The organism is Segatella copri, from assembly GCF_009494835.1.
Lineage (GTDB): Bacteria > Bacteroidota > Bacteroidia > Bacteroidales > Bacteroidaceae > Prevotella > Prevotella copri_F.
Genome location: NZ_VZBE01000001.1, coordinates 57672 through 115342, shown reverse-complemented (window position 1 = coordinate 115342; position 57671 = coordinate 57672). Strand labels below are relative to the sequence as shown.

At 46.9% G+C, this 57671-nt stretch carries 38 protein-coding genes, 1 tRNA gene, 1 other RNA gene and 1 pseudogene (1 of these 41 only partly in view); 17 read left to right on the top strand and 24 right to left on the bottom strand.

Going from position 1 to position 57671, the window contains the following annotated elements:
• Positions 1-58: 58 nt before the first annotated feature.
• From F7D47_RS00440 to F7D47_RS00430, 3 genes are read right to left on the bottom strand one after another with little or no spacing between them, the layout of a single operon-like run.
• Positions 59-745 carry a DUF5683 domain-containing protein gene (locus F7D47_RS00440; protein WP_119235775.1) on the bottom strand — a complete coding sequence of 229 codons (687 nt, stop codon included), beginning with the start codon at positions 743-745 and terminating at the stop codon, positions 59-61.
• Positions 746-801: 56 nt separating this feature from the next.
• Positions 802-1713: a ParB/RepB/Spo0J family partition protein gene (locus F7D47_RS00435; protein ID WP_153086418.1), complete on the bottom strand. Its 912-nt coding sequence runs from the start codon at positions 1711-1713 to the stop codon at positions 802-804.
• Positions 1714-1769: 56 nt separating this feature from the next.
• On the bottom strand, positions 1770-2534 hold the full coding sequence (locus F7D47_RS00430) for a ParA family protein (RefSeq protein WP_117586026.1): 765 nt from the start codon (positions 2532-2534) through the stop codon (positions 1770-1772).
• A gap of 100 nt (positions 2535-2634) precedes the next feature.
• Here F7D47_RS00430 and surE point away from each other — a divergent pair, with 100 nt between their 5' ends.
• The 3 genes and pseudogenes from surE to F7D47_RS00415 all read left to right on the top strand — a co-directional run bounded on the left by surE (position 2635) and on the right by F7D47_RS00415 (position 5968).
• Entirely contained in the window at positions 2635-3399 is a 765-nt protein-coding gene (gene surE, locus F7D47_RS00425) for a 5'/3'-nucleotidase SurE (protein ID WP_153086417.1), read from the top strand.
• Positions 3396-4535, top strand: a pseudogene (gene lpxB, locus F7D47_RS00420) (lipid-A-disaccharide synthase); the annotation flags it as partial. The gene surE and the pseudogene lpxB, both read left to right, overlap by 4 nt.
• Positions 4536-5014: 479 nt before the next feature.
• Entirely contained in the window at positions 5015-5968 is a 954-nt protein-coding gene (locus F7D47_RS00415; protein ID WP_153083484.1) for a glycoside hydrolase family 5 protein, read from the top strand.
• A gap of 159 nt (positions 5969-6127) precedes the next feature.
• Here the strand turns inward: F7D47_RS00415 and F7D47_RS00410 are convergent, their stop codons facing one another.
• From F7D47_RS00410 to rsfS, 3 genes are all read right to left on the bottom strand, one after another.
• Positions 6128-6994, bottom strand: coding sequence for a phosphatidate cytidylyltransferase (locus F7D47_RS00410; RefSeq protein WP_022121429.1), 867 nt, complete (start codon positions 6992-6994; stop codon positions 6128-6130).
• 11 nt (positions 6995-7005) lie between these two features.
• Entirely contained in the window at positions 7006-9096 is a 2091-nt protein-coding gene (gene ftsH, locus F7D47_RS00405) for an ATP-dependent zinc metalloprotease FtsH (protein ID WP_118078742.1), read from the bottom strand.
• 70 nt (positions 9097-9166) lie between these two features.
• Positions 9167-9526, bottom strand: a complete 360-nt coding sequence (rsfS, locus tag F7D47_RS00400; protein ID WP_006847152.1) for a ribosome silencing factor — start codon at positions 9524-9526, stop codon at positions 9167-9169.
• A gap of 212 nt (positions 9527-9738) precedes the next feature.
• On the opposite strand from rsfS, the gene F7D47_RS00395 reads away from it, so the two are divergent.
• Positions 9739-9809, top strand: a tRNA-Gln gene (locus F7D47_RS00395).
• Between the two features lie 117 nt (positions 9810-9926).
• On the opposite strand, the gene F7D47_RS00390 is transcribed toward F7D47_RS00395, so the two are convergent.
• The 4 genes from F7D47_RS00390 to F7D47_RS00375 all read right to left on the bottom strand — a co-directional run bounded on the left by F7D47_RS00390 (position 9927) and on the right by F7D47_RS00375 (position 15707).
• The gene (locus F7D47_RS00390; RefSeq protein WP_118078741.1) at positions 9927-11696 is read right to left on the bottom strand and encodes a DUF349 domain-containing protein; all 1770 of its coding nucleotides are present in this window, start codon (positions 11694-11696) and stop codon (positions 9927-9929) included.
• Positions 11697-11931: 235 nt separating this feature from the next.
• A complete protein-coding gene (locus F7D47_RS00385) occupies positions 11932-12858 on the bottom strand; it encodes a magnesium transporter CorA family protein (protein WP_022121433.1) in 927 nt (308 codons plus the stop codon).
• Between the two features lie 318 nt (positions 12859-13176).
• On the bottom strand, positions 13177-14640 hold the full coding sequence (locus F7D47_RS00380; protein ID WP_022121434.1) for an aminoacyl-histidine dipeptidase: 1464 nt from the start codon (positions 14638-14640) through the stop codon (positions 13177-13179).
• Between the two features lie 68 nt (positions 14641-14708).
• Positions 14709-15707, bottom strand: a complete 999-nt coding sequence (locus tag F7D47_RS00375) for a lysylphosphatidylglycerol synthase transmembrane domain-containing protein (RefSeq protein ID WP_153086416.1) — start codon at positions 15705-15707, stop codon at positions 14709-14711.
• 228 nt (positions 15708-15935) lie between these two features.
• Here F7D47_RS00375 and rsmA point away from each other — a divergent pair, with 228 nt between their 5' ends.
• Genes rsmA through F7D47_RS00355 form a run of 4 tightly spaced genes read left to right on the top strand, consistent with a single transcriptional unit; the run spans position 15936 to position 19248 of the window.
• On the top strand, positions 15936-16745 hold the full coding sequence (gene rsmA, locus F7D47_RS00370) for a 16S rRNA (adenine(1518)-N(6)/adenine(1519)-N(6))-dimethyltransferase RsmA (RefSeq protein WP_153086415.1): 810 nt from the start codon (positions 15936-15938) through the stop codon (positions 16743-16745).
• Positions 16746-16757: 12 nt separating this feature from the next.
• Positions 16758-17318 carry a ribosome recycling factor gene (gene frr, locus F7D47_RS00365; protein WP_006847159.1) on the top strand — a complete coding sequence of 187 codons (561 nt, stop codon included), beginning with the start codon at positions 16758-16760 and terminating at the stop codon, positions 17316-17318.
• A gap of 34 nt (positions 17319-17352) precedes the next feature.
• Positions 17353-18285 carry a ribosome small subunit-dependent GTPase A gene (gene rsgA / locus F7D47_RS00360; RefSeq protein WP_118150981.1) on the top strand — a complete coding sequence of 311 codons (933 nt, stop codon included), beginning with the start codon at positions 17353-17355 and terminating at the stop codon, positions 18283-18285.
• A gap of 48 nt (positions 18286-18333) precedes the next feature.
• The gene (locus tag F7D47_RS00355; RefSeq protein ID WP_022121437.1) at positions 18334-19248 is read left to right on the top strand and encodes a helix-turn-helix domain-containing protein; all 915 of its coding nucleotides are present in this window, start codon (positions 18334-18336) and stop codon (positions 19246-19248) included.
• A 64-nt stretch (positions 19249-19312) separates the two neighbouring features.
• Here F7D47_RS00355 and ssrA read toward each other — a convergent pair.
• Positions 19313-19710: a transfer-messenger RNA gene (gene ssrA / locus F7D47_RS00350) on the bottom strand.
• A 245-nt stretch (positions 19711-19955) separates the two neighbouring features.
• Between ssrA and F7D47_RS00345 the strand changes: the two genes are divergently transcribed.
• A complete protein-coding gene (locus F7D47_RS00345) occupies positions 19956-21401 on the top strand; it encodes a PepSY domain-containing protein (RefSeq protein WP_153086414.1) in 1446 nt (481 codons plus the stop codon).
• A gap of 405 nt (positions 21402-21806) precedes the next feature.
• Here F7D47_RS00345 and F7D47_RS00340 read toward each other — a convergent pair whose 3' ends face one another.
• From F7D47_RS00340 to F7D47_RS00330, 3 genes are read right to left on the bottom strand one after another with little or no spacing between them, the layout of a single operon-like run.
• Positions 21807-24281, bottom strand: coding sequence for a glycoside hydrolase family 127 protein (locus F7D47_RS00340; RefSeq protein WP_153086413.1), 2475 nt, complete (start codon positions 24279-24281; stop codon positions 21807-21809).
• Between the two features lie 11 nt (positions 24282-24292).
• Positions 24293-26746 carry a family 43 glycosylhydrolase gene (locus tag F7D47_RS00335; RefSeq protein WP_153086412.1) on the bottom strand — a complete coding sequence of 818 codons (2454 nt, stop codon included), beginning with the start codon at positions 26744-26746 and terminating at the stop codon, positions 24293-24295.
• A gap of 21 nt (positions 26747-26767) precedes the next feature.
• Positions 26768-28753, bottom strand: a complete 1986-nt coding sequence (locus F7D47_RS00330) for a glycoside hydrolase family 97 protein (RefSeq protein WP_153086411.1) — start codon at positions 28751-28753, stop codon at positions 26768-26770.
• Between the two features lie 329 nt (positions 28754-29082).
• Here F7D47_RS00330 and F7D47_RS00325 point away from each other — a divergent pair, with 329 nt between their 5' ends.
• The 3 genes from F7D47_RS00325 (at position 29083) to F7D47_RS00315 (ending at position 37513) form a co-directional block, all read left to right on the top strand.
• Positions 29083-31932: a beta-L-arabinofuranosidase domain-containing protein gene (locus F7D47_RS00325; protein WP_437181635.1), complete on the top strand. Its 2850-nt coding sequence runs from the start codon at positions 29083-29085 to the stop codon at positions 31930-31932.
• A gap of 231 nt (positions 31933-32163) precedes the next feature.
• Positions 32164-35448: a SusC/RagA family TonB-linked outer membrane protein gene (locus tag F7D47_RS00320; protein WP_153086409.1), complete on the top strand. Its 3285-nt coding sequence runs from the start codon at positions 32164-32166 to the stop codon at positions 35446-35448.
• A gap of 13 nt (positions 35449-35461) precedes the next feature.
• Positions 35462-37513, top strand: a complete 2052-nt coding sequence (locus tag F7D47_RS00315; protein ID WP_153086408.1) for a RagB/SusD family nutrient uptake outer membrane protein — start codon at positions 35462-35464, stop codon at positions 37511-37513.
• Positions 37514-37620: 107 nt separating this feature from the next.
• Here the strand turns inward: F7D47_RS00315 and F7D47_RS00310 are convergent, their stop codons facing one another.
• Complete coding sequence (locus F7D47_RS00310) at positions 37621-37827, bottom strand: hypothetical protein (protein ID WP_119228959.1); 207 nt, start codon at positions 37825-37827, stop codon at positions 37621-37623.
• Positions 37828-38490: 663 nt separating this feature from the next.
• Here F7D47_RS00310 and F7D47_RS00305 point away from each other — a divergent pair.
• From F7D47_RS00305 to F7D47_RS00295, 3 genes are all read left to right on the top strand, one after another.
• Positions 38491-39843: a DUF6055 domain-containing protein gene (locus tag F7D47_RS00305; RefSeq protein WP_153086407.1), complete on the top strand. Its 1353-nt coding sequence runs from the start codon at positions 38491-38493 to the stop codon at positions 39841-39843.
• Positions 39844-39917: 74 nt separating this feature from the next.
• Positions 39918-42065, top strand: coding sequence for a DPP IV N-terminal domain-containing protein (locus F7D47_RS00300; RefSeq protein WP_153086406.1), 2148 nt, complete (start codon positions 39918-39920; stop codon positions 42063-42065).
• A 206-nt stretch (positions 42066-42271) separates the two neighbouring features.
• A complete protein-coding gene (locus tag F7D47_RS00295; protein ID WP_228113436.1) occupies positions 42272-46360 on the top strand; it encodes a hybrid sensor histidine kinase/response regulator transcription factor in 4089 nt (1362 codons plus the stop codon).
• 88 nt (positions 46361-46448) lie between these two features.
• Here the strand turns inward: F7D47_RS00295 and F7D47_RS00290 are convergent, their stop codons facing one another.
• Positions 46449-48428, bottom strand: a complete 1980-nt coding sequence (locus F7D47_RS00290; protein WP_006847168.1) for an OPT family oligopeptide transporter — start codon at positions 48426-48428, stop codon at positions 46449-46451.
• Positions 48428-49300: an aldose 1-epimerase family protein gene (locus tag F7D47_RS00285; protein WP_153086405.1), complete on the bottom strand. Its 873-nt coding sequence runs from the start codon at positions 49298-49300 to the stop codon at positions 48428-48430. The genes F7D47_RS00290 and F7D47_RS00285 overlap by 1 nt, the downstream gene beginning before the upstream one ends.
• 229 nt (positions 49301-49529) lie before the next feature.
• Between F7D47_RS00285 and F7D47_RS00280 the strand changes: the two genes are divergently transcribed.
• Positions 49530-50411, top strand: a complete 882-nt coding sequence (locus F7D47_RS00280; RefSeq protein WP_153086404.1) for a DMT family transporter — start codon at positions 49530-49532, stop codon at positions 50409-50411.
• 110 nt (positions 50412-50521) lie between these two features.
• Here F7D47_RS00280 and F7D47_RS00275 read toward each other — a convergent pair whose 3' ends face one another.
• From F7D47_RS00275 to F7D47_RS00265, 3 genes are all read right to left on the bottom strand, one after another.
• A complete protein-coding gene (locus F7D47_RS00275; RefSeq protein ID WP_117586008.1) occupies positions 50522-51433 on the bottom strand; it encodes a LysR family transcriptional regulator in 912 nt (303 codons plus the stop codon).
• Between the two features lie 178 nt (positions 51434-51611).
• Positions 51612-53063 carry a threonine/serine ThrE exporter family protein gene (locus F7D47_RS00270; RefSeq protein WP_194252638.1) on the bottom strand — a complete coding sequence of 484 codons (1452 nt, stop codon included), beginning with the start codon at positions 53061-53063 and terminating at the stop codon, positions 51612-51614.
• A gap of 6 nt (positions 53064-53069) precedes the next feature.
• Entirely contained in the window at positions 53070-54758 is a 1689-nt protein-coding gene (locus F7D47_RS00265) for a putative transporter (protein ID WP_118189829.1), read from the bottom strand.
• Positions 54759-55033: 275 nt separating this feature from the next.
• Here F7D47_RS00265 and mnmA point away from each other — a divergent pair, with 275 nt between their 5' ends.
• On the top strand, positions 55034-56113 hold the full coding sequence (gene mnmA / locus F7D47_RS00260) for a tRNA 2-thiouridine(34) synthase MnmA (RefSeq protein ID WP_153086484.1): 1080 nt from the start codon (positions 55034-55036) through the stop codon (positions 56111-56113).
• Between the two features lie 67 nt (positions 56114-56180).
• Here mnmA and F7D47_RS00255 read toward each other — a convergent pair whose 3' ends face one another.
• From F7D47_RS00255 to F7D47_RS00240, 4 genes are all read right to left on the bottom strand, one after another.
• Complete coding sequence (locus F7D47_RS00255; RefSeq protein WP_117691669.1) at positions 56181-56453, bottom strand: DUF2442 domain-containing protein; 273 nt, start codon at positions 56451-56453, stop codon at positions 56181-56183.
• A 4-nt stretch (positions 56454-56457) separates the two neighbouring features.
• Positions 56458-56748 carry a DUF4160 domain-containing protein gene (locus F7D47_RS00250; RefSeq protein WP_117691667.1) on the bottom strand — a complete coding sequence of 97 codons (291 nt, stop codon included), beginning with the start codon at positions 56746-56748 and terminating at the stop codon, positions 56458-56460.
• Between the two features lie 123 nt (positions 56749-56871).
• On the bottom strand, positions 56872-57360 hold the full coding sequence (locus tag F7D47_RS00245) for a low molecular weight protein-tyrosine-phosphatase (protein WP_022121675.1): 489 nt from the start codon (positions 57358-57360) through the stop codon (positions 56872-56874).
• Positions 57361-57405: 45 nt separating this feature from the next.
• Positions 57406-57671: the final stretch of a hypothetical protein gene (locus F7D47_RS00240; protein WP_228113435.1), read on the bottom strand. It continues 772 nt past the right edge of the window; 266 of the gene's 1038 nt are visible here — the last part of the coding sequence; the start codon falls outside the window, past its right edge; the stop codon is at positions 57406-57408.

Genomic DNA, 57671 nt, shown 5'->3' with positions numbered 1-57671 from the left:
GTTTCTAATTTCTATTTTGCGTTATAATATATATAGGTGTATTCTAACTCCTCACGCATTAAAATGTGAGTGAGCAACTTACGCCGAGGCTTCCAGACCGCAACGGATTGGCAGTCTTGTTGCCGTTATTCAGCATGGTAGGCTCTATTCTGAGCGAGAGATCATCGGAGATGTCAAATTCCGAGAGCGATGCATCTACGTAGGCATCAATCACTGAGAAGGCATAGATGCCTATCATGACGAAGGTTCCCAAGTCTCTCCAACGGCGATATTTATCTTTTCGCTTGCGGAAGATTTCCTTATAGCGTTCTATGTTCGATTCGTTGATTTGGGCACCCAAGTGCAGAAATTGATTGTAGCTCTGGGTGTTGGGGTCATCGTCCATAATATCCATGTAGGCTTGCGAATAGTCGTGATACATCTGGTTGTTCCAGGTGATGGCGTATGTACAGCCTACGAAACCGCCATAGATGAAAGGCAGTTTCCAATATTTGCGATTGTATATCTGTCCGGCACCAGGTAATACAAGTGCCAACCACATGGCACGCTTGGTATCAGGTCGCCAGGTTGCCCAGTTGCGCTTTTTGCGTACAGGCTTTGCTGGTTGGGTGAGGCTTGCCAGTTTGCTGCTGTCTTGTGCGGTAAGCATCGAGTCGATGGCTATTTTTGCCGAGTCGGCTGATGCAATGGCTGGCACATCGGTCACTTGTTTTTTTTGTTTCGACTTCTGTGCCTGTGCGCCCATCGGTGCCAGAAGCAGCAGGGTTGCCAAACAGATTTGTGATATACTGAGTTTCACTTTTATTCTTGCTTTAACTGATCGAAAACATTCATGATGTGCTCCAGCTCCTCTTCGTTGGCGAATGGAATGCTGATTTTTCCCTTGCCCTTAGCAGAGCAGGTGAACTGCACTTTGGTATTGAGAAACTGTGACAGGCGGTTCTTGAGTTGTGTAAATTCCTCAGGCATCTGAGCCTTAGCCGTGATGGTTTTCTTACCGCTCTCGATGTCTTCTCCGCTCTTGAGTCGCTGTACCATCTCTTCAACCTTTCTTACTGAGTAGCCGTTCTTCTGTATCTCCTTGAACAACTTGATTTGCAGCGAAGGTGAGTCGAGGGCCAGTAGGGCACGGCAATGACCCATGTCGATTTCTTTCTTCTGTAGTGCCATCTGCACCTGGGCAGGAAGTTTGAGCAGTCGCAGATAGTTGGCGATAGCTGCACGGCTCTTGCCCACACGTTCTGAAATTTTCTCCTGTGTCATACCCTCGTTTTCCTGAAGGTGTTCGTAGGCGAGTGCTATTTCTATGGCGTTGAGGTCTTGGCGCTGGATATTCTCTACGAGCGCCATTTCCATTACGTTCTCATCGCTGATGGTGCGGATGTATGCAGGGATAGCTGTCAGCCCCGCAAGTTGTGAAGCGCGCCAGCGGCGTTCACCGGCGATAATCTGGAATCTGTTTTCTGAAACCTGTCTTAAGGTGATAGGCTGGATGATGCCTATGGCCTTGATGCTTTCGGCGAGCTCATGTAGGGCTTCGTCGTCAAACTCCCGGCGTGGCTGATTGGGATTCGCCTCAATCTGGTCGAGAGGAATTTCATTGATGGTACTGCTGCCCTGGGTGCGCACTCCCTCGGTAGAGATGAGGGCGTCGAGTCCGCGTCCTAAAGCGTTGCTCTTTGTACCGTTGTTGTATTTCTTGTGTACTGCCATTTTTTTACTTTTAATTTTGAACATTGAACTTTCTAAAAGAGTTCAATTTCCAAATCTTAACTATTCTTGTTGATAATCTCCTTTGCCAAGGCCAGATGGTTCTTGGCTCCATTGCTTTCTGCATCGTAAAGGATAACTGGGAGACCATGGCTCGGACTCTCGCTCAGCTTCACGTTGCGCTGGATAACGGTCTTGAACACCAATTCCTGGAAGTGGCGTTTCACTTCGTCGTATATCTGGTTGGCAAGGCGTAGACGACTATCATACATGGTGAGCAGGAAACCTTCTATCTCGAGTTTCGGATTCAGCTTGCTCTTGATGATCTTGATGGTATTTAGCAATTTGCTGATACCTTCAAGTGCGAAATATTCACATTGAACTGGGATGATGACACTGTCGGCTGCCGTCAACGAATTGACGGTGATGAGACCGAGCGAAGGCGAACAGTCTATCAGGATATAGTCGTATTCGTCGCGGATAGGCTGAAGCAATGTCTTAATCACCTTTTCGCGATTTTTGAGATTCAGCATCTCTATCTCGGCACCTACCAGGTCGATATGACTAGGAATGATATCGAGTCCATCAATGTCGGTGGTGTAGATGGCATCGCGTACGTCTGCATGGTCAATGATGCATTCGTAGAGCGAGCAGTCTACCTCGCTGATGTCCACGCCCAATCCACTGGAAGCGTTTGCCTGTGGGTCGGCGTCCACTACGAGTACAGTTTTCTCTAGCGTGGCAAGCGATGCTGCCAAGTTGATGGTGGTAGTAGTCTTTCCTACACCGCCTTTTTGGTTAGCTAATGCGATGATTTTTCCCATTTTCTTAGTAAATTTTCGGCAAAGATACAAAAATATTGTGAGAAAGTCGCTATCTTTAAAGGTTTTTTCGTACTTTTGCACCAAAAAGAAAGATATTTTTATGGAAAATAAGAAACCGTTAGTATTAATTTCGAATGATGATGGCTATCATGCCAATGGAATCAAGACCCTGGTGAACTTTCTGAAAGACTGGTGCGACCTGCTGGTTGTTGCTCCGGAAAGTGCCCGTTCGGGATTCGCCTGTGCCTTCTCGGCTACTACTCCCTTGCGCCTAAAGCGTCGCCACAATATGGGAGATGATGTGGAGGTTTGGTCATGTAGCGGCACACCGGTAGACTGTGTGAAACTGGCATTGGATCAGTTTCTTGCTAATCGCAAGCCCGATCTGATTATCGGCGGTATCAATCATGGTGACAATTCGAGCGTGAACAATCATTATTCGGGAACTATGGGTGTAGCTAAAGAGGGCTGTATGCAGCATATTCCAAGCATAGCCTTCAGCAGTTGCAATTATGATGAGAATGCAGATCTCACTCCTTTGCGCGATGGGGTGCTTAAGGTAGTTAAAATGGTGCTGGAGAAGGGATTGCCAGAATATACCTGTCTGAATGTCAACTTTCCGGCTTTGCCTCCGTTCAAGGGCTTCAAGGGTTGCCGGATGACTCATGGCTCCTGGATCAATGAGGTGGATCATCGCACGCATCCGCATGGATATGATTATTATTGGATGGTGGGTGAATACCGTAATGACGAACCGGAGGCAACGGATACCGACCAGTGGGCTGTGAATCATGGTTACATCGCTATTACCCCAACTAAGATTGATGTAACGGATTATGATTGGTTAAAGAACTTTGAATTATGAAGTATTACCTGATAGTAGGCGAGGCTAGTGGAGATTTGCATGCCAGCAGATTGATGCGCTCGTTGAAAAAAATAGACGAGTTTGCTGAATTCCGTTTCTTTGGCGGTGATTTGATGGCTGCTGAAGGTGGCACTCGCGTCAAGCATTTTAAGGAGTTGGCTTATATGGGTTTTGTGCCTGTACTGCTACATTTGGGTACCATCTTTTCGAACCTGAAGAGATGCAAGGAAGATATTGTGAAATGGAAGCCGGATGTAGTGATACTGGTAGATTATCCGGGATTTAATCTCAAGATAGCTAAGTTCTTGAAAAAGAACACCAATATCCCTGCCTATTATTACATTTCTCCTAAGATATGGGCATGGAAGGAGTGGCGGATTCGCAGCATTAAACGTGATATCGCTGAACTCTTCTCAATCTTGCCATTCGAGGTGCCGTTCTTCGAAAAGAAACACCGTTATCCTATTCACTATGTAGGTAATCCTACGGCTCAGGAAGTAGGGGAGTTCAGGTCGGGATATCATCAGAGTTTTACGGAATTCTGTCAGGAGAATAATCTTGACACCTATCGTCCTGTTATCGCTTTGCTGGCAGGAAGCCGTCTGCAGGAAATCAAAGACAATCTGCCGGCGATGATTGAGGTGGCTGAGCGTTTTGAAGATTATCAGATGGTGCTTGCCGGTGCTCCTTCGATAGACGATGCTTACTATGAGAAGTTTATCAAGGGTACACCTGTCAAACTGGTGCGTAACAAGACTTATCCGCTCTTGTCGCATGCTACGGCAGCTCTTGTTACCAGTGGTACTGCAACCTTAGAGACGGCTCTTTTCGATGTGCCTCAGGTGGTATGTTATGAAACGCCTGTACCTCATCTCATCCGTTTCGGTTTCAAGCATATCATCAAAGTGAAGTTTATCTCGCTGGTGAATCTTATCGCCAATAAAGAGATTGTGCCGGAGATGCTTGCCGACCGCTTTACGGTTGATGGTATTGCCAACGAACTTTATCAGATTCTTCCGGGAGAACCTGGCAGGGATAAGATGTTGGCAGAATATCAGGAAGTTCGAACTCAGTTAGGCGATAAGGTTGCGCCGGATGAGGCTGCGGGCATCATGTTTGATCTTCTGGTTAAGCGTAGGGAAATGCTTCTCCGTATGGCTCGTGAACGTGCTGAAGCTGAAGCCAAAGCTGCAGCTGAGGCTGCAGAACGTGCGCGACAGAAGGCGATAGCTGAAGCCGAGGCTGCTAAGAAACGTGCCGAAGAGGAAGCTTTGGCGGCGCAGAAACGGGCAGAAGAAGAGGCTGAACTGGCACGAATAAGAGCAGAAAAAGCCCGACTGGCGGCTGAGGCTAAAGCACGTGAGGCTCAGCAGCGTGCAGCCCAGGCACAGTATGAGGCGCAGGAAGCCCAAAAGGGTGAACACTTTGAAGAAGAACAGGAAAAAGGTGAAATGTTTTAATAAAAAGTAATCTCTTTCAGTTCTGTGGCGGATATCAATCCGCTGCAGAACTGCTGACTAAGGCAGATTTGTAATCTGCTACCTATGTAGGAGTATTAGCTATCCTAAAAAAACAAACCCAAAAATATATATTTAATTTTAAACCCTAAAAAAAAATGAAAAAACTAATGACCCTCATTTGTGCACTCTTTTGTATGGCACAAGTGTATGCAGCAAACCCTGTAAAGCAATGGGGACAGTTGCAGGTAAAAGGTGCGCAGCTTTGCGACCAGAGTGGTAATCCTGTAGTGTTGAGAGGCGTGAGTCTGGGATGGCACAACATCTGGCCTCGGTTCTACAACAAAAAAGCGGTGAAATGGCTTGTGCAAGACTGGCATGCCAACATCATCAGAGCAGCCATGGGAATTCAGATAGACGACAACTATCTGGAAAATCCAGACTTTGCTCTGAAATGCATTACCCAGGTGGTAGATGCTGCCATCAAGAATGATACCTACGTGATTATCGACTGGCATGCACACAAGATGCATACAGCCGAGGCTAAGGCCTTCTTCGGAAAGATGGCGCAGAAGTATGGTAAATATCCTCATGTGCTTTACGAACTCTACAATGAACCTGTTGAGGATAAATGGGAAGACTTGAAGGTATACGCTAAAACCATCATCACGGAAATCAGAAAGTATGATCCGGATAATATCATCCTGATGGGCTGTCCGCATTGGGACCAGGATATTGATATCGTGGCAAAGAGCCCTATCGAGGGTGTGGAGAATGTGATGTATACCCTTCATTTCTATGCAGCCACCCATAAAGATTATCTGCGTGATAAACTGGAGGCTGCCGTGAAGAGCGGTTTGCCGGTCTTTGTATCAGAATGTGCTGGTATGGAGGCTTCGGGTAATGGTCCTCTGGCTCCTGAAGAGTATCAGAAATGGCTCGATGTAATGGAGAAAAACAAGGTGAGTTGGGTAAACTGGTCGGTTTCGGATAAGGATGAAACCTGTTCCATGCTTTTGCCACGTGCCAAGGCTACCGGCAACTGGACAGATGATCTCATCAAGCCATGGGGCAAGATGGTGAAGCAGGCACTGAAGAAATATAACAGATAACAGCATAGTTTATCGCAAGTACTTTCGTGAGCCATCGAAGCTACTTGCGTTTTTGGGGGTGATATGAAAAAAGAAAGGCAGGGGTTCTTTGAGGAATCCCTGCCTTTCTTTTTTGCTTGGCCAAACTATAGGTTTGGCCTTTATCTCATAAAAGATGTATTATCCAAACAACTGGATGGTGTATAGGTAGATTACTGCTGCCGGTATCGCCATGAGCGAAGAGTCGAAGCGGTCGAGCATACCTCCATGTCCTGGCAGGATGTTGCCGCTATCCTTTACTCCGAGGGTACGCTTGAAGAGGCTTTCTACCAGATCGCCCCATGTGCCGAAGAATACCACAACCAGACCTAAACCTTCCCAACCGAGAATGCTGAGACGATGGGCTTCGCCATCGTTGGCAATATAGCCGATAATGCCTGCTGCTATCAGTACGAATATACCTCCGCCTATGCTGCCTTCCCAACTCTTGGCTGGACTGATGCGAGGAAAGAGCTTATGCTTGCCGAAAAGCGAACCGCTGCAATAGGCACCGGTATCATTGGTCCAGAGGAAAATGAAAATACTCAAAGGCAGCAGCATGTCGTAATGTATCTGGCCATCGAAAGCTGATGTCTCGAAACTCAATACATTGATCATCGAGAAAGGCAAGGCGATGTACAACTGAGAGAGCATAGTGTAAGCCCAATCGTTGATGGCATCCTTGTTGCCTGTATACAGTTCGCTGATGAAGAGATAGAGGATGGTGAGCAGATAAGGTACGAAAACCACGAAATTGCCCACAATGCCCATGCGGAAACCAGCCACGGCAAGGAAGAAGTAAACACCCGCCACGGTGCTGATGAAACGGTTTACCGTAACATTCTCCTTCTGGTTAACTAATCCGCAATACTCCCATATGCTCAATCCGGTAATGAGGGCGAACAGGATAACCATTGCCCTGGGATTGAGAAAGCAAGATACCATGCACACCACGAAAAATACGCCTGTGATGGATCTTATCACTAGATTCTTCTGTTTGTCAGTCATATCGGTTTGTTTTATTCGTTCTTGTTTTCTTCCGAACCTTCATCCTTCTTGGAAGTCTCTTCAGAATCTGCATTCTTCTTCTGGTTCTCTTCATGCTCCTTGATGGCAGCCTGAACTTCAGGAAGTTCCTTTACGGCGTCATCGTCTATCTTAGGCTGTTCGTCTTCCATGATTTCCTGCGAACGGCTCAACCAAGGGCGTTTGCCAAAGATATGTTCTACGTCTTCTGCCATAATCACCTCTTTCTTGATCAGGAGCTCTGCTAAGGCATTGTGGCCTTCCTTGTGCTCCATCAGAATGTTCTTGGCACGTGTATACTGCTCGTTGACAATCTTCAGAACTTCCTGGTCTATCTCGCGGGCTGTAGACTCAGAGTACGGACGCTGGAATGCATATTCGTTCCGGTTGTAAAAGCAGATGTTTGGCAACGTCTTGCTCATACCGAGATAAGCTACCATACCATAAGCACTCTTTGTGGCGCGCTCCAGGTCGTTCATGGCTCCTGACGAAATATGACCGGTGAAGAGTTCTTCTGCGGCACGTCCACCCATTAATGAACACATCTCGTCGAGCATCTGTTCCTTGGTGGTTATCTGGCGCTCTTCTGGCAGATACCATGCAGCACCGAGAGCCTGACCACGAGGCACGATGGTAACCTTGATGAGAGGGTTGGCATACTGGCAGAACCATGAGATGGTTGCGTGGCCTGCTTCGTGGAGAGCGATGCTACGCTTCTCGTCGGCAGTCATCACCTTAGTCTTCTTCTCCAGACCGCCTACAATACGGTCTACTGCATCGAGGAAATCCTGTTTGCACACAGCCTTCTTGTCGTGGCGTGCAGCAATGAGGGCTGCCTCGTTACAAACGTTGGCAATATCTGCACCCGAGAACCCTGGAGTCTGACGGGCCAGTAGATCAACATCTACTGTTTCGTCTATCTTGATAGGTTTGAGATGAACCAGGAAGATAGCCTTACGTTCGTTCAAACCAGGGAGATCTACGTGAATTTCGCGGTCGAAACGTCCGGCACGGAGCAAGGCGCTGTCGAGCATGTCTACGCGGTTGGTAGCTGCAAGGATGATGACACCACTGTTGGTGCCGAAACCATCCATCTCTGTAAGGAGAGCGTTCAATGTGTTCTCGCGCTCATCATTACCACCCATGGCTGGGTTCTTGCTGCGGGCACGGCCTACAGCATCAATCTCATCGATAAAGATGATACAAGGTGATTTCTCTTTAGCCTGGCGGAACAGGTCGCGTACACGTGAGGCACCTACACCTACGAACATTTCAACGAAGTCGGAACCGCTCATGGAGAAGAAAGGTACGCCAGCCTCGCCGGCAACAGCCTTAGCCAAGAGGGTCTTACCAGTTCCCGGAGGGCCTACGAGAAGGGCTCCCTTTGGAATCTTACCACCCAAGTCGGTATATTTTTGTGGGTTTTTCAGGAAGTCTACAATTTCCTTCACTTCCTGCTTGGCACCTTCCTGTCCGGCCACATCCTTAAAGGTGATGCCGATGGCATTTCCCTTTTCGTACATCTTAGCTTTGCTTTTGCCTACGCTGAAGATGCCGCCGCCCATACCGCCGCTGCCCATACCGCCGCTGAATCTTCCAGACATCCAAAGGATGAAGAATACGAAGAAGAGCAGAGGTGCCAGATTGAAGAGCGTGCTTAAGAAGTCGTTATCCTTCTGGTTGTCGTAGCTGAAGGAGCGTATCTTCTTTTCCTTCAACATCTGGTTGGCATAGCGTTCCACTTCGTCAACCGAGCCGAACTGTACTTTTACGTATGGGTTAGGACCAACAGACTTTGCCGGCATATTGTATACATCGCGCGTATATTTCGGGTTGATGTATATTTTGAGGGTGCTTTCTGTTTTATTGGCCACAACACTGAGCACATAACCCTTGTCTACATACTGTTTGAACTGGGTGTATGTGGCTTCCTTGGCAGCGCTGCCTCCAATCGCATCGCCTCCTCCTGTAAAGAAGAGGATGATCATGGTGATGAGGCAGATGGTGAAAAGCCAGGTCATATTAAATCGTGGCATCTTTGGTCCACCATTGCCACGAGGCTTCATATTATTGCTTTGTTCCATTTTATTTTATATGTATAACTTTTAGTCGAAAAACAATGTCTGATCCATCATGTAGGATGGGAGAGGCTGACTAGTCGAGATCAGGTATATGGGTAAGCTTTGCATCCTCCCATAAATGTTCGAGGTCGTAATAAGCACGTACTTCCGGAAGGAAGATGTGTACTAATACGTCAACAAAGTCCATTGCCACCCACTGGTCGTTGCCGAGACCTGCTACATTTACAGGTTTTTCTTTCAGGTTCTTGCGCACGATGTCTCCCACAGAACCTGCGATAGCTTCAACTTGAGTAGGGCTTCCTCCCTGGCAGATGATGAAGTACTTGGCAATGCTTCCATCGATTTCTGTCAGGTCGGCGATAACAATGTCTTGACCTTTCTTTTCTTGTATACCTTCTTTAATAGTCTCTACGAGTTGTTTAACTGTGTTCATTTATCTTTTCTTTCTTACTTAATTTATATTCTCTATTTTTCTGCAAAGATACATTATTATAATGGAAAATCGACTTAAAAGGCAAAAAAAATGTGGAAAATTAAAGAAATTGCGCTTTTTTTAGAAAAAAGTGCCGAAAAATTTTGTAGGTTCAAAAAAAACTAGTACCTTTGCACTCGCAATTGAGAAAAGAACATCTCGTTTGCTGATATTGGGATATGGTGTAATGGTAACACTACAGATTCTGGTCCTGTCATTCCTGGTTCGAGTCCGGGTATCCCAACTCATACGGTAAGGCATCTTTCAGTAATGAAAGGTGTTTTTTTGTTTATAGGAATTCTGTTTTATGGAGTATTCATAACAATAAACCCCAGAGCTTTTGCCCTGGGGTTTATTGTATTTATTTCTTCTCGGCATCAATAGCCTTGATTTTCTGCTTTACCATTTCGAGGTCAGCCTTGAGTTTCTCAATCTTACGGTTCATTTCTTCTACCAGGCTGTTGCCCTTCTTGCTGGCCGTATTGAAGAAACCGAGGTTGTTCTCGTAAGTAGTAATCTCGCTGCGCAACTGGTCGTAGCGGCGCAAGAGTTTGCCACGCTCATTGCCGAGTGCATTGCCGCCTTCCTTGGCAACATTCTTCAAGTTGTTCTTGAAGTTGTCGAAGTGGCGCTTTGCGTTGGTGGCGTGAAGTTTCTCGTAGGCTGCATCGATAGCCTCATGATACTCTTTATAGACCTTGTCTTTCTCTTTGAAAGGAACGTGTCCGATTGCACTGTATTGCTTGGCAAGATCTTTGAGTTTCTTCTGGAAATCGTTGTCTGAAATCTCTGCAACTACAAGTTCCTTGAGCTGGGCAATAATGTTGCGCTTCTTGTCCAGATTGGCATGTTCCTCGCTGCGTGAACCGGCATTCTGCTTGTTGCGGGCTTCGAAGAACTTGTTGCAGGTATCCAGAAATTCCTTCCAGAGCAATTCGCCTTGTTTATGAGGTACGGTACCCACCTTCTTCCATTCTTTCTGAAGAGCGATGAACTTGTCGCCAGTCTTCTTCCAGTCTGTACTGTCAGCCAGTTCCTTTGCCTTGTTTACGAGTTGCTGTTTCTTTTCGAGATTGGCAGAGTAGGTATCTTTCAATCCTTTGAAGAATTCTGCCTTCTTGTTGAAGAATTCATCGTTGGCGATGCGGAAACGCTCGAAAATCTTGACGTTCATCTTCTGAGGGGCAAAACCGATAGTGCGCCACTCTTTCTGAATCTCTATAATTTCCTGGGTAACCTTCTCCCAGTCCTTAGCAGTCTTGTATTCTCCTTGGTTGGCAGCCTCTACCTTTTCGCAGAGGGCAGTTTTCTTGGCGAGGTTTTCCTCTTCCTTGGCACGCAGGTCTTCGAAGTGCTGCTGGTGCTTCTTGTTGATAACAGTGCTGGCAGCCTTGAAACGCTCCCAAATCTGTTCTCTCAACTCCTTGGCAACAGGACCAATCTCACGATATTGCTGGTGGAGGTCCTGAAGCTGGTGGAAGGCAGAAATAACATCCTCTTCCTCATTGAGTTTCTCTGCAGCCTCGCAGAGTTTGGTCTTGGCTTCAAGATTCTTTTTGAAATCATATTCGCGGGCTTCGCTGTTCAACTTGAGCATGTCGTAGAACTGCTCTACATAGAGCTGGTAGTTCTTCCATACCTCGTTTGCCTTGTCTGCAGGGATGTTCTTGATTTCCTTCCATTCCTGCTGCAAGGCCTTGAAGTCCTGATATGATTTATTGGCCTCTTCCGGTGAGGTGGTCATGGCCTTTATCTTTTCGATAATTTCCTCTTTTTTGCGGAGATTATCTTGCTTTTCTTCTTCTTGTGCCAGGAAGATCTTGGCTCTTTTCTCTTTGATGAGTTGCATCTCAGCCTTGAAGGCTTCTTCGGTGTCATCCGGTAGAAGGATATACTTCTCTGGGTCACCGCCTTTTGCGAGATACTCTTTCATCTGTGCGTCTCTTTCTGCGAGATGAATCTTGTAGAAAGTAGTCTTGAGTAGGTCGAGTTCCTCCTTGTTTGGATTTTCGCTGCTATGAGCGATTTCCTTTACTCTTTCGAGCACTTCCTGCTTGGTGGCATAAGCCTTCTTGGCAGGGTCTTCCAGGGTGCTCTGCTGCAACAGAGCTTTTTCTTGAGAGTCCATCATGTCACTTTGTTTAGTTTATGATTCGAGTTTCTTGGGCCGGTAGTCGCTTATCCGCAATTCGACCCCATACAAAATTATATTATTAATAAGTTGCAAACTTAAAAAAAAAAATCGAATATCTTGCCATGATATTCGATTTTTTAATTTTTTTTGTATTTATAATTGCCTTTTTCTTGCTAATCATCGTTTTATGTGCTCTTTCGGGCTACTTAATGCATATCAGAGTGGTATATGCTTAGAGCAGGCGCTTGTATCTGAGGAAGCCCCATGAAAGTGCAGAAACGAGCACGGAGATAACCAGGGCAATGGCAAATCCGTAATGGCTGTCTTCCATACCGTTGATTAAGTTCATACCGAACAATGAGGAAATCAGCGTAGGCAACATCATGACGATACTGATACTGGTCAAGGTACGCATCGTGGTATTCATGTTGTTGTTGATGATGCTCGAATAAGTATCCATCGTCGACTCCAGAATGTCGGAGTAGATGCTTGTGGTTTCGCGTGCCTGTGTCATCTCGATGTTTACGTCTTCGATGAGGTCGGCATCAAGTTCGTCCACCTGCAGCTTGAACTTCAACTTAGACAGGAGATTCTCGTTGCCTCGGATAGAGGTGATGAAGTAGGTAAGGGAGTCCTGCAGGCGGCTCAGGCCAATCAGGCTCTCATTGTTTACACCATGATCGAGGTTTCGTTTTGCCTTTTCTATGAGCGAATTGATCTGTTTCAATCGCTTCAGATACCAAACCGCTGATGAAAGAAAGAGACGGAAGGTCATGTCTACATAGTCGGTGAACCCCTCGCTGCGCTTCTGCTGGTAGCTTACGAAATCAATCATCATATTGGTTTCATAATAGCATACGGTGATGGTAACATCGCGCTTATGGATGATACCCAGAGGCACAGTGGTGTATGGGGTACGGCTGCGTATTTCCTTGACATAAGGGATACGGAGGATGATGAGCATCCAGCCATCGTCATATTCATAGCGGGCACGCTCATCGGTATCGCTGATATCCGAGAGGAAATAATCAGGGATCTTGAATTCTTCTTCCAGCAAGCGCTGGTCTTCATCAGTTGGACATGTTACTTGTATCCAGCAGTTTGGCTGCCACTCATTGAGTACAGTCAGATTCTTGTCTATATTCCAATAAGTCTTCATAGTTTGCTAATCTCCACATAATAAAAGTTTGGGGTATGGAGACTAGCGCTTGGGTACGGCCTACTGAAAGGCTTCATCGTTGCTGAATCTCCACGCCTTACAATTCATTATTGTTCTCCGCGTGATAATCGTCCATTTTGGTGTTATTTTAATGAAACTTATGCAAGTGAATTTGTATGATCTGCTACAGAGATTTTACAAGACTTGCGAAATCGACTGCAAAGGTAATGATTTCTTTTGAAAACTGGAACAAAAAAGCCGAGAATTTTCACTCTCGGCTTTCTTTTTTAATCTTTTTGTAGTTTCGCTCCCCATTTTTTACTTTGCAGGAATCTCCGTCAGGAGCTGCTTGACGAGGTTCCAGAAAGGAGCTACGCAACTGATCTGGCAACGCTCATTGGCTGTGTGAGGGCTAAGAAGGGTAGGACCGAATGATACGACATCGAGGTTAGGATACTTGCTCAGGATGATAGAGCACTCCAGACCTGCGTGAACAGCCTGTACCTTACCGTCTGTGCCGTTCTGCTCTTTGTAAACCTTCAATACGTGTTCCAGAATGTCGCTCTTAGGGTTAGGGTTCCATCCCATGTAGCTGCCACTGAATTCAACCTTCATGCCTGCCATGTTGAAACAGCTTTCTATCATTGTGGCAAGATACATCTTGTAGTATTCGTGGCTGGAACGGGCCAGAATCTTGATAGCAGCCTTGCCGTCACCAATCTCAACGATTGCGAGGTTTGAAGAGGTCTCTACGATTTCAGGCATAGATGGAGCCATACGCAATACACCATCGTGGCAAGCGTAGATTGCATCTACAAGATTATCCTGGATTTCGGCAGGAACCTGCATCTTAGGAGTCTCTACATTCTCAGCGAAGAACTCGATGTTCTCAGTTGTTTCAATGCCTTCGAACTCATCACAGATTTCGTCCTTCCAGTCTGCTACCAGGTCATTCAAAGCTTCAATGTTCTCCTTAGGCAGGGTCAGAACAACCTCAGCCTGGAATGGGATGGCATTGCGCATGTTGCCGCCCTGCCATGAAGCTAGACGGGCATCGAGTTCTGAAATAGCTTCACGCACGAAACGAACCATGCACTTGTTGGCATTCGCTCTGCCTTCGTTGATTTCGATACCGGAGTGACCGCCTTTCAATCCCTTGAGGGTTACCTTAACGGCAGCATCTTCCTTGTCGGTTTCTACCTCTTTATAATCGAGAGTTGCTGTGATGTCGATACCGCCAGCGCTACCGATAACGAACTCGCCCCAAACCTCGGTATCGAAGTTCAAGAGAATGTCGCCGTTCAGTTCGCCTGCTGGGAGATCATTGGCACCATACATGCCTGTCTCTTCGTCGGCGGTAATCAAGCCCTCGATAGGACCATGCTGCAAATCTTTTGATTCCATTACAGCCATGATTGTAGCTACGCCAAGTCCGTCGTCGCTACCGAGTGTTGTATGATTAGCACGTACCCAGTCGCCATCGATGATGGTTTCGATAGGGTCTGTTTCGAAATTATGCTTGCTGTCTGGTGCTTTCTGAGGAACCATGTCCATGTGCGCCTGCATAATAACGCCTTTGCGGTTCTCCATACCTGGAGTAGCAGGTTTGCGCATCACGATGTTGCCTGCTGGGTCTTGGAAAGCCTCTACACCTGCTTCTTTTGCCCAATCGAGCAAATAAGCCTGAATCTTTTCCAAATGTCCAGATGGACGTGGAACTTGTGTTAACTTGTCAAAGTTACGCCAGATTTCAACTGGATTCAAATTCTTAATGTCAGCCATAATATTTTTATTTTAATGTTAAATGTTCAATGTTAAGTTGGGCATACGCCCTAAAGCAAGAGGATTCTTCACTCCTTACTCTTCACTTTCCCGGTAAACGCCAGTGCTATCCAGGCATAGATTCCCAAAAGGACTACAAGCAGGGTTTGCACGGAGTGTACGATGAGAACGAAGAAGAGGGCATCGTTTGCCTGAATGCCATAGAGTATGAGCATTGTCTTGACGGCAAAATGCCAAGGTCCGGCTCCGTTAGGAGTTGGTACGATGACCGCTATGCTGCCCACGATGAATGTCACCAGACCGCACATCAGATTAAGATGGGAGGTTGCCTCGAAGCATTGGAAGGTGAGATAGTAGTGGAAGAAATAGCTCAACCAGATGCCCAGTGTAAGGGCGATGTAGAGCGGTACATTTCTGACACCTTTCAGCGAGATGATACCTTGCCAGAGTCCTCCCAGTGTTGCTTTCACCTTATTATATATAGCGAGTCGCTTGAGCAGATAGTGAGCCAGGATGAGTACTGCTATGCCACAGATAGCAGTCACTATGTAACCTGTGGCTGTAAATTGGCAGAGTAAACTGTCCATGCTAGTACCTGTTTTCTCAAAGAAATTGAGGAATACCGGAATCTGCATCACAAAGACCAGCGCCGTAATCAGCAGCACGAGGAGTGAATCGATGGCTCTTTCTGTAACGACGGTACCCAAGGCTTTCGGAAACGAAACACCATCCCATTTCTTCAATACGCCGCATCTGGCAAACTCGCCCGCACGAGGAATTACAAGACTCAGAGCATAGGACAGGAAGATGGAGTAGATGCTGATACTGGAGCGGGCCTTCTCGCCTAATGGTTCCAGCGACTGTTTCCATCTCCATCCTCTGAACACCTGGGCAGAGATGCCAAAAGGGAACGACAGCAGCATCCAGGTCCAACTCATCTTGTGAAGCAGAACATCTTCTACTTGCTTGAAGTCGAATCCGCGATACATCCAATAAAGGATGGCGCCACCCAGAATGAGCGACAAAGCCACCTTCCATATGTTGTTTGCTATCTTCTTTATATCCATAATTAGATGCAAAGATAATACTTTTATTGACAATATCGTTCGAATCTGCATATTTTTAGCATAAATAAACGCTTGGGCGCCATTTATGGCTAAAAGTATAGCCTTTTTTTTAAGAAACAAGTGGCTCTTTCCCTTTTTTACCCAAAAAGATAAAAAAAATCGCATACTTCGTGTGGATTCTCAAAAAATAATCGTATTTTTGCAAAATATATAATATAAAGATAAGATATGAAAGCTGTAAAGCCTAAGAAGAATCTCGGTCAGCACTTCTTGACCGACCTCAATATAGCAAAGCGCATCGCCGATACGGTGGATGCCTGCCCGGATATACCTGTTCTCGAAATCGGACCAGGTATGGGCGTTCTTACCCAATATCTCGTAGAGAAACCAAGACCCGTCAAGGCGGTGGAAATCGACTCGGAGTCGGTGGCGTATCTTCATGAGAATTTCCCGACACTCAAGGATAATATCATCGGTGAAGACTTCCTGAGAATGGATTTGAACCAGATATTCGATGGAAAGCAGTTTGTACTGACAGGTAATTATCCATACGATATCTCATCGCAGATATTCTTCAAGATGCTCGATTACAAGGATCTCATTCCTTGCTGTACCGGAATGATTCAGCGCGAGGTGGCATTGCGTATGGCATCAGAACCAGGCAACAAAGCCTATGGTATCCTCAGTGTGCTCATCCAGGCATGGTATGATGTGGAATATCTCTTTACGGTAGATGAGAATGTGTTCAACCCACCACCAAAGGTAAAGAGTGCGGTAATCCGTATGACTCGTAACAAGGTGACTGACCTTGGCTGTGATGAAAAACTGTTTAAGCGTCTGGTAAAGACAGTCTTCAACCAGCGTCGCAAGATGCTGCGTGTAAGCCTCAAGCAGATGTTCCCGGGTGTAACCCCACGCGAGGATTTCTATACCACCGACATCATGACCAAGCGCCCTGAACAGCTCACTATCCAGCAGTTTGTAGAACTCACCAACTATGTGGGCGAAGAATTGGAAAGATTAGAATTAATAAAATAAAAACATATAATTATGATAGACGTTAAAGAAACTTTGAATTCTGCAGCAGAGCGTATGGAGATGGCAGCAATGTATCTCGCAGAGGAACTCTCTCATGTTCGTGCTGGTCGTGCTAATGTAGCCATCCTCGATGGTGTGCGTGTAAATAGTTATGGCAGTATGGTTCCTCTGAACCAGGTAGCTACAGTTACAACCCCTGATGCCCGTACTATCGCTATCCGCCCTTGGGACAAAAAAGCTATCAAGGATATCGAAAAGGCTATTATGGATAGTGGTGTAGGTATCACTCCTGAGAACAATGGCGAAATCGTACGTCTGGGTATTCCTCAGCCAACAGGTGAGCGCCGTAAGGAACTCGTAAAGCAGTGTAATAAGATTGCTGAGCGTGCTAAGATTGAGGTGCGCAACGTGCGCCAGGAAATCAAGGAGAAGTTGAAGAAAGCTATCAAGGATGGACTTTCTGAAGACTTGGAGAAGGATGCTGAGAACGATTTGCAGAAACTCCACGACAAGTACATCAAGCAGCTCGAAAACCTGATGGACGAGAAGGAGAAGGAAATCATGACAGTCTAAATCATTCTGAACTTACATTATTTAATAAGTGATAATGAGAGGACTCGTTATTAAAAATACAGGCAGCTGGTACACCGTCAAGACAGACGATGGCCAGCTGATAGAAAGTAAAATCAAGGGCAATTTCAGATTGAAGGGCATCCGCAGCACCAATCCTGTGGCTGTAGGCGATTATGTGCAGCTTATTACCAATCAGGAGGGTACGGCATTTATCTCTTCTATCGAAGACCGCCAAAACTATATCATTCGTAAATCACCTAACCTCAGTAAGCAGAGTCATATTTTGGCAGCTAATGTAGACCAGGCGCTGCTTGTGGTAACGGTGAATTATCCGCAGACATCTACTACCTTCATCGACCGATTCCTGGCTGGCGCTGAGGCCTACAGAGTGCCTGTTATCATCATCTTCAATAAAAGTGACATACTTTCAGAAGAAGAATTGCATTACGAGAAGATGATGTGTACACTCTATGAAACCATCGGATATAAATGTATCGAATTGTCGGCAGCTACAGGCGAAGGTGTTGAACTGTTGCGACCTCTTATCAAGGATAAGAAATCTTTGTTGAGCGGCAACAGCGGGGTAGGAAAGTCAACCCTCATCAACCAGCTTATCCCTGATGCTGAGCAGCGTACCGCAGAAATCAGCGAGGCGCATAATAGCGGAATGCATACCACAACCTTCAGTGAGATGCTGGAACTGCCGGAAGGTGGTTATCTCATTGATACTCCGGGCATCAAGGGCTTTGGTACCTTTGATATCGAAAAGGAAGAGCTGACCAGCTATTTTAAGGAAATCTTCAAGTTCTCTCAGAATTGTAAGTTCTCTGACTGTACCCATACCCACGAACCGGGGTGCGCGGTAATCAAGGCGGTTGAGGAACATTATATTGCAGCTAGCCGCTATCAGAGTTATCTCTCTATGTTGGAGGATAAGGACGAAAATAAATACAGAGAGGCTTTTTGATAGGGAAGAGTGAAGAACGAAGAGTGAAGAAATTTAAAAAGCATATTAATGAAAGAACAGAAGGACGTCAGGCAGCGTATCGAAGAAGGTGAGTTTGCACAGAGTGCAGAAATCAGTGCGAGCTATCTGGATGAGGACATCTTGATTATAGATAATGTCAAGGTGTTGCAGAACCCCGACCCTATGAGATTCCAGATGAACATGATTGCATCCTGTCAGAGAGGCAGCCTGAGAGCTGAACTCAACGGGCGGGAATTCACCGTGGAGAAGGGCGATATATTTATCAGTCCGCCTAACTCTATTCTCGACATCAAAGAGGTGTCGGAAGATTTTGCATGCACAGCCATGTGTGTCAGCAATCACGGCTTGCTTGGTATTCTTCGTTCTCATATCTCGGTATGGAACCGTGCCATGTATGTGAGCAAGGTTTCGGTGTTGAAGATGAATGAGGTGGATATGGTATTCTATTCTAAGTTTACCGACTTGGTGCGCCTCTGTCTGGATCCGAAGTTCAACGACCGCAGTTCGTGGAAACCTTATCGCCGTGAGATAGTGGAGACGCTCCTGAAGAGTGCTCTTCTTGCCGTGAGCAATCTTTTGCTGACAGATCTCCCGAAAGAAACGTTGGGAACCAGTGCCAGCGATTTCTTTGATAAGTTCCTGGAGATGTTGCAGCAGAGCGAAATCAAGCATCAGCCTGTAGAATATTTTGCGCAGCAGCTTTGCATCACGCCAAAATATCTCTCCATCATCTGCAAGCGCCATTCCGGCAAGACAGCCATCGAGTGGATTACGGAGTATACGCTTGCTGATATCACCTATTATCTCCGTTCTACAACGAAAACAATCAAGGAGATTTCAGGTATACTGGGCTTCTCCAATACCTCATTCTTCGGTAAATATGTAAGAGAGCATCTGCACATGTCACCTCTGAAGTATCGTGAAAGTTTGAGAAAACAATAACAGCAAAATAAAAACTCGCAAATTCTAAAGAAAGAATCTGCGAGTTTTTTGTTTCTATCAAATAGGGTGGAGCTGGAGGGATTCGAACCCTCGTCCGCACAAGGAAACCATACGCTTTCTACATGCTTATTCCAGCCTCCGGTTTTCGAGGCATGACAGGACCTGGACCACCAATCATACCCTTATCCTCTAAAATTTCATCCATGCAACGAGGCGTACATGAACTATTTCCGATTTACCTGCACCGCTTGATCAACAAGATTCGGAACAACATCCGTTGAGCGATGTCTCGTTCCAGCACCCTGTGCTGGAATAAAGCTAGTTTACTATACTTCGACTAGGCAGCGAGAGCGTAGTTATTTTCGCCAATTAATTTTTTGTTCACTAGGATTTAGGAGGTAGCCAACGAGCCTCCGCATGCTTACGTACCATTTCATCTCGCCGTCAAATCCAGTCAACCCCGAGAATTTTCTGATATTGGGTGCAAAGATAAGGCGAAAATTTGAAATTACCAAATTTTTTAAGGAAAAAATCATACTAAAGATTCTAAATAGCTTAAAATGAATGTTTTATGAGTTCTTGCCTTAAACATGCTAACCAAACTCTTAATGCAATGGCTGTAATAGCATCCTCATTATCATTATTTTTAGGTATTGCATACTTTCTTAGAAATATGTACCTTTGCAGCCTGATTCAAGATAGTAATAATGATTATGAATATGCTAAATAAGAAAATAACTTGGAGAAAACAACATAAATGGTTAGGCATCGGTATGAGCTTTTTCATGCTGATGTTCTGCTTGTCGGGTATTCTGCTCAACCACCGTTCGCTTATCAAAGATGTGGACGTGAGCAGGAAATATCTGCCAAGTCGCTATGAATTCAAGAATTGGAATGGCGGGTTGCTGAGGGGAACGCTTGCTTTGGATGATGCCATATTGCTGTATGGAAACGGGGGAATCTGGCAAACGGATTCTACAGCATCCACATTCAAGGACTTTAATAAGGGGATTCCTGCAGGAGCAGACTGCCGACAGATAAGAAATGTTATCAGAACGGATGATGGTTCTGTCTGGTCGGTATCTCCATTTTCACTCTACCGGTTGGGGAGTCACAAAATATGGAAAAGCGTAACTCTTCCGACAGAGCCGGAAGAGAAGTTGAGCGACATTTCTGCTCATGGAGATACGCTTTTGGTTCTCAGCCGCTCCTATGCTTATGTATCCTTGCCACCTTATCAGAATTTCCACCGGATAGAATTGCCTATGCCAAAGGAGTATGATGGGAAGGTTACAGTCTTTCGTACGATATGGCTGCTTCACAGTGGAGAGTTGTTTGGCAGCATAGGTAAACTCATCGTAGATGGCATTGCCATCATCCTGGTGTTGCTCTGCATCTCAGGTCTTATCTTCTGGTTAAAGCCTAAACAGAAGAGGTTGCTTCGCTTTTCGCTGCAATGGCATGACAAAATAGGCCGATACACCATCATGCTTACTTTGTTGATAGCCCTGACAGGTTGGTGCCTTCGTCCACCTGTGATGATAGCCTTGGTGTTGAACAAGATGCCGTCTATTCCAGGGACGACGCTTCATAGCAAGAACCCTTGGAATGACAAACTCCGTGTGGTGCGTTATGATGAAAAGTTCGGTGACTGGCTCTTGTCAACTTCGGATGGTTTCTTTTCCGTGAATTTCCAGACAGGAAAGTTGGAGTCCATCTCCAATACTCCACCAGTCAGTGTTATGGGATTGAATGTCCTTCAGCAAAACAAAGATGGTAAATGGTATTGCGGTTCGTTTAGTGGTCTCTTTGTTTGGGATAGAGTAAAGGGGACAACCGTTGATTATTCTACCGGGAAAGCTGCTTTAAAGAACGCTGGTGCACCATTCGGAAAAATGGCGATAGCAGGTATGAGCCAGGATTTCTCTGATACGCCTGTCATTGCTGAGTATAATGAAGGAACCGACTTTGCGCCACAACCCGCTTATATGAACCAACTGCCCATGTCATTATGGAATGTGGCTCTGGAGGCTCATAGCGGTAGAATCTTCATAGGTAGTATTGCTACATATATATTTATCTTCGTGATGGGAATACTTGCCGTATGGTGCCTTTGGTCTGGGTATGTCATTAGACTAGTGAAGAAAAAATAAAAAAAGTTTTAATGCGTTGTTTTAATAGCCATATTGCTATATTGTATGTGTAAATGGTTGATACTCAGCGTAAAAGTATGTATGGCAATTCTCGGAAAAGCACCGGGAATTGCCATATATTGTTATAGTGAGAATTAGTACCCTCATTTTCGTCGCGACGTATCAGATGCTACGTCGGGACGCAGTTGTTGTTACGTCGCGATATATCAGATGCTACGTCGGGACGTAATTTCTTCCGCATCGATGGCGAAGTTATGAATAAAGATTGTTCATGGCAATATATGGCAGATAACCCCTAAAAATAAAGAATTGCCATATCCCTAACAGCTTTGTAATCAGAGAGATTACTGGCTGGTATGGCAATATGGCAATTCTTGAAAGAAAAATATTTAAAAATAAGTCTTGTTACTTCACGCTCCACTCAAACAAACCGCAGGACAGAGTCTCTGGCTGCTTCAGCTCGAGCTTAACTGCCTTGGTCTTCACAGGGTCGAAATTCACGATGCAGGCTACACCTCGCTTGCATGGATAAGCATCGGCTCCTGGAACTTCCTTCCAGTTGCCTGCCTCGTCCTGATAGTAGAGCTTCCAGCTGTCTGGCACCTTGCAACCGCCCCATGGCTGATCGTCGTACCAATATACGGTGCTGGTCTTGATCTCCTTGCTCTCTGGGAAGGTGTAGGTAATCCACTCTGTGGTGTTCTTCTTAGGCCACCAGTGGATGTATGGGACAGAACGGTCGTTCTCATCGGCTGGAACCAGTCCGTCGGTGATACTGCTCTTGGCAGGCACAGGAGAAGAGAATTCTACCTTAGCCTGAGCTGCGAGAGTTGCAGGAGCTAATGGCTTGGCAGCCTTGACATCCTGTGGCAACCATACCTTCATATTGCCGTTGCCACGATGAGCCCAGGCGAAGTATGGGATGAGAGTCAGGGTCTGGTCCTTGGTGCTCAGCTTGCCGCTCTTGTCGTAGGCGAGGGTCTGCACGTTCTCGGTCAAGGTCTCCATGCTCTGCCCCTTGTAGAGTGTCAGTACATTCTTATATTTAGGGTCGATGAAACCATCGTACGAGAGCTTGCCCTCAGCGAACTGAGGTTCGCGGTTCTCCAGAATGCTCATGATGTCGAAGCCCTGGTTGTCTGGCCACTCTGCACAATATACGATAGGACCACGCTCGATGCTGATGCAGCCGCGGTCGGCCTCTACCTTATTGTTGGCACGTACGGTGCGCGCCTCCATATCGAAGTGAACGCGAACCACATCGCCCTTCTTCCACTTGCGGTTGATGGTATAATAGCCATCCTCTGTTACCTTAGCCTCTACCTTCTTGCCGTTTACGGTGATGGTATAGCCCAGTCGCTTGCCGTCGCTGTAGTAGTAAAGGTCTGATGGTACTGGCTGACCCTTTACCCAGCCCGGGATGCGGATCTTCATACCGAACTGACCTGCCTTGTTGTCATCCACCTTGATGGCGATGTCGCCGTTCCAAGGATATTTTGTGTCCTGGCTCAAAGCCACCTTCTTGCCGGCTACTTTCAGAGAAGAAGAGTTGCTGAGGAAGAGGTTGACATATACATTCTTATCCTTTACAGCATATACATAGCCCGGGAGGGATGGCAGGAAACGGCAGATGTTGCTAGGGCAGCAGGCACAGCCGAACCAAGCCTGGCGCTGATGCTGACCCATACTCTCCAATGGGTTAGGGTAGAAGAAGCCTCCGCCGTCCATGCTCACACCACTGATGAGACCATTGTAGAGGGTACGCTCCAATACATCGTAATATTTGCTCTCGCCATGGAGAAGGAAGAGACGGTAGTTGACATAAACATTGCCGATAGCTGCGCAGGTTTCGCAGTAGGCACTCATATTAGGCAATTCGTAGTTCTTACCGAAAGCCTCGCCGTTGTTGGTAGCTCCGATACCTCCGGTGATGTAGAGCTTCTTGCTCACGATGTTGTCCCAGATGCGGTCGATGGCGTGGATATAGGCAGTATCACCGGTGAGGGCAGCTACATCTGCCATACCAGCATACATATAGGTAGCACGTACGGCATGACCTACAGCCTCGTCCTGTTCCAATACCGGTTTGTGGCTCTGAGAATATTCCTGTTTGATAGATGTCTTGCCACGATAGTCGAGGAAGAACTTTGCCTCTTCGAGATATTTCTTGTTGCCTGTAGCAAGATAGAGCTTGCAGAGTGCCATTTCGGCAATCTGATGTCCCGGTACCACGCAAGCCTGTCCTGGGTTAGGACCAACCTCGCGAACCACGCAGTCGGCATAGCGGATAGCGATGTCGAGGAACTTGCGGCTACCAGTAGCCTGCCAGTGAGCCACGGCACCTTCTACCATGTGACCGAGGTTGTAGAGCTCGTGGCTCAGATCCTCTTCCTTGCTCCAGCGCTTGTCGCCAGCCCAGAAATGAGGATGCTTCGGATTCTGTGTACGGGCGGTATAGAGATATCCGTCAGCCTCCTGAGCCGGAGCAATGATATCGAGCACGCTGTCGATATAAGCCTTGAGTTTCTTGTCTGGGTAGGTCTGTAGCACGTAGCTGGCACCCTCAATCGTTTTGTATGGGTCGGTGTCGTCGAAGCTGTAGGGCATCAGTTTGCCCACATCATAGGTGTCGCTGGGATGAGCTGCGCGCTCAAAGTTCTTGTATCTTCCCTCTGATTCGCATTTGCTGAAAGCCAGCGGGATGGTTACTTTGCGAGAGGTTTCGATACGCTGTCCCCAGAACGTATTGTTCCAAACCTTCACTGATGTGAAAGGCACCGGAGTGATAGGATAACCACTCGAGCTCTTGTTTACCTTCTGTGCCGAAGCAGGCATCAATGCCAATGCTGCCAAGGCTGATGTTACTAAAATCTTCTTCATGTATTGCTAGTTTATTTTGTTTGTCTTTTGTAAGGAATGTATTCGTCCCAAAGTTTCAATGAGTGCAGATAGCCCGAGAAAGGCCATGCCTCTTCGGCATTCTTGCCCAGAAGCATAAACTGCGATGGCTTGACGAGGAGCTGGATATCCTTCTGGCTGATGAGCTTGTCGTTGATGTAGATGCTCTCGATTCTGCCGTCGAAGCAGACATATACGTGCTGCCACTTGCCTTCCAGGGTCTTCATCTCCTTGTAGCCGGCATCCTCGTACCATCCGTAGTGGTTCATCACACCGCAGCGTGGTTCGGTGCCGTTTACCAGCATCAGCTTCTCCAGTTCATCGTGAGAAGAGGTGAAATCGGCTACGCATTCATTCTCGGCAATCTCCGGATTCAGAATCCATGCCTCGATGGTGTATGGAGCGTTGTCGCGGATAGTGGCAGGGAGCATGAAGTTGCTTCTGTAACTCTCCTTGCCGGTAAAGGCGAATGCCTTTTTGCCCTCTATGGTCTTGATGATGGCTGCTGTATCGTGCTGCGTCTCGAACTCGCCCTTGAGATGGACATCCAGCGGGCTTCCGTTCTTGATGTAAGGCACGGTATCGCCCTCGTTGTAGTAGTCAGCGCTGATATCTACCACCAGTCCCTGACAGTTCTTGTCGGCTACTGCCTCACGCACGATGTTGCTCTGGGCATCGAAAGCCTTTTCTGCCGCCTCCTGTTCCCAGTTATAATAACGGAGATTGGTGAGGGTAAATTGTTTTTCGCCTGCAAGAATTTCCAGTTTTCCTTCAGAAAGATTCAGTCGAGGATCGTTTTCTTCTATCTGATGCCAGCTTCCGTTGTCGAAAACTTGGGCGGTGAGGGTATGCTTGCGTGCTTTGCCGAGCTGCGGGTGAGTCATCACCAGCTGGGTGCCCGGTTGCAGGGTGATGGCATCTTTGCCAGCCATGCGCTCTCTGAGGGCGGTGCCCTGAAGGAGCGAGAACTTGCCGGCAAGCATTCCCTCGTTGTTATGCCAGGTTGTACCATCGAAATCGGCTGCTGTCAGACCGAGCCACTGCTGTGGAGCAGAATCTTCTACGGAACCGTAAACCTTGATGTTCCAGATGGCGCCACCGAAACCATTCTTCTGTCCGCCGGTATAGGTGAGGCGGATGTACTGCGCCTTGGCATTTCCGAAATCTACCATCGGCGAACCAGCCAGACGGTTCTGTCGCTTGTCGGAGAAGGTCTGCCAGTGCTTGCCGTCATTCGAAGTCTCGATGAGATACTGATAGAACTGTGTTCCGTATTCAAACTGAGTCCAGATGCTCTTGATGCTCTGCTTCTTGCCCAGGTCGAGCTGGATCCAGGCTGGTCCGGTGGTGCGAGGGCGCCAGAGTGTGCCGTTGTTGTCATCAACCGCATATTCCGGACGGAAATCGTTGTCGTAGTAAGAGGAAACTGTAACCTTGGCGCCGAATGCGAGGTTCTTTGCTACCTTCATCTCCGGTTTCAGATCGAGACCTTCGTGGGTAGGAACGACCTCCTTGATGGTACCGTCTGCATTGAATTCGAGTTTGTCGATTGCCACCTGACGATGGAATCCACGGTTGGAATGCGGATTGTCATGGCGATGATATACGATGTAGTAGTTGTCGCCTTCCTGGAGCACGCTGTTGTGTCCCGGACCATGAACGGTTCCATCGGCATTGGTCTTGAGGATGGTGCCGTGGTAGGTATAAGGACCGAGCGGACTCTTGGCTGTGGCGTAATCCACACGGTAGCTGGCATCTTCGCAATGCTCGCAGGAGTAGAGGAAGTAGTAGATGCCGTTGCGCTTGAAGACGAAAGGAGCTTCGAAGAAGTGAGTAACCTCGGTGTTCGGGATGAGCTTGGTTTCGCTGAACGATTTCATGTCAGGATTCAGCTTACCTGCTCCGCAACCGAAGCCTTTGTAGATGCCCCAGGTTCCCCAATACATATAGACCGAACCATCATCATCTCGGAAGGTCTGACCATCAAGGGTGATGGCATTCTTTACGAATCTGTCCGGTACGAGCACGGCTTCGCTCTCGCCCAGCACGTTCTTCCAAGGACCGCGAGGTGTATCGCCCACACCCAGATGAAGCTTGCAAGGCTGGCAGTAGAGGTAGTAATACTTGCCGTCGGCTTCGTTCTGCATTACATCCGGTGCCCAGATCCAGTGGCTGTCCGGCCAGTTCATCGGCATTAGGGTCCAGTTCTTGAAATCCTTGCTACACCAGAGCTGTGCCGGTCCGAAACCGGCTCCGCTACCATCGGTAGTAGCATATATATAATAGGTGTCACCAAACTTCTTGATGGTTGGGTCGGCAAAATAGCCAGGCAGGATAGGGTTGCCGGCTCCCGGAGTGTTGTAGGCAGCTTTCTGGGCAGCTCCTGTCTCAGGCGCTGCCGCAGCTGCTGTTACGAATAGTGTTACAATTATATTTTTACTAACCATATGAACTTCTTTTCTAAATATTTATTTCTTAATGAGTTTAATGACGAATCCTCCGCCAGAAGCAAGATGAATCTTCATTTCCGATTTCTGATTGATAACGGATTTCTCAATCTTGTAATCCTCGGCATCATGGTTGGCATTGATGCCGTCCTTCAGCACGATTGCTTCGTAATCTCCATTTGGGAGAAAATCAAACTTCAGGGTGAGCGTGCGCTCATCCCAGTTGCTCTGACCGCCAACATACCAGTCGTTGCCCTTCTTTCTGGCGGTAACGATATACTTTCCGATTTCGCCCTGTGGCACGATGGTCTTGTCGAAGACTACAGGCAATGAAGCAATGTATCGGGTGTATGGCTCATCAGCCTCATAGTTGGTAGGGGTGTCGGCGAGCATCGTAAACGGACTGTCCTGTACGATATAGCAGGCAGCCTGGTGGCATCGGGTTCCCATCGAAATCGGTTTGGTGTAGATAGCCTTCCAGTTGTCTCGGGTTCCGTTTCTCATCGCTCCCGGTGTGAAATCCACCTGTCCTGCCATCATTCTGATGTATGGGAAGGTGACATCATAGAGTGGCATATCATTCTTGGCTTCCGTCCAGCGGCACTCTTCCATACCGAAAACACTCTCGTAGTTGAGGATGTTAGGATAGGTGCGGTTCAGACCTACCGGTTTGTAGATGCCGTGCAGGTCGAGGATGAGATGATGCTTGGCGGTGCAGGCAGCCAGACGTTCCACCATTTCGATGGCGGTCTGGTCGTCGCGGTCCATGAAATCCACCTTGAATCCCTTGATGCCCATATCAGCATAGGTCTTGCAGATGGTTTCAAGATTCTCGTCCATCACGTTGAACACAGCCCAAAGTACGATATCCACGCCCTTGCTCTTACCATATTCTATGAGTTTAGGCAACTGGATATCGTCTATTGGTTTCAGAATACTTCCCTCTTTCGAGTTGTACCATCCTTCATCAAGGATGATGTATTCCAAGCCGTGATTATGAGCAAAATCTATGTAATATTTGTAAGTATCGAAGTTGATGCCTGCCTTGAAATCCACACCTTTCAGATTCCAGTCGTTCCACCAGTCCCAAGCCACCTTTCCCGGTTTGATCCAGGAAGTATCGCCTATTTTGTTGGGTGCAGCCAGGGCATACACCAGGTTGTTGGTCGGCATCTGTGTGTCGTGCTCTGTGATGGCGAAGATGCGCCAAGGATAATTGCGTTTGCCGGTGCTGGTTGCGATGTAATCGCAGGTGCTCTTTACGTGGCTCATGTGTCGCCAAGGGTAGTAAGCCATCTCCTTAGGGTAGGGAGCAAAGGCGGCTCTCAGGATTCCCTTCTCTTTATCTTGTTCGCTGCTGTTAGCCTTCAGCCACATGCCCGGATACTTCTCCAGGTCGCTCTCCAGAATGGTAACCTTCGCCTTCCCGCAATCTATGGTTGCCGGCAGGAAAGCCAAATCCTGCTTAGCGGTATCGAGCCGTGTTTCGTGATAGACATTCTGGAATGCCATGGCAAAAGGCTTTTCAGGTGTCGTGGTATAAGGCAACCATGCCTTCTTGTCCTTGCCAAACTGGTAGGCGGCGGTTTCATTCAGAATGATGGTCTTGCCCTTTCGCTGGGTATAGAATCGGTAAGCCACTCCCTCATCGTAAGCTCTCAGGATGATGCCGAAACCATTCTTCAGTTTCAGATTCAGTTCCTGATAAGCTGTTTCAAAGTTTTGCTGACGATAGAATGGGGCATGGATGGTTTCCTTATGGTTGCTAAGCTTGTGGCTTGCTACCTTCGGATTCTTACCCATGTCCATTCCATCGTTCAGCGTTACACCTATTGAAGACTCCTGTAAAAGAATGGAGCCATTGTATTTAAATTGAAGAGAGAGAGACTTGTTGGTGTTGAGTTCTGCTACGATTTTACCATCTGGTGATTTCACCAGATAGTTCTCTGCCGATACTGTTGCCCCTATATATAATAAGGTGGCGATGAAAAAGAGTTTCTTAACCATAACTTTCTAGGTTTATTGTTGTTTTGTCCGTTTTGTTGTTTGCTTGGTGGCAATGCCTGTATTACCGGATTACCACAAGTTTTTATTTCTGCTGCAAATTTACGAATAGAATTGTTTATGTAATGCAAAGAAAGTCCAAAATGATGAAAATATCGTATCAAAAGCCCCCTGTTAGACGATAGTTGCATCTTTATGTACGATAATTTTAGGACTTCGTTGATTTTTTCTGTTATTTTGCAGCCAGAAAAATAAACGAAACAATAATAAACCTAGCAGATATGAATTCAAAGCAGTTCACATTATTAATAGAAGTAGCTTGTTTGCCGGGAATGACTATAGCAGCCACGGTTTATCGCACCATCTCTAAGGTGGATGCCATATCAGTGGATTGTCCGGTGGGCACAACTCCCCGACTTCCTAATCTCGTATGGGTAACCTATTCTGATGGTTATTCAGAGTATCGACAGGTGCGCTGGGCTAACGCTCCGCTTGCTGATGAGCAGGCTGAGGCTGATGCGCAGAAACATCCTGCCGGGAGCCAATATGAGATAGGTGGTTTTGTGATTGGTGATGAGACTACCGACAATGGTTATCCTGTCAAGGCACAAATCAAGGTGGTGGCTGAAGGCTATCAGACTCCAGAAAAGGAAGTGGCTCATACCTTCTCACTCGCTGATGTGAGCATAGATGGTGACAACCGACTCACCCACAATCGTGATGAGGCACTCCGTGAGATCTGTTCCTGGGATGTTACCCAACAACTCTACAACTATCGTGATACCTACGGACTCAGTACCGAAGGGTATACCAAGAGTGATGGCTGGGATTCGCCGGATACCAAGCTCAAGGGTCATGGATCTGGTCACTATATGTCGGCTATTGCACAGGCATACGCCGTGGCAACTAATCCTGAACAGAAGGCAATCCTCCGCAAGAACATCACCCGAATGGTGAATGAGTTGCGAGAGTGTCAGGAGAAGACCTTCGTATATAATAAGGAACTGAAGCGCAACTGGGAGGCTCGTGATTTCGCACCTGAGGCAGAACTCAGAAAGATGAAGGGCACCTGGGCTGCTTTTGATGAGTATAAGAAGCACCCTGAACTTTATGGCTACGGCTATATCAACGCCATTCCAGCTCAGCATTGTGCTCTGATTGAAATGTATCGTGCTTACAACAACTCCGATTGGGTTTGGGCTCCTTATTACAGCGTACACAAGCAACTTGCCGGTCTGATAGACATCGCAACCTATTTTGATGATAAGGAAATCTGCGACAAGGCTCTCCTCATCGCCAAGGATATGGGACTTTGGGTATGGAACCGTATGCACTACCGCACTTACGTAAAGCAGGACGGCACCCAGGATGAGCGTAGAGCCAAGCCGGGCAACCGCTACGAGATGTGGGACATGTACATCGCCGGTGAGGTGGGAGGTATGAGCGAATCGCTCTCCCGTCTTTCTGAGATGGTTTCCAATCCGGATGAAAAGGCAAAGCTCCTCGAGGCTGCCAACTGTTTCGATGCGCCTAAGTTCTATGATCCGCTGAGCAAGAACATCGATGACATCCGCACCCGCCATGCCAACCAGCATATTCCGATGATTATCGGAGCGCTGCGCAGCTATAAGAGCAATCAGAAGCCATACTATTACAATCTGGCAGAGAACTTCTGGAGACTGGTGCAGGGCAGATACATGTATGCGATGGGTGGTGTAGGAAATGGAGAGATGTTCCGCCAGCCATATACCCAGATTCTGAGTATGGCAACCAACGGACTGCAGGAAGGCGAATCGGAGGCTTATCCGGATATCAACGAAACCTGTTGTGCGTATAATCTTATCAAATTGAGCAAGGATTTGAACTGTTATAACCCTGATAATGCACAGTATCTCGACTATATCGAGCGCACGCTGTACAATCAGATTATCGGTTCCCTCAATCCAGACCAGTATCAGACCTGCTATCAGTATGCGGTAGGATTGAATGCCACCAAGCCATTCGGCAACGAGACTCCTCAGAGTACCTGCTGCGGCGGTACAGGTTCTGAAAACCATACCAAGTACCAGCAGTCGGCATATTTCGCCAACGACAACACCCTCTGGGTAGGTCTCTATATGCCAACCACCCTCCACTGGAAGGAGAAGGGCGTGACTATCAAGCAGGATTGCCTGTGGCCGGCACAGCATTCAGCCATCAAGATTACGGAAGGCGAGGGCGATTTCACCCTGAAACTTCGTGTACCATACTGGGCAACTCAAGGTTTCTCTATCAAGGTGAACGGCAAGGAAGTGGCAAAGAGCTATCAGCCTAGCACCTATGTAGAACTGGAGCAGAAGCACTGGAAGGTGGGAGATGTCGTAGAAATCGACATGCCATTCAGCAAGCATATCGAATATGGTGCCGACAAGCTTTCGAGCGATGTGGCAAGTATGGACGGTACTCCGCTGAAGACATCCTGGGTAGGAACCCTGATGTACGGACCATTGGTGATGGCGGGCACAGGCGCACAGACCTGGAATCAGGCTACGCTGAACATCGACTCCCGATTGAGTAATATCACCGTGGGCGAATCGAACGGCGTGACCACAGGTGCAGGAGCCAATCTCCTTACCCTGAAGCTGGATGGCAAGGAATTCCAGCCAGACTATTATCGCAACGCTAATAGTACCCACTACTACCGCATCAACCTGACCGATGCCAAGAGCAAGAAGAGCAAAAAGGTGAAGATAGATTTCACCGAACTGAATTCTCTCCTGAATCTTGCCGCAGAGCGCAAGGCTGACCAGGAGAAGTGGAATGCCCTTTCGCAGAAGGTTCCGGAGTATGCTCCATGGGCACCGTTCGGCTATGAACGCATGCAGAAGGTGATGGCTCAGGCACAGGAGCTGGTGGCAAAGGGCAAGAAGAAGGTAACCCAGGATGAACTGGAAGGTACTACTGCCATCCTGAACCGTGCCATCAACACGATGCGCCCTGGCAATCTTGCCGAGATGGAAGATCTCAGAGAACTTTCCGGTCTGCTTCGCCGTGCCGGTTGGCCGGATGACAACACCAGCGAGGAACTCAAGGATGCCATCAGTTATGGCAGAATGGTTCAGAAATACGTAACCGACGGAAGTGGAACCCACGACATGATTCATGCCGCTGTGGGAAAACTGAAGAAGGCGATGAAACAATAAAAAAGATATAGAAACAACAAAACAATAAAACATTAAAGACAACAAAGACATCATTTAGAATAAACAACATTTAAGTGTAACAAAATCGGCTTAAAAGACGAAATATCGTCTAAATCGTCAGGTTTGGACAAAATTTTCACTTTTTTAGACGATAATGTAGCATAATATACAAAATATTTTGTTACTTTGCAATCGAAATTTAAACAATAATAAACCTAGCATGAATAGAATATGAGACAGACACAAAAAATCTCAGGCTTTGTACATAGTCAAGCTTATGTAAAAGCCATCGCGTGTTTGGTCCTTGTCTGCGGAGGTACATTACCTACTTTAGCAGCAAGTGAGACCTTATCAAACCCAAAGGTAGAGGAAACTCAACAGAGTGAAATTACCGTAAAGGGTACAGTTGTTGATGATGCCGGTGAGCCAGTCATCGGAGCTACCATTATGGAAAAAGGAACCCGTAATGGTACGGTTACTGATATTGATGGTAACTATGTTATTAAGGTAAAGCGTAATGCTCAGTTGACTATTTCATACTTGGGATATGCTACTCAGGTAGTTCCTGCCGGAACTTCAAAAGTGGTTTTGAAAGCTAACGATACCAAACTGAATGAAGTGGTGGTCGTAGGTTTCGGTACCCAGAAAAAGGTAAACCTTACTGGTGCGGTGACTGCTGTTTCGGGTGAGGAATTGGATAGCCGTCCTGTAAGTAATGCAACTCAGGCTCTGCAGGGTATGGTGGCTGGTTTGCAGATTACCCAGGCTGCAGGTAGTTTGGATGATACTCCAAGTTTGAATGTACGTGGAACAACTACAATCGGACAGGGTTCCAGCGGAAGTCCGTTGGTCTTGATCGATGGTATGGAGGGTGATATCAATACCATCAATCCTCAGGATATTGCCAGCGTATCAGTATTGAAGGATGCAGCTGCATCATCTATTTATGGTTCCCGTGCACCTTTCGGTGTCATATTGATTACTACAAAGACGGGTGGCAAGCGTGACAAGGTAAGTGTGAACTACAATAATAATTTCCGCTTCAGTACCCCAATTCGTATGAAGCATAGTATGAATTCTGTCGATTTTGCTTGTATGCAGAATGATGCGAATACGAACATTGGTGGTGGTCAGCTTTTTACACCAGACCATGTTCAACGTATGAAGGATTGGATAGAGGGCGAATATGTTAATACTGGTACCCGTAAGGATAAAAATGGCAATTTGATTTATTCTTTGGATGCGGATGCTAATGGCTATTGGTTGAGTGGATTTACCGATGGTTATGCTTCTACCGATTTCTATGATGCAATATACAAAAAACATACATTCTCTCAGGAGCACAATGTAAGTGCAACTGGTGGTGATGACAAACTCAACTACTATGCTTCTTTTGGATATTTAGGTCAGGATGGCTTGATCAAGGTTGCTGATGAAGGTAGTAGCCGATATACTGCTACTGCCAAGATCTCTTCACGGTGGACGAATTGGATGAAGTTTAACTACTCTCTCCGTTTTGTTCGCAAGGATTATCATCGTCCTCAGTCTTTGGGTCAGGGTGTTTATGAATATCTTGGTGGACAGTGGCCATGTGTTCCTTTGTATGATAGAAATGGTAATCTCTATAATGAGATGGTAAATACCATGACTAATGGTGGTACATATCGTTATCAGAATGATGAGTATAATCATCAGGTAGGTTTGGACATTGAACCAATCAAGAATTGGGTTACCCATGCTATCTTCAACTATCGTACATCCCATAATGAGAGTCATACAGATATGCAGCATACTTATCTGTATAATCTGAATGGTGAGGCTTACGACCAGAATAATTTTACCTATGTAGGTGAAGATTACTATAAGGAAAATTATACAAATTTCCAACTCTATTCTGAGTATTCGTTCAATTTGCAGAAGAAGCATAACTTCCATATTATGGCTGGTTTCCAGTCTGAGGATGAGCGTATGAAGTACAAATATGCAGATAGAGCTGGTCTCATCGTTGGTAATAAGCCTCAAATTGATGGTACAACTGGTATTGATGCTTATGGTAATCCTGTGGATCCATCTGTGTCTGGCAACATGAGCCGTTGGACAACTTGTGGTTTCTTTGGTCGTTTGAATTATGATTATCAGGGCAAGTATCTCTTTGAGGTTAATGGTCGATATGATGGTTCTTCAAGATTCCGCCCGGGAAATCAGTGGAAGTTCTTCCCATCAGTATCTGCAGGTTGGAATATTGCACAAGAGAACTTCATGCAGCCAATCAATGATTGGATTGGTCAGTTGAAGCTTCGTGTATCTTATGGTAACTTGGGTAACCAGAATGTTGGTACTTACCAGACTTATCAGACGATTGGTGTATATGCCAACAATGGTACATGGCTGCAGGATGGTTTGAAACCAATGACAGCTTGGGCACCAGGACTGGTTTCTCAGAATTTGACATGGGAAACCATCCAGAGTTTCAATGTCGGTCTTGACTTTGCGTTCTTGAAGGATCGATTGCATGGATCATTTGACTGGTATGTACGTAAGACAAAAAATATGATAGGTAATGCCCCTGAGCTTCCGAGCATTTTGGGTACGGATGTACCTGTTACTAACAATACCGACTTGCGCACTAATGGTTGGGAGTTGACCATCGGTTGGAACGATCGCTTGTCTAATGGTTTGCAGTATGGAATCAGCCTCAATCTCTCTGATGCCTATGCTACTATCACAAGATATCCTAATAACCCTTCTCATTCATTGGGTAACTATATTGAGGGACAGCGTATTGGTGATATCTACGGCTTTGAGACCATCGGTATAGCTAAGAGTCAAGAAGAGATGGATGCTCATATCGCAAAGGTTGACCAGAGTACAATTGACAATAACAAGTGGGGTGCTGGTGATATCATGTATCGTGACCTCAATAAAGATGGTAAGATTTCCTGGGGTGCCAATACGTTGGAAGATCATGGAGACCTTAAGAAGATTGGTAATTCCACACCACGCTATCTCTTTGGTATTGACTTGAATGCTGCTTGGAAAGGCTTCGATGTACGTTGTTTCTTCCAGGGTGTCATGAAGCGTGAATATTGGGCTAGTACACGTTACTTCTTTGGTACTTTCGAATATGGTCGTTGGTATCAGGTCTGCCTGGATGGTTTGCAAGACTATTATCGTGACGAGAACTCTTGGTCTGTTGTCAATGGTTTCCAGGAAACAAATAAGGATGCTTACTTGCCACGTGCAGCCTATAGCGCCAAGAATGAGCAGGTTCAGACAAAGTATCTGCAGGATGCTTCTTACATTCGCTTGAAGAACCTTCAGATTGGTTATACCCTTCCACAAGAACTGACACGTAAGATTTCTATTGAGAAACTTCGTGTTTACTTCTCGGGTGAGAACCTCTGGACAGGAACATCTCTCCGCAAGCAGTATGACCCAGAGACCATCGGTACATGGTATGGCAATGGATATCCATTGAGCACAACCTTCTCTTTTGGTTTAAGTTTAACATTATAAATATTAGAATGATATGAAATTCAATATATCTTTAAAGGTTCTTCCTTTGTTGGCATGCGGTATGTTGATGGCTTCTTGTAATGATTTCCTGAAGCAAGAGCCTCTTACAGAGATTACTCCTACCGACTATTACAAGGATGCTACTCAGCTTCAAGCCGTAGCTAATGCTTTCTATCAGACTGTATTGCCATATCATAGTGGTGCAGGCTATGGTACATTTGCATACGATAATGGTACGGATAATCAGACCGGTTCTGATGGTGATTCTAAGTATAAGAAAGGTAGTTGGAAGACTAGTAACGACAACTCTTCATGGAGCTGGAACAATATTCGTGATATCAACTATCAGTTGAATATTGCACAGTCTAACTATGAGAATGGATTGATTGCGGGTGATGAAAATAAGATTCGTCAATATATTGGCGAGTTACACTTCTTCCGTGCCTATGCTTATTTCAGCTTGTACAAGAGCTTCGGTGACTTACCTATTGTGACAGAGGCCATGCCTGACAATGAGGCTATCCTTGTAGCTGCTAATAAGCGTAGTCCTCGCAACGAAGTAGCTCGTTTCATTCTTGCCGACCTGGATTCTGCTGTAACCTATATGGAGCCTGATGGTTGGGAAGCAACCACACGTATCTCTCCTGCAGTTGCTCATCTGTTTGCATCACGTGTAGCCTTGTTTGAAGGTTCTTGGTTGACCAACTTCGCTGGTACTCCGTTCGTTCCTAATGGTGAGGGATGGCCAGGAAAGGCAAAAGACTATAATGCAAATTATCAGTATCCTACAGGTAGCGTTGAGGCTGAAGCTAAGTACTTCTTCCAGAAGGCGGTTGATGAGGCTGCCATTGTAGGTGATGCTTATGTAGGCAAATTGGATAAGAATACAGGTATCGTACCTCAGTCTTTATCTGATACCAATCCTTATTTCTATAAGTTTGGTAATACCGATATGTCTGCCTATCCTGAGGTTCTTCTCTGGAAGGCCTATAATAAGGGTAAAGGTGTGACTGATAACATTGAGGTAGCTGTAAACCGTGGTAATACCTATACTGGTTTTACCCGTGGTATGATTGATGCCTTTCTGATGAAGGATGGTAAGCCTACTTATGCACACCATGATGGATATGTATATGAAGATACAACGACTCATGCAGTAGTTCGCAATCGTGACCCACGTTTGTTTATCTTCTTGAAGCGTCCTGGTCAGAAGAACGTTCTTCAGGGTGAGGATAATAATATTGCTGCTGAGCAGGTTCGTCCTATCGAGCCAGTTCCACAAGTGTTTACTCGCTCATTTGACGTAACTTATACTACTGGTTATGCTATTCGAAAGGGTGGTACGTTTAATCAGAACTTGGCCGAAAACCAGGCTGGTTATACTGCATCTATCACCTTCCGTGCCACAGAGGCTTTGCTCAACTATATTGAAGCTCAATATATGCTCGACCACAATTTAAATGCGAAGAGCATTTCATATTGGAAGGCTATCCGTGAGGCTGCTGGCTTTACTGGTGAGGCTGCTGACCCTCAGACAACTATTGCTGCCACAGATATGGCACAGGAGTTAAAGGGTTATACCGATGGTTCTGGTACACAATATGATTGGGGTGCATTTTCTGCAGGCAAGGCATTGACAGATCCTACTTTGTATAGCATTCGTCGTGAGCGTCGTACAGAGTTGATGGCTGAAGGTCTTCGTTGGATGGATTTGATTCGCTGGCGTTCACTCGATCAGTTGATGAAGCAGCCTTATCAGCTTGAGGGCTTCCATCTTTGGAATACTCCAATGGAGAAATGGTATACAGAAAAGCAGTTGGTTGACGATGGTTCTGTTACTGCTACAGTATCTTCTCGTAAGTTAACTGAGTATTTCCGTCCATACCAGATTGTTTCTACCAATATGCTTTACAATGGTATGACCTGGTCTATGGCTCAGTACCTGCAGCCAATGCCTTTGCGTCAGTTTATGCTTACAGCTCCTGACCATAAGACCTATGCAGACTCTCCATTGTACCAGAATCCATACTGGCCTATGGAACCAGATGAGGCTGCAGAGCAGTAAATCTTGAATTTCAATTTCCCTTGAGATCTTTAGAGATAAGACAAGGGAATATATATAAAAGCCCCCGATAGTAACAATGCTATCGGGGGCTTTGTTTTCTTTTAAACTTAAATAAGTTTTTCAATCTCTTTAATAGAAAGACCTGTACCTTTGGCAACTTGTTCTTGTGTGAGCCCCATGCCGAGAAGACGCTTTGCGGTGGCCAACTTTTCTTTGGCAACACCTTCTTCTCTGCCTTCTTCCTTTGCAGTATCAATCGAATTTTTTATGTCTCGATAGGCAGGATTGTCATATCGTTCTTCTGATAATCTCATAATCTGTTCTTTTTATAGAATTCTTTTGGCAAAAATACGACTTTTTATAATATCTTCCAAGTATTTTTGCGTAAATCTATTATTTTAATGGTATTTTGGACGATTTTTTTCACTTAGTCTCATGAAAAAAATAGTTATTTTGCAAGCGGAACTTAACATAAACTTATTTAAACATAAACGAAATGAAATGTACTAAATCCATTTGGCTGGTAGTTTGGATACTGCCATTGTTTTATACGTACATATCCGAAGCGTAAGGTGTGTTATCTTAATACCCTATAACTCATAACTTAAACAGTCATATATCCACGTTTATTTGGTTTGAATATCTTGATTTGTGCGGTTGCTGGCATATGCCGGCAATCTTGCTGCCATTTGCCAGCAACATTGCTGGCAATTGCCGACAACCTTGCTGGCATATGGCAGCAATCACATAGATCTAATTCTTTAAGGTGATAGATAGGGCTTCTCTCATCATATCAGCTATGTGTTTTAGCCTTTTAAGAATACTAAAGAAAGCATTCTTTCATCAAAAAGAACAAAGAATACGATATTTGTATCTTTTTAGACGATATTGCGAGCGTTTTTGCTAGATTATCAGTACTTTTGTGGCGAAATATCAATAACGCAAAAATAATAAATAACGCAAAAATCATAACCGAAATGAAACGAATCTTCTTATCGCTGATACTCACAGCGGCAACCTTGCCTTGGGCTACTGCAGCCCTCGCGCAGCAGGATCCATCTGAGGCTCCTGCCACCAGACCCGTAAATCCTGTTTCTGCACCACAGAAACTCATCTTCGTACCGGACTCTCTGAAACCCTATGATTTCAACAAGGATGATGAGAGATGGTGCTGGCGACATAGTGCACAGACCCAGAATATCGTGTATTTCTGGGAAAAGCCATTCGGAGACAATCCGCAGAATCCTCCTTCGCTCGAAGGTAAGCCGATGAAATTCGACCTGGGTAATCTGCAGACTCAGGTTGAACGGTTCTATCGTTTCTTCCGTGATACCCTGAAGTTCTCTCTGCCGGGCAGTATCTGCGATAAATATAAGATGATGGTGATGGTGAACTATTCGCTGGAAGGAACTGCTTACGGCGGAACTTACGATGACTTTATCGGAGCTCTCTGGGTAACACCTAACCGTATTCAAGATCAAAAACTCAACTGTCTGGCTCACGAGTTGGGACACAGTTTCCAACTTCAGATTATGGCAGACAAAACGGGCGAAGCCTGGGGAGGAAGCGGCTTCTTCGAGATGACATCCCAATGGATGCTCTGGAGAGTGAATCCCGACTGGATAACAGATGAGAAGTATCATTTTGATGCCTTCAGACAGCTTACCCATAAGGGTTATCTGCATCTGGACAACATCTATCATTCGCCATACGTGATAGAATGGTGGGCCGAGAAGCATGGATTGGAAAGCATCGCCCAGCTCTATCGGGAGGGAAAGGTAGGAGAGGATCCGGTTGTAACCTACAAGCGGAAGTATAAGATGAGTCAGAAGCAGTTTAATGATGAGATGTTCGACTGCTATCGCCATCTCGTGAACTTCGATTTCGATTATGCCCGCAAGGAGACCCGTCCTTATGCCTGTACCTTCGATACCAAGATGCTGAAGCAGAAGTATGGTTATCTTCGTCCGGATACAGCTTTGGTTCCAGAGAACTATGGCTTCAATGCCATCAAACTGGAAATCCCGAAGGCAGGCAAGAAGGTTACTGTAGATTTCAGAGCACTCGATGCTGAGGGTAAGGTGTTCAAGGCATCCAAGGACAAGATGGCACGCACCATCGGTTACCGTTATGGTTTGGTGGGAGTAACCGCCGATACTGATGAATGCATCTATGGTCAGATGGGTGATGCGATGAATGGAAAGGTTTCGTTTCAGGCTCCAAAGTCCCAGCTTCTCAAGGCGCTCTATCTCGTGGTGATGGGAGCTCCTGCGAATCATTCGCTCGATCCATCTTCCTGCCGTTTCCCTTATGAGGTAAGAGTGAGGTAAGAGTGAAGTAAGATTCGGATAAGAATCAAGTACGAATCGAATAAAAATCATCTACATAAAAAATATCATAGCTTATGAAGAATAAGACTTTATTATCGGCATCTCTTGCCCTGGTGATGGCGATGCCGGCAGCTACAGCTTCAGCACAGGGCACATTAGAAGATTACAACAGAGCCTATGCGCTGCGTCATCAGTTTTCAGCCGATTCCGTGTTCCATTGGGCACGCTCATCGGCTTGGTGCGACTCAACCCACGTATTGCATTATCAGATTTCTACTCCTCAGGGCAAGAAGTTTGTATCCTATGATGCCGACAAGGATGAGATGAAGACTTATGATTCGCAGGAAGCGTTGGAGAAAGCGCTGGGCATCAAGCCTCGCCGCCCTTATAAGCCTCAGTTTGGCAGACGCCATGAGCGCCATTGGATGGAGGTAGACGAGGAGAAGGAGGCTTATCCGGTACTTTCGCCCGACGGCAAGATGGAAGCCTACATCGAAGGTTACAACGTGGTGGTTCATGAGGCAGGAAAACCTTATACTGAAGCCAAGCGAATCCTCACTCAGGATGGTACTATCGGCTGCTATTACAGCAACCGCATCCAATGGAGCCCAGACGGCAAGCACATCTTCGTATGCAAGCGGGTGCCGGTAGAGAAACGCTATGCCTACTACGTAGAATCTTCGCCTGCCGACCAGCTGCAGCCTATCCTCCACAAGCAGGAGTATGCTAAGCCGGGCGATGCCCTGCCACAGCACTATCCGGTCATCATCGATGTGGCTACCGGAAAGAAGGTGGAGGCTGACAAGCATCAGATAGAAAACCAGTATGAACTGGAATGGATGCAATGGACACCAGACAGCAAGGAGGTGACGATGGAGTACAACCAGCGTGGGCATCATCTCTATCAGATGCTGGCGATGAATGCCGAAACCGGCAAGCTTCGTACCGTGGTAGAGGAGCGTGCCAATACCTTCGTGAACTATGGTCGTCTGTGGCGCCAGTTTATCAAGGAGGGCAAGCAGCTGCTCTGGCTGAGCGAGCGCGACAACTGGAATCATCTCTATCTCTACGATGTGCAGAAGTCGAAGGTTATCCTACAGATTACAAAGGGCGACTGGTTTGTTCGCGGCATCCAGCGTGTGGATGAAGAGAAGGGAGAAATCTATTTCTCGGCTAGTGGCGTGAACAAGAATGAGGACCCATATCTGGTACATTATTATAAAATAGGTATCGACGGCAAGAATATGGTGGCGCTCACTCCTGAAGAGGGAAATCATAGTGCCCAATATACCTATGATTACCGTTATCTCCTGGATACCTATTCTAAGGTGGATGCCGCTCCTGTTACCGTGCTCAGAGATGCGCAGACCGGTAAGCTCGTCAAGACTCTGGAGACGGCTGATATCGCTACGCTGAAGAAGCACGGATGGGTAGCTCCTGAGGTGTTTGTGGCTAAGGGACGTGATGGCAAGACCGATATGTGGGGCATCATCCAGCGCCCTACCAATTTCGATCCGAACAAGAAATATCCGGTTATCGAGTATATCTATTCGGGTCCGGGCGATGCCTATACTCCGAAGAGTTTCATGCCATACAACTGGTACACCACTTCGCTTGCCGAACTCGGTTTCATCGTAGTCCAGCTCGATGCGATGGGAACTTCCTATCGCGGCAAGAAGTTTGAGGAGGTTTGCTACAAGAATCTGAAGGATGCCGGATTCCCAGACCGTGAACTCTGGATCAAGGCTGCAGCCAAGAAGTATCCTTATATGGATGCTGATAATGTGGCAATCTATGGCTGTTCGGCAGGCGGACAGGAGAGTACCACAGCCGTATTGCTGCATGGCGATTTCTACAAGGCAGCCTATAGTGCCTGCGGCTGTCACGACAACCGGATGGATAAAATCTGGTGGAACGAGCAATGGATGAGCTGGCCTATCGATTCCTGCTACGTAGAGTGCAGCAACGTGGAGAACGCCCATAAGCTGGAGCGCCCGTTGATGCTGGTGGTAGGTGAGATAGATGACAACGTAGATCCATCGAGCACCTATCAGGTGGTGAATGCCCTGGAAAAGGCGAACAAGGATTTCGAACTCGTGGTGATTCCTGGAGCCCATCATACCATGGGCGAACTCTATGGTGAGCACAAGCGTTACGATTTCTTCGTGAAGAATCTGCTGGGTGTGAAACCGCCTAAATGGAGCGATGTAAAGAGCAAGTAATTCAGGTTTCAATCTGTTGATAGTGAAACTTCTCACTTGAATCATTATTTAAGTTTTGCCCTGAAGCAAACGGATAGTCTTACTTTTAAAAAGTAGCTATTTGCTTGTTTCGGGGCTTTTTTTGTTCTTTTTGTTGTATTTCTCGTTATATTTTTGTAATTTTGCGGCATTAAATTATCTAACAACAGAAAATAAAGACTCATATAATGAGAAAGATATCTACTCTAATGGTTTCTGTGCTCTGCATGATGATGCCTGTAGGGGCTGAGGCGCAGGTACCGACAGCCTTCGTCTCGAAAGGGGCTACGGATATTCAGGCGCAGCCACATTCGGTAACGCAAACCAACTCGGGTGCACAATTGGCTGCTATCGACCCTATGGTGCGCTCTATCACGATGGATAATGGTTTGCCGAGTAATGCTGTGCGTAGCGTGGTTCAAGGTTCCAAGGGATACATGTGGTTTGGTACAGACAACGGATTGTGCCGTTTTGACGGATACGATGTCAGAACCTATTATAATCCCTTTACGACTGTAGACCAGTTTGTGAGCGCCCTTACTGCTTGCGAAGAAGGACTGCTGGTAGGTTGCAATAATGGAGCCTATCTGTTCTCTAATGCAACCGACCAATTCCAGAAACTGAGTGATAAGATTACGGCGCCTGTCCTAAATTTCTCGCTTGACGGCGATCAGAATGTTTGGATTTCTACTAGCGGACAGGGCGTGTTCAGATACAATCGGACTACTCACGAACTGCATCAGTATCCGATGAAGAATATTCAGGGTAAAGTGAAAAGTACGCTGGTTGATGCCAACAACCAGGTATGGATGCTCTGTAACCAGGGTGAAGCCAGCATCTATCATCTCAACAAGTCGACCGACCAGTTTGAAGCATTCCCTCTGAAGGGCGATGCAACCATGTTTCACGGCATGGCGATGCTGGCTACTTCCGATGGCAATGTTTATGTCGGAACCTGGGAAAACGGACTTTACAAGCTCAACGCCGATGGTAGTGCCGAACAACTCATCAGCGGAACCTTGAGTAATGCTGTTCATCATATCCATCAGCTTTACTGCAACGACAACAAGTCTCTTCTCATAGCCAGCGATGATGGATTAGTGCAGTATGACATTCAGAACCGTATCTGGCACATGTTGTCGGAAGTCAACAATCCGAGCCGGAGTACGAGCGAGCGCTTTGTTTATGGTATTGCGGATGATAATGAAGGTGGCATTTGGGTATCTACTTACTATGGTGGTGTGAATTATCTTCCTTCTACGAGTTTTGAAGAGCGTTTCCATGCTTATTCAGCCCGTCTGGGCGGATTGCGCGGTAATGTGGTAGGAAGATTCTTCGAAGACCATCAGCATCGCATCTGGATAGCTACGGATGATGCGGGACTCGACTGCTTTAATCCCCAGACCAACAGTTTTGTTTCTTATCCGGGCAAGGAGGCTATGGGCAAGTATAATGTTCATGCGCTCTTTGCTGATGAAAATAATCTGTGGGTAGGAACCTATGGCAATGGTGTCATCAGAATGAATATGGCTACCGGAGCGCAGCAGGTTTTCCTGACCGATGGAATGGCTTCGGGCGGTAATGCCTATTGTATTTATCGCGACCGGAAAAAACGGCTCTGGGCGGCTACGATGGATGGTGCCAACCTCTTCGATGAAGGACAGCAGAAGTTCAGCAAAATCAAGTCGTTCAAGTCGCTTACCATCGATATCAAGGAAGATCATCAGGGTAACGTATGGTTTGCTACCCAGGGAGGCGGCTTGTGGCGCTTGGACAAGAATAATGCCTGGAAACAGTATAAATATGTAGAGAATGATTCTACTTCGCTGGTGAGTGATCAGGTAAACTGTCTGGCTATCGGCGAAAAGGGGCAGCTCTATGTCGCAACCAGCGAAGGACTTTGCGAATTTCTGCCTTCAAAAGGTATATTCCGCCGAATCTCCATCGATGCGCCTAGTCAGGATTTCACGAGTCTTGTCATTTCGCAGGGAGTAATGTGGATTTCTACAAGCAAGGGAATTGTGAAATATACGCCGGGTGAACCTGTCCAGCTGTTCAATAAATATGACGGACTCACTTGCGACCAGTTTATGCCAAACGCCGGACTCCTGGCTTCTGATGGCAGAATCTATTTCGGTTCTACAAGAGGTTTCAATTGCTTCTATCCATATCTCGTCAAGATCAACCAGGTAGCTCCTCCTGTAGCAATCACCTCGGTAGAACTCTTCGGTCAGCCGATAGAGGCGGGGAGCGACCAGCTGGAGAAATCTCTGAGTCATGCAGCAGAACTCAATCTGTCTCATAACGAGAATACCATCAATATCTCGTTTGCCGCCCTGAGCTATGTATCGCCTGAGAAGAACCAGTATGCTTACAAACTTGAGGGAGTAGACAAGGATTGGATTTATACCCACGAGCATCGTGCCAACTATACCAATCTTCCTGCCGGAACCTATACCTTCCTGGTTAAGGCAACCAATAATGATGGTGTATGGTCGAAGAATGAGGCAAAACTGAAGATTGTGGTTCATCCGCCGTTCTGGTGGTCTCTGCCAGCCAAAATTCTGTATCTTCTGCTCATCGGTTACGCAATCTACTGGTTCATGCAGAGCCGGTTGAAACGTGAGAAACTCCGTCATCAGGAAGAACTCGACCAGTTGGAACTCAAGCAGGATCAGGAGATGAGAGATGCCCGCCTGCAGTTCTTCACGATGATAGCCCATGAAATCCGTACGCCGGTAACGCTTATCATCGGACCTTTGGAGAGTCTGAAAGAGCATTGGAAACAGGTTTCCGGAAAACTTTCCGATGGTGAGACTATCACGCAGACGCTTTCTGTTATCGACCGTAACGCCCAGCGTTTGCTCTTGCTCGTCAATCAGCTGCTCGATTTCAACAAAGTGCAGCAGAAGGGCATGCAGGTTCATTTCCGTTTGAACAATATTTCTAAGCTGATGCATGCTGTGGCAGAGCGCTTTGCTCCTACCTTCGAGCAGAAAAGCATCCGTCTTGATGTAGATTATCCAGCCCATGAGCTCGTGGCGATGATTGACCAGGAGGCCATTACCAAGGTTATCAGCAATCTGATGAGCAACGCCTTGAAATATACCGAGGATTATGTACGCTTGTCCTGCCGCCTGCTGGAGAATGGAACCCATTTCCGCATAGAGGTGGAAGACAACGGCTTGGGAATCAGTCCTGACGAAAAGGAGAAAATCTTCGGAGCTTTCTATCAGGCACGCGACAATAAACCGGGAACCGGAATCGGTCTCAACATCGTGAAGAATCTCGTTGAGGCTCATCATGGTATGGTTGAAGTAGAATCTGCAGTAGGTAAGGGATCTACCTTTATCGTAACCTTGCCGCTCAACCAGATGGATGCTGTGGTAGAGAAGGCGGATGAAATGGTGAAGGAAGAAGAAACTGTTGCTGAGGAAAATCTGCTGACAGATGAAACTCCAGTTGAGCAAGGTTCTCAAAAGGCAGGCGTTGCTGTTGCCAGTCCGCTTCGTGAACCGGCAAAACCGGTGATGCTGATTGTGGATGATGATGAAGACATGCGCCAGTTTGTGAAGGCTCATTTCGAAAAGATGTATACGGTTTATACCGCCGACAACGGAAAGGATGCGCTCCGTAAACTGGAGAAACATCCTGTTTCGCTCATCATAAGCGACTGGATGATGCCAGAGATGGATGGTCCGGAGTTCTGCCGTAGGGTGCGTGAAAATTCTGAATATTCTCATCTCCCGTTCGTGATGCTCACGGCAAAGACCGATGATGCGGCGAAGACGGAGAGTATGAACTGTGGAGCCGATGTCTACATAGAAAAACCGTTCTCGATGAAGTATCTTGAGGCAAGCGTAAGACAGCTTCTTGAGATGCGCCGTCTGTTGAGGAGTAAGTTCTCTCATACTCCGCTTGAGCCGATAGCAGAGATAGCTCAAACTCAGGTTGATAATGCGTTCCTGGAACGAATGTCTCGCATCATCGAAGAGAATGTGGCGAATCCGGAACTCAACGTGGCGTTCCTTGCCGAAAAGATGGGCATAAGCCGCTCTTCGCTCTTTAATAAGATTCGCGGTCTTGCCGATGTTACGCCAAACGAGATGATCCAGCTCGTGAAACTGAAGAAGGGCGCAAAGCTCTTGAAAGAAGGAAACTACCGCATCAGCGAAATCAGCTATATGGTAGGTTTCAGCAGTCCTAGCTATTTTGCCAAGTGCTTCCAGAAGCAGTTTGGCGTCAAGCCGATGGATTTCGTAGCTGCGGAATCGTAGGATAGAAAAACTATTCGGATAGAATAAAAAATCGCCTGGGTGCTCAGATGCATCCAGGCGATTGTCTTATTTGTAAAAAGCCTATTCTTTATTTCTTTGTGGCTCTGATAAAGAAACCGATGAGGCAGATGTAAGCCAGGAGCGAACAAACCTCAGACATCGGATTAACCCACCAGCTGTCGGCGATACTTACCTCGATGCCGCCAAACTTCAGAAGGGCGCTAACCACACCCATCAGGGCTCCACCGGCGATGAAGCCGCTGGCGATGAGCGTTCCCTTCTCACCACGTTCGCTGTTCACCTTGGCATCCTTGCTGCGCGAAGTAACATACCAGTTGATGGCTCCACCCACGAGCAGAGGAACGTTCAGTTCCAGCGGAATAAACATACCCAGAGCGAAAGCCAGGGCAGGAATCTTGAAATAAGTCAGCACGATAGCTATCACGGCTCCGATGCCATAGAGCACCCAAGGAGCTCCCACGCCATTCATCAAAGGGTCGATAACCGCAGCCATCGCATTAGCCTGAGGAGCTGCAAGCGAACCCGATGCGAAACCGTAAGTCTCGTTGAGCAGCATCATCACGCCGCCCACGGTAGCCGCACTCACCAGGGTACCGAGGAATTTCCATCCCTCCTGTTTCTTAGGAGTTGTTCCCAGCCAGTAACCAATCTTCAGGTCGGTAATAAACGAACCTGCTACCGAGAGGGCTGTACAAACCACACCACCCATAATCAGGGCAGCCAGCATGCCGCCAGGACCTTTCAGGCCTACAGCCACCATCACCACAGAGGCGAAGATAAGCGTCATCAGGGTCATTCCCGAAACAGGGTTTGAACCCACGATGGCGATGGCATTAGCCGCTACGGTAGTAAAGAGGAAGGCGATGGCAGCCACGAGCAGAATAGCGATAATGGCGAAGAGAAGGTTGCCCTCCATCACGCCAAACCAGAAGAAGAGGAAGGTTACGAGGATGGTAACAAGCGAACCGATAGCGATAATCTTGAAAGAGATGTCGCGCTGGGTACGCTTCACGTTCTCATCCACATCACTCTTGCCCTTCAGCTCCTTGGCAGCCAGACCTACGGCACTCTTGATGATGCCCCAGCTCTTGATGATGCCGATGATACCTGCCATGGCGATACCGCCGATACCGATGCTGCGGGCGTAGGCACGGAAGATTTCCTCCGGACTCATGGCCCCCACGGTCTTCACGATGCTAGGATCCCAGGCGCTCAGCACGCTATCATGGAAGATAACGCTCATGCCCGGAACAATCAGCCACCATACTACGAGCGAACCCAGACAGGTGAAGAAGGCATACTTCAGACCGATGATGTAACCCAGACCCAATACGGCAGCACCTGTGTTTACCTTGAATACGAGTTTAGCCTTGTCAGCCAGGTCGCATCCCAGACTTACCACACGCGATGTGAAATTCTCGTTCCACCATCCCAGGCTGGCTACGATAAAGTCGTAAAGACCACCCACCAGTCCGGCTATGAGCAGCGGCTTAGCCTGGTCGCCTCCCTTGGCTCCGCTCACCAGTACCTGCGTGGTAGCCGTAGCCTCAGGGAACGGATACTTGCCGTGCATATCGCTTACGAAGTACTTGCGGAAAGGAATAAGGAAAAGGATTCCCAACACTCCTCCCAAAGCCGAAGCCATGAAAATCTTCATAAACGAAGTAGTCATCTCCGGATATTTAGCCTGCAGGATGTAGATGGCTGGCAGGGTAAAGATGGCTCCTGCCACCACAGCACCCGAACAGGCTCCGATGCTCTGGATGATGACATTCTCGCCCAGCGCCTTGCTACGCTTGGTAGCGGTACTTACGCCCACGGCGATGATGGCGATAGGGATGGCTGCTTCGAACACCTGACCCACCTTCAAGCCCAGATAAGCTGCGGCGGCAGAGAAGATGACTGCCATCACGATACCCCATGTAACCGACCATCCGTTCACCTCAGGATAAACCTTGTCAGGCGACATCAGCGGCTTATATTCCTCCCCGTCTTTCAGTTCGCGGAATGCGTTCTCGGGGAGTTGCAAATTGTCTTTTTCTTCCATTATTTCTCAATTCGAATTATGTATTCACTCATGAAACTTGCACCTGGCTGTAGACGGTTCATCAGATACTTGTCCTTAAACTCGCCATCATATTCAGCCCAGTCGCTCAAACCATACCATGGCTCGATGCAGATGAATGGAGCGTGCTTGCCTGTTGGGTTCCAGATACCTACGGCTGGAGTCTTGAACTCGAGGGTTACATGAGGTTCGCCCTGCTCGTTGAGAATGCTCACCTGCTTAACCTGACTCTTGTCGAAGATAACAGCATCTTCTGCGAAAGTCTCCTCGTTTACTTCCCAGATACCCTTGTCGGTTTCTACGGTTTCCTTAGCCTGTCGGTCGATGCATCCGCCTACGTTACCATAGAGACGAACAGGAGCCTCGTTGTCGAGTTTCAGGGTAGCCTTCATTTCTTTGCCCTTCTTGCAGCCAGGAACCATGAATGCTGGGTGACCGCCAATCTGGAAGAAGATTTCCTTGTCGTCGGTATTCTCTACGTGCCAGATGACATGAATCTCGTTGCCCTGCAGACGGTAAGAGATGGCAAGGTTGAAGTGGTAAGGATAGTTCTTCTGAGTCTCTTCGTTGTCGATGAGCGCGAAGGTGAGGCGGTCGGCAGTCTTGCCAACGAGTTTGAACTCTGTATCGCGTGCGAAACCATGGCGAGGAAGGTGATACTCCTTGCCCTCTGTGCGATAAGTGTCTTTCCACAATCCGCATACGATAGGGAAGAGGATAGGAGAGTGGCGGTTCCAGTATTTCTCGTCGCCATCCCAGAGATATTCATTACCATTAGCATCCTTGATGCTCTGAAGTTCTGCTCCGAGAGATGAAATCTCAAGTGTGAGCTGATCATTCTTAATCTGTTCCATTGTTATTAATTCTTTTGTTTAGTTTTTAATGTTTCATCTGATTATCTTTTTTCAAAGATATTGCAAAGGTACAATTTATTTTCGTAAAGCACAAGAAAAGAGCGTTTTTTCTCAGATATTACAAGATATTTATACGATTTTGTTAGCTTATCTCGAATATTTGCTGTAACTTTGTAGCCCGAAATAGATAGATAACAAGAAGTATAAGAAAAAAATAGTATTTAATCTAATGACAAGCAGTAATAAAGTTAAAGGCTTTGCGGCGGGTGTTGTTGCCGCAGTATGTTATGGTACCAATCCTTTGGGCACACTCGAGCTCTATGGCGACGGATTCAATTCCAGTTCCGTGCTCATCTACCGTTATCTCTTGGCGGTACTGATGTTTGCCGTGGTGATGCTGTTCCGCAAGGAGAGTTTCAAGGTGAAGTGGGGACACCTGATTCGTCTTGGCGTGCTGGGCTGCATGTTTTCGCTCTCATCAGCCACGCTTTATGTTAGTTTCCATTACATGGCTGCGGGTATTGCCAGTACCATCCTCTTCGTTTATCCTATTATGACGGCCATCCTGATGACGGTCTTCTTCCACGAGAAGGTAACGTGGTCTACCTCGCTTGCCATTCTTCTGGCGGTTTCGGGAGTAGGATTGCTCTATCAGGGCGATGGAAATGACAAGTTGAGCACGGCGGGTTTTGCCCTCGTCATGTGTTCATCCCTGCTCTATGCCCTTTACATCATCTCCATCAACCAATGGAAGAATCCGGGCATGTCGAACATCAAGCTTACCTTTTATATATTAGTCTTCGGACTGGTAACGATGTTCATCTATTCGTTTATTGCAGGCGAGCCGGTACAGATGCTTCAAACGCCTAAACAATGGCTCTGTGCTGCCCAGCTGGCTTTGTTGCCAACGGTATTGTCGCTTTTCTTCATGACCATCTCCATCAATCTTATCGGCAGTACGCCAGCCGCCATCATGGGAGCCCTGGAGCCTGTAACGGCCGTCATCATTGGCGTATGCGTCTTCGGCGAGAGTTTCTCTCTGCAGTTGGCGATAGGCATCCTCGCTATCCTGGCTGGCGTAACGATTATCATCGCAAGAAAGAAAGGGTAAAAGGGTAAAAAGAAGAAAAAATCCTCGCTCGAAAAAGAACTCGAACGAGGATTTTTTTTCTGTTCTAGCCGCAAGCAAATAGGCTCGCGAGCCGCCAGGCGTTAAGATGATTATCTCAGGATATCCTTCAGCGCAAAGTTGGCGAGGATGCTGGTGCTCTGGCTCAGCATGCGGATGAACTCCTGGGCTGAGTTTTTCATGTAAGCATCTTTCAGAATGTGGATGCAGCCATCCATTTCGTTGTCGGCAGCATCGATAGGAATCGCCTTCATGCCGTTCTGCAGAATGGTGGTCGATTCGGAGAGAATGGTCACCAGATTGCTGCGGCTCAGAAGGTCGAAGATGATGTTTACATTATTCACCTCTACCATAATCTTGTAGTTCAAATCTTTGCCCTCTACCATGTGATCAAAGGCGTTGCGTGCCTGCAGACCCTTGCAAGGAAGGATGAGGTCGTAACGCTCCAGATCGGAAAGCTTGACCGATGAAAGGCGCGCCAGCGGATGATTCACGTTCACGATGGCGGCAAGACGGTTGCTGAAAATAGCTCGGCTGTCTACCGCCTTCTCGTTCTTCAGAGGCTTGAAAGCCAGAACGAGGTCGAGTTCGCGCTTCTTCAGTCCGTCCATCAGTTCCTGCATGGTGCGGTATTGGATGTTGAGCTTTACATGAGGATAGGCGTGGAGAAAGGCGATGAGCGTCTCGGACATGATGTTGCTGAAGGAGAACGTTACGCCGATGTTCAGTTCGCCTGTAAGCATTTCCTTCAGATCGTTCATGTGGTCTACACAGGCTTCGGCAGAATTGACCGCGTTTTGGGCGTAAGGTCTCAATTCCTTGCCCGCCTCTGTGAGGTAAACCTCATGAGAATTGCGCTCGAAGAGAGGCAGACCTATCTCCTGTTCCAGATGCGAAATCTGCTGTGAGAGGGTGCTCTGGGTGATGTATAACTTGCGCGAAGCTTCTGAGAAGTTGAGCGTCTCGGCTACCTTCAAGAAATATTTCAGTTGTCGTATTTCCATATTGTTCCTTTATTGAATCTATCGGCTATAGAAATAACCGATAGCTAAATTTGGGTGCAAAGATAAAACAATTATTTTAATATCCCCATTTTTTGAAGAATAAAATGATGTTTTATCGCATCTCTACTTCTTTTTATCCGGTTATCATCCGATGAAAATCAGATTTCCAACCAAATGATTATTTGATTTCTACTTCGTGCAAATCTACGAATTCGCCATTCTTCTTCTTTCTTTCTACCAGCATATCCAACAGCTTGCGCTTGCGGTTGTCTGCGATGAAGCGGCGGAAGAATACGTTTGGAATTGCCACACCCAGGGCGATGCAGATGATGGCGAGCGAAGCCTTGATGAGGTTGTTCATACCCACGGTTACTTCGCCTACCACGCCATGCATGTCGATGAAGGCAAAGAGGGCACGATACATCAGAACTCCCGGTACCATTGGGATAACGCTAGGAATGGTGATGCATTGGTGAGGGGTATGGAACCAATGGCGCGCCTTGATCACGATGATGCTGATGAGCGCAGAACCGGCAAGCGAACCGATGCTCAGACCCATGTCAAGACCGATGTTGCCGTTAGATGGACCCAGGTTGACGAAATTGCGGAAGCATACGGCGATGATACCGCCCACAGCTACAACCGGCAACAGACGGCGAGGTATGCTGAAGATGGTAGAGAAACCCATGGCCGATACGGCAGCTGCGATGGCAAACTCCCAGTATTCGTGATGAGGAGTCATCGTAAGATCCTTCACGAAGTTGTCGATGTGGCAAACCTGGATGGCGAAGGCGATACCGAACGCCATCGCAAAGAGCATCAGCAGGGTGTTCAGGGCACGAACCATTCCCACCTCAATATATCCGTCGAGCATATCGCACACAAAGTTGATGAGTGGAACTCCCGGCACGATGAAGAGGGCGCACGCCATCAGCGGATGCCAAGGGGTATCTGAATGCATGAAGGCTGGAACCGCTTCGGCAATCGATGGGTTGAGCGAAAGAAATGAGGTGAGCCAGGCTATCAGAGTGGCTACGAAAGCCGAAATACCGATGGCTACATAGTTGTTGCAGCCCTTGGTTGGCAAAAACATTCTCAGGCGGAAACCCAGAATGGCTGCAAGCGAACAGAAGAAGAAGGCTGGCCAGTCGCAACCGAACTGGATGCAGAATCCGCCGCAGGCAAAACCGCCGCCGATGGCTACCTGCCAAGGGGTGAAGCTGCGTGGGGTGGCCTTGATGTCGTTCAGGGCCTGCTCATACTGTTCGAGCGAATAGTTTTCCTTGATGGCCTTCCAGGTGAGCTTACTTACCTGGGAAATAGAGGTGAGGTTGATACCGTGCTTCTCGCATCTCTGGAACTTGGAGAAGGAATGCTCCTCGTCGCTATAGTTTACCATCAGCACGTTCCAGTTGATGTAAAGGTGCATGTATCGCTCGTCGAGACCGAGGAAAGCTGCTGCACGCTTCATGGTTCGCATGATGCGGGATGTGTCGGCAGCACTCTCCATGAGAATGCTACCGGTACGTAATAATAAGTCGAGTTTTCTTCTGAGTTCTGATTCTGCTATTTCCTTGCAGTTGCAGTTGTCCTCTACGCAAGCGCAGGTTTTCAATTCTTTTTCTGTCATATATGTTTATCCAAATACAAAAATAATAATCTGAATGGTTACAATTCTGAGGAACATGGCGAATGGATATACATTCGCATAGCCTACTGTTGGCGCATCAGCCGAAGTCTGCTCACGTACGTAAGCCAGGGCAGATGGGTTGGTGTTGGCACCTGCCAATACGCCGAGTAATGTATAATAATTGATGTGGAACACGAGCTTGCCGATGATGCCGCCCAGAATGATTGGTATCATGGTGATGGCGATGCCGTAGAGTATCCAGGTCAGTCCGCTTTCTGATGCTACGGTCTGGATAAACTGTTCGCCTGTGCCGAGACCCACGCAAGCCAGGAAGATGCAGATGCCGATTTCGCGAAGCATCAAGTTGGCTGAAATGGTATTGTAGGTAACGAGGTTGTATTTCGGTCCGAAATAACCTATCAGAATGGCTACTACCAATGGGCCGCCGGTAAGTCCGAGACGCAGATTCTCGTTGATGCCTGGGATGAAGAACGGAATGTTGGCTACGATACAACCCAGCATGATGCCCAGGAAGATTGGGATAAGGTTAGGGTAGTTCAGACGTTTCATCTGGTTACCCAGCACCTTCTCGGTATGAGCGATGGCGAGTTCCTTGCCCACTACGGTTACGCGGTCGCCCAACTGGAGTTTCAGGTCTGGGGTTGCGATGAGGTCTACACCATTTCTGTTTACGCGGGTAATGTTGGCGCCAAGGTTGCTTCTAATCTGCAACTGGCTGATGCTCTTGCCGTTGATGCCCGGTTTGGTAATCAGAATTCGGCGGTTGATGAGTTCGCTGCTGAATTCCTCGTCCTTTACGTCAACCTTCTCGCCGAGCAGGGCGATGATAGGTTCTTCTACGGTAGGATGAGCCACAATCTGCAGAATGTCGCCCTCTTCTATCACGGTCTGTCCGTTAACCACCTCGTTCTGGCGTTCGCCGTTGTTACGGATAATCTTGGAAACCATGAAGTCGCGCTTCAGCAGATAGCGAATCTGCTTGACGGTATCTTTGAAAACCATCTGGTTAGAAACCTTTACGGCGAAGGTGTTCAGGGTCATCGCTTCAAGATGTCCCTTGCCTCGCTTAGCTTCATCCTCTTCCTTCTGCTTGTCTACGCGTAGCGCGAACCTTAATATAATGAAACTGAGGATAACGCCGAGCACACCCATAGGATAGGCGATGGCATAGCCGGCTGCGATGGATGGGGCGTCGATGTGGCGCAGGTCGCTGAATGCCTGCTGGGCTGCACCCAATCCAGGAGTGTTGGTTACGGCACCCGAAAGGATACCTGCCATAGAGGTGATGGATGTTCCCGAAAATGAGAAGATGACTAAGGTAGTAATGATACTCAGGGCCACAACGATCATGCTGAGCAGGTTGAGACTCTTGCCGCCGTTCTTGAACGAAGCGAAGAAGCCCGGACCTACCTCCAGACCGATAGAGTAGACAAAGAGAATTAAGCCAAATTCCTTGAGGAAGTGGAGCAGATGCTCGTCAAGGTTGAGAGAGAAATGTCCAAAGATAAGACCGATGAACAGAATCCAAGCCAAGCCCAGGGAAACACCTTTTACTCTGAGCTTACCTAAACACAAACCCAAGGCGATGACCAGCGAAAGAATCATCACAGAGTGGGCTACTCCGCCTCCCCAAAGGTCTGGGAAGCCATAAAATAGATTTTTTAAAATCTCCATTTTTCTTTATCTATTAATGTAAATACTGAATTTTCAAAAACATTCTTTCTTATCGATTTCTGAAATCGATTGCAAAGGTATAGATAAAAACGAAAGCAAAACTCGTTTTATGTTTAAAAGCTACGAATGCGGCTATAAGCGTTTTCTATAGTGAAAATAGGCTTTGCGGGCTTTTCTTTTCTCTTTCTTATGCATTTCTAGCCCTTTCTTTGCTCATTATATCAGTTTTTTTTCGTAATTTTGCAACCGGAATATTATAAACAGGAAAGAATATGCTGAATATTGACGAAATAAAAGATAAGAGAATTGCCGTGCTCCTTTCGGGTGGCGTCGACAGTTCGGTTGTGGTTTGGGAGTTTGCCCAGCTGGGCCTGCATCCTGATTGCTTCTACATCAAGATTGGTCCTGAGGAGAAAGAGGAGTGGGACTGCTCTTCGGAGGAGGACCTGGAGATGGCTACGGCTGTGGCTAGAAAGTATGGGTGCAAGCTGCAAGTGGTTGACTGCCATCATGAATATTGGAACGAGGTAACCCGTTATACGATGGAGAAGGTGAAGGCTGGTTTTACGCCTAATCCGGACGTGATGTGCAACCGCCTGATTAAGTTTGGTGCCTTCGATGAGAAGATGGGGCACAACTACGACCTCATCGCCACGGGGCATTATGCGCAGACCGAAACGGATGAAAATGGCGATAAATGGCTTGTCACGAGTCCTGATCCTGTAAAAGACCAGACCGATTTCCTGGCTCAGATAGAGAGCTGGCAATTGAAAAAAGCGATTTTCCCTATCGGCCATCATGTCAAGAATGAGGTTCGCGAGATAGCCGAAGAGGAGCATCTGATAAATGCCAAGCGCAAGGACAGCCAGGGAATCTGCTTCCTGGGACAGATAAATTATAATGATTATATCCGCCGTTATCTGGGCGAAAAGCCGGGCGATGTCATAGAGATGGAAACGGGCAAGCGCATAGGCGAGCACAAGGGTTTGTGGTTTCATACCATCGGCCAGCGCAAGGGCTTGGGCTTTGGCGGCGGTCCCTGGTTCGTGATTAAGAAGGATGTAGAGAACAATATCCTGTATGTGAGTCATGGTTATGATCCGCAGTCGGCATACAAGAAGGATTTTCCTCTCCATGATTTCCATTTCCTCACACGCGAGGTTGCGATGAAGAAGGTAACTTTCAAGATTCGTCATACGCCGGAATATCATCCTGCTACGATAGAAAAGCTGGAAGACGGCCGCTGGATGATTCATTCAGAAGAGGCGATTCATGGTGTGGCTCCCGGCCAGTTCTGTGTAGTTTATGATGAGCATCATCATCGTTGCTATGGCTCGGGTGAGATTACGGTATAAAAAGAAAAAGGGAGTATCATCAGCATTTTTTCATTTGCTGAATACTCCCAATATTTATAATTCTGTTTCAGGCATTTTGCTCGTGGGCATAATTTGCATAGTTGCCCAAAATCTGTTCAATATGGATTACTTCTGGACAAGAATCCCAAGTAAAGCCACCCCCCATGAGATACCAGTTGTTTCTTTCTTTTACTGGGACTTTTTTCATGCTTGGGAATGCAGAGATAGGCATCGTTATGGAACGGCCATCTTGCAGGGTAACTTCAAACTTACCTCTTTTGGGAAAGGATAAAGCCTTTATCTTTGGCTTCACATCCCAATAACCTTCTTTCTGATACATATTCTTACTCTTTTATTTTAATGATTTTTATTGTCTTACCTTTCTTGAACTGCTTCCATTGATGAAGTAATTTAGATTGGTATTTTTCTGCTATCTTAATCACTTCTTTGACCTGCTTATCTGTTAAGTCACCTTGTTTTGCCAATTCTATATTTGGCTCTAACCAAATTTTGCAGAGTTCTTCTGTCCCTCGTTTACCCACATGAACATGAGCTCTGTTTTCATGGAAATCTGTATTGTAAAACAGAAAGTTCCATATTATTTTGGCAGTTATATAGAGAAGTACTTTAGGCATAATTTAATATAATCTTATTGCTTTAACAAATCTATTTGCAAAGATACAAAGTTTTAGCGAAACAATAGCACTTTTATTGATTTATTTCTCTAAAAAATCAAACTGCATAGGAATTTATACTTTTTACCCTTCCCCGATAATGCTGTCCAGCAACTCTTGGCAGGCATCTTCGAGAAGCGTGATAACGAGCTCGAAGTCGCTATAGTCGCCATAATACGGATCGGGAACGGTGGTGTATTCGCGATGGTGGGTCAGGAAATCGGCCATGCGCACTACTTTCTTCCTATCAGACTCTGAAGAAGCCATGGAGGTAATGGCACGGTAGTTTTCGTTGTCCATTACCACGATGGTTTCGAAACGGGCGAAGTCTGACTTCTGGAACTGGCGGGCATGGCTGTTGAAATTGTAGCCATGCTCGGCGCCGCATTTGCGCATGCGGCTGTCGGGCAACTGACCTATGTGCCAGCTCCCGATGCCCGCAGAATCGATTTCAAACTCATCCTGAAGCCCTGCTTTTTCTACAAGACTCTTCATGATTCCCTCGGCAGCCGGAGAGCGGCAGATGTTGCCGAGGCAGATAAATAATACGGTATGTTTACCTTTCTTTGTCATGTTGCTAACTTTTTTTTGTTTGCAAAGTTAGCATAAATCTCTGTATTATGCAAGATTTTTCTTCATTTTTCTTCCCACAAAGTTCCAGGCAGGCATCTTCTTCAGGGTGCTGCGGATAGGCTGAATGTCCCAGAGCAGGAAGATGATGAGCACGCCGATGCCGATGAGACAGGTTAGGCCGTAGAGCTCGCGGATGCTGATCATCAGCAGGTTGCCGGCATCATAAGGCAGTCCGCGCGACATGTTTTCTGCCATCTGATGGCGAAGTCCGTAGCTGTAGAGTCCGGAGCACATCGCCGAAACAGGGCCGT

Bases quoted from the DNA above. Each gene is read 5' to 3' on its own strand.
- F7D47_RS00440 (WP_119235775.1), bottom strand. From the start codon at position 745: ATGGGCGCACAGGCACAGAAGTCGAAACAAAAAAAACAAGTGACCGAT.
- F7D47_RS00435 (WP_153086418.1), bottom strand. From the start codon at position 1,713: ATGGCAGTACACAAGAAATACAACAACGGTACAAAGAGCAACGCTTTA.
- F7D47_RS00430 (WP_117586026.1), bottom strand. From the start codon at position 2,534: ATGGGAAAAATCATCGCATTAGCTAACCAAAAAGGCGGTGTAGGAAAG.
- surE (WP_153086417.1), top strand. From the start codon at position 2,635: ATGGAAAATAAGAAACCGTTAGTATTAATTTCGAATGATGATGGCTAT.
- F7D47_RS00415 (WP_153083484.1), top strand. From the start codon at position 5,015: ATGAAAAAACTAATGACCCTCATTTGTGCACTCTTTTGTATGGCACAA.
- F7D47_RS00410 (WP_022121429.1), bottom strand. From the start codon at position 6,994: ATGACTGACAAACAGAAGAATCTAGTGATAAGATCCATCACAGGCGTA.
- ftsH (WP_118078742.1), bottom strand. From the start codon at position 9,096: ATGGAACAAAGCAATAATATGAAGCCTCGTGGCAATGGTGGACCAAAG.
- rsfS (WP_006847152.1), bottom strand. From the start codon at position 9,526: ATGAACACAGTTAAACAACTCGTAGAGACTATTAAAGAAGGTATACAA.
- F7D47_RS00390 (WP_118078741.1), bottom strand. From the start codon at position 11,696: ATGATGGACTCTCAAGAAAAAGCTCTGTTGCAGCAGAGCACCCTGGAA.
- F7D47_RS00385 (WP_022121433.1), bottom strand. From the start codon at position 12,858: ATGAAGACTTATTGGAATATAGACAAGAATCTGACTGTACTCAATGAG.
- F7D47_RS00380 (WP_022121434.1), bottom strand. From the start codon at position 14,640: ATGGCTGACATTAAGAATTTGAATCCAGTTGAAATCTGGCGTAACTTT.
- F7D47_RS00375 (WP_153086416.1), bottom strand. From the start codon at position 15,707: ATGGATATAAAGAAGATAGCAAACAACATATGGAAGGTGGCTTTGTCG.
- rsmA (WP_153086415.1), top strand. From the start codon at position 15,936: ATGAAAGCTGTAAAGCCTAAGAAGAATCTCGGTCAGCACTTCTTGACC.
- frr (WP_006847159.1), top strand. From the start codon at position 16,758: ATGATAGACGTTAAAGAAACTTTGAATTCTGCAGCAGAGCGTATGGAG.
- rsgA (WP_118150981.1), top strand. From the start codon at position 17,353: ATGAGAGGACTCGTTATTAAAAATACAGGCAGCTGGTACACCGTCAAG.
- F7D47_RS00355 (WP_022121437.1), top strand. From the start codon at position 18,334: ATGAAAGAACAGAAGGACGTCAGGCAGCGTATCGAAGAAGGTGAGTTT.
- F7D47_RS00345 (WP_153086414.1), top strand. From the start codon at position 19,956: ATGATTATGAATATGCTAAATAAGAAAATAACTTGGAGAAAACAACAT.
- F7D47_RS00340 (WP_153086413.1), bottom strand. From the start codon at position 24,281: ATGAAGAAGATTTTAGTAACATCAGCCTTGGCAGCATTGGCATTGATG.
- F7D47_RS00335 (WP_153086412.1), bottom strand. From the start codon at position 26,746: ATGGTTAGTAAAAATATAATTGTAACACTATTCGTAACAGCAGCTGCG.
- F7D47_RS00330 (WP_153086411.1), bottom strand. From the start codon at position 28,753: ATGGTTAAGAAACTCTTTTTCATCGCCACCTTATTATATATAGGGGCA.
- F7D47_RS00325 (WP_437181635.1), top strand. From the start codon at position 29,083: ATGACTATAGCAGCCACGGTTTATCGCACCATCTCTAAGGTGGATGCC.
- F7D47_RS00320 (WP_153086409.1), top strand. From the start codon at position 32,164: ATGAGACAGACACAAAAAATCTCAGGCTTTGTACATAGTCAAGCTTAT.
- F7D47_RS00315 (WP_153086408.1), top strand. From the start codon at position 35,462: ATGAAATTCAATATATCTTTAAAGGTTCTTCCTTTGTTGGCATGCGGT.
- F7D47_RS00310 (WP_119228959.1), bottom strand. From the start codon at position 37,827: ATGAGATTATCAGAAGAACGATATGACAATCCTGCCTATCGAGACATA.
- F7D47_RS00305 (WP_153086407.1), top strand. From the start codon at position 38,491: ATGAAACGAATCTTCTTATCGCTGATACTCACAGCGGCAACCTTGCCT.
- F7D47_RS00300 (WP_153086406.1), top strand. From the start codon at position 39,918: ATGAAGAATAAGACTTTATTATCGGCATCTCTTGCCCTGGTGATGGCG.
- F7D47_RS00295 (WP_228113436.1), top strand. From the start codon at position 42,272: ATGAGAAAGATATCTACTCTAATGGTTTCTGTGCTCTGCATGATGATG.
- F7D47_RS00290 (WP_006847168.1), bottom strand. From the start codon at position 48,428: ATGGAAGAAAAAGACAATTTGCAACTCCCCGAGAACGCATTCCGCGAA.
- F7D47_RS00285 (WP_153086405.1), bottom strand. From the start codon at position 49,300: ATGGAACAGATTAAGAATGATCAGCTCACACTTGAGATTTCATCTCTC.
- F7D47_RS00280 (WP_153086404.1), top strand. From the start codon at position 49,530: ATGACAAGCAGTAATAAAGTTAAAGGCTTTGCGGCGGGTGTTGTTGCC.
- F7D47_RS00275 (WP_117586008.1), bottom strand. From the start codon at position 51,433: ATGGAAATACGACAACTGAAATATTTCTTGAAGGTAGCCGAGACGCTC.
- F7D47_RS00270 (WP_194252638.1), bottom strand. From the start codon at position 53,063: ATGACAGAAAAAGAATTGAAAACCTGCGCTTGCGTAGAGGACAACTGC.
- F7D47_RS00265 (WP_118189829.1), bottom strand. From the start codon at position 54,758: ATGGAGATTTTAAAAAATCTATTTTATGGCTTCCCAGACCTTTGGGGA.
- F7D47_RS00255 (WP_117691669.1), bottom strand. From the start codon at position 56,453: ATGTATCAGAAAGAAGGTTATTGGGATGTGAAGCCAAAGATAAAGGCT.
- F7D47_RS00250 (WP_117691667.1), bottom strand. From the start codon at position 56,748: ATGCCTAAAGTACTTCTCTATATAACTGCCAAAATAATATGGAACTTT.
- F7D47_RS00245 (WP_022121675.1), bottom strand. From the start codon at position 57,360: ATGACAAAGAAAGGTAAACATACCGTATTATTTATCTGCCTCGGCAAC.